The organism is Vibrio sp. 2CM40D, assembly GCF_023161825.1.
Classification (GTDB): domain Bacteria; phylum Pseudomonadota; class Gammaproteobacteria; order Enterobacterales; family Vibrionaceae; genus Vibrio; species Vibrio alginolyticus.
In genome coordinates, this window is record NZ_JALNTL010000002.1 from 669,572 (window position 1) to 713,540 (window position 43,969).

At 46.8% G+C, this 43,969-nt stretch carries 48 protein-coding genes and 1 riboswitch (1 of these 49 only partly in view); of the genes, 20 read left to right on the plus strand and 28 right to left on the minus strand.

What is annotated here, in order from left to right:
* Positions 1 to 17 carry the 5' end (the start) of an S-(hydroxymethyl)glutathione dehydrogenase/class III alcohol dehydrogenase gene (locus MTF70_RS06340; RefSeq protein ID WP_017633834.1) on the minus strand. It extends 1,132 nt beyond the left edge of the window, so only the first 17 of its 1,149 coding nucleotides appear in the window; the start codon lies at positions 15 to 17; its stop codon lies beyond the left edge, outside the window.
* Between the two features lie 293 nt (positions 18 to 310).
* Here MTF70_RS06340 and MTF70_RS06345 point away from each other — a divergent pair, with 293 nt between their 5' ends.
* On the plus strand, positions 311 to 1,117 hold the full coding sequence (locus MTF70_RS06345; RefSeq protein ID WP_017633835.1) for an arylamine N-acetyltransferase: 807 nt from the start codon (positions 311 to 313) through the stop codon (positions 1,115 to 1,117).
* An 80-nt stretch (positions 1,118 to 1,197) separates the two neighbouring features.
* Entirely contained in the window at positions 1,198 to 2,070 is an 873-nt protein-coding gene (locus tag MTF70_RS06350) for a LysR family transcriptional regulator (RefSeq protein WP_017633836.1), read from the plus strand.
* 99 nt (positions 2,071 to 2,169) lie between these two features.
* On the opposite strand, the gene MTF70_RS06355 is transcribed toward MTF70_RS06350, so the two are convergent.
* A complete protein-coding gene (locus MTF70_RS06355) occupies positions 2,170 to 2,943 on the minus strand; it encodes a siderophore-interacting protein (RefSeq protein ID WP_025768753.1) in 774 nt (257 codons plus the stop codon).
* Between the two features lie 179 nt (positions 2,944 to 3,122).
* Complete coding sequence (locus MTF70_RS06360) at positions 3,123 to 3,707, minus strand: LysE family translocator (protein ID WP_005482872.1); 585 nt, start codon at positions 3,705 to 3,707, stop codon at positions 3,123 to 3,125.
* 114 nt (positions 3,708 to 3,821) lie between these two features.
* Here MTF70_RS06360 and MTF70_RS06365 point away from each other — a divergent pair, with 114 nt between their 5' ends.
* A complete protein-coding gene (locus tag MTF70_RS06365; RefSeq protein ID WP_005482841.1) occupies positions 3,822 to 4,262 on the plus strand; it encodes an Lrp/AsnC family transcriptional regulator in 441 nt (146 codons plus the stop codon).
* A 214-nt stretch (positions 4,263 to 4,476) separates the two neighbouring features.
* On the plus strand, positions 4,477 to 5,655 hold the full coding sequence (locus MTF70_RS06370; protein ID WP_017633838.1) for a lytic polysaccharide monooxygenase: 1,179 nt from the start codon (positions 4,477 to 4,479) through the stop codon (positions 5,653 to 5,655).
* Positions 5,656 to 5,770: 115 nt separating this feature from the next.
* Here the strand turns inward: MTF70_RS06370 and MTF70_RS06375 are convergent, their stop codons facing one another.
* Genes MTF70_RS06375 through MTF70_RS06385 form a run of 3 tightly spaced genes read right to left on the minus strand, consistent with a single transcriptional unit; the run spans position 5,771 to position 7,401 of the window.
* Positions 5,771 to 6,391 carry an HAD-IB family hydrolase gene (locus tag MTF70_RS06375; protein WP_205461205.1) on the minus strand — a complete coding sequence of 207 codons (621 nt, stop codon included), beginning with the start codon at positions 6,389 to 6,391 and terminating at the stop codon, positions 5,771 to 5,773.
* A 38-nt stretch (positions 6,392 to 6,429) separates the two neighbouring features.
* Positions 6,430 to 6,741: a cupin domain-containing protein gene (locus MTF70_RS06380; protein ID WP_005383281.1), complete on the minus strand. Its 312-nt coding sequence runs from the start codon at positions 6,739 to 6,741 to the stop codon at positions 6,430 to 6,432.
* A 9-nt stretch (positions 6,742 to 6,750) separates the two neighbouring features.
* Positions 6,751 to 7,401: a Qnr family pentapeptide repeat protein gene (locus MTF70_RS06385; protein WP_005374358.1), complete on the minus strand. Its 651-nt coding sequence runs from the start codon at positions 7,399 to 7,401 to the stop codon at positions 6,751 to 6,753.
* Between the two features lie 495 nt (positions 7,402 to 7,896).
* On the opposite strand from MTF70_RS06385, the gene ompW reads away from it, so the two are divergent.
* From ompW to MTF70_RS06400, 3 genes are all read left to right on the plus strand, one after another.
* Positions 7,897 to 8,538 (plus strand): outer membrane protein OmpW, encoded by a 642-nt coding sequence (ompW, locus tag MTF70_RS06390; RefSeq protein WP_017634373.1) that lies wholly within the window; start codon positions 7,897 to 7,899, stop codon positions 8,536 to 8,538.
* A 214-nt stretch (positions 8,539 to 8,752) separates the two neighbouring features.
* The gene (locus MTF70_RS06395) at positions 8,753 to 9,778 is read left to right on the plus strand and encodes an HlyD family secretion protein (protein WP_053308045.1); all 1,026 of its coding nucleotides are present in this window, start codon (positions 8,753 to 8,755) and stop codon (positions 9,776 to 9,778) included.
* On the plus strand, positions 9,775 to 11,265 hold the full coding sequence (locus MTF70_RS06400) for an MDR family MFS transporter (protein WP_205461204.1): 1,491 nt from the start codon (positions 9,775 to 9,777) through the stop codon (positions 11,263 to 11,265). Before MTF70_RS06395 ends, MTF70_RS06400 begins: the two co-directional genes overlap by 4 nt.
* Positions 11,266 to 11,361: 96 nt before the next feature.
* Here the strand turns inward: MTF70_RS06400 and MTF70_RS06405 are convergent, their stop codons facing one another.
* Positions 11,362 to 11,607: a Rho-binding antiterminator gene (locus tag MTF70_RS06405; RefSeq protein ID WP_005374351.1), complete on the minus strand. Its 246-nt coding sequence runs from the start codon at positions 11,605 to 11,607 to the stop codon at positions 11,362 to 11,364.
* A gap of 181 nt (positions 11,608 to 11,788) precedes the next feature.
* On the opposite strand from MTF70_RS06405, the gene MTF70_RS06410 reads away from it, so the two are divergent.
* On the plus strand, positions 11,789 to 12,925 hold the full coding sequence (locus MTF70_RS06410; protein WP_205461203.1) for an MBL fold metallo-hydrolase: 1,137 nt from the start codon (positions 11,789 to 11,791) through the stop codon (positions 12,923 to 12,925).
* A 76-nt stretch (positions 12,926 to 13,001) separates the two neighbouring features.
* On the opposite strand, the gene MTF70_RS06415 is transcribed toward MTF70_RS06410, so the two are convergent.
* From MTF70_RS06415 to MTF70_RS06435, 5 genes are all read right to left on the minus strand, one after another.
* Positions 13,002 to 13,427 carry a VOC family protein gene (locus MTF70_RS06415; RefSeq protein WP_017634369.1) on the minus strand — a complete coding sequence of 142 codons (426 nt, stop codon included), beginning with the start codon at positions 13,425 to 13,427 and terminating at the stop codon, positions 13,002 to 13,004.
* A gap of 174 nt (positions 13,428 to 13,601) precedes the next feature.
* Positions 13,602 to 14,087, minus strand: coding sequence for a VOC family protein (locus MTF70_RS06420; protein ID WP_005374344.1), 486 nt, complete (start codon positions 14,085 to 14,087; stop codon positions 13,602 to 13,604).
* A 139-nt stretch (positions 14,088 to 14,226) separates the two neighbouring features.
* Positions 14,227 to 14,556 carry a DUF4144 domain-containing protein gene (locus tag MTF70_RS06425; protein ID WP_017634368.1) on the minus strand — a complete coding sequence of 110 codons (330 nt, stop codon included), beginning with the start codon at positions 14,554 to 14,556 and terminating at the stop codon, positions 14,227 to 14,229.
* Between the two features lie 24 nt (positions 14,557 to 14,580).
* A complete protein-coding gene (locus MTF70_RS06430; protein ID WP_017821016.1) occupies positions 14,581 to 15,117 on the minus strand; it encodes a DUF924 family protein in 537 nt (178 codons plus the stop codon).
* 69 nt (positions 15,118 to 15,186) lie between these two features.
* The gene (locus MTF70_RS06435; RefSeq protein ID WP_205461202.1) at positions 15,187 to 17,034 is read right to left on the minus strand and encodes a M3 family metallopeptidase; all 1,848 of its coding nucleotides are present in this window, start codon (positions 17,032 to 17,034) and stop codon (positions 15,187 to 15,189) included.
* Between the two features lie 261 nt (positions 17,035 to 17,295).
* Here MTF70_RS06435 and MTF70_RS06440 point away from each other — a divergent pair, with 261 nt between their 5' ends.
* Positions 17,296 to 17,658 carry a hypothetical protein gene (locus MTF70_RS06440; protein ID WP_205461201.1) on the plus strand — a complete coding sequence of 121 codons (363 nt, stop codon included), beginning with the start codon at positions 17,296 to 17,298 and terminating at the stop codon, positions 17,656 to 17,658.
* A gap of 70 nt (positions 17,659 to 17,728) precedes the next feature.
* Here MTF70_RS06440 and MTF70_RS06445 read toward each other — a convergent pair whose 3' ends face one another.
* A complete protein-coding gene (locus MTF70_RS06445; RefSeq protein ID WP_005374332.1) occupies positions 17,729 to 17,902 on the minus strand; it encodes a hypothetical protein in 174 nt (57 codons plus the stop codon).
* Positions 17,903 to 18,136: 234 nt separating this feature from the next.
* Here MTF70_RS06445 and MTF70_RS06450 point away from each other — a divergent pair, with 234 nt between their 5' ends.
* The 3 genes from MTF70_RS06450 to MTF70_RS06460 all read left to right on the plus strand — a co-directional run bounded on the left by MTF70_RS06450 (position 18,137) and on the right by MTF70_RS06460 (position 21,943).
* Positions 18,137 to 19,279, plus strand: a complete 1,143-nt coding sequence (locus tag MTF70_RS06450) for a sugar diacid recognition domain-containing protein (protein ID WP_005374330.1) — start codon at positions 18,137 to 18,139, stop codon at positions 19,277 to 19,279.
* A gap of 158 nt (positions 19,280 to 19,437) precedes the next feature.
* Positions 19,438 to 20,790 (plus strand): GntP family permease, encoded by a 1,353-nt coding sequence (locus tag MTF70_RS06455; RefSeq protein ID WP_021452774.1) that lies wholly within the window; start codon positions 19,438 to 19,440, stop codon positions 20,788 to 20,790.
* Positions 20,791 to 20,806: 16 nt separating this feature from the next.
* A complete protein-coding gene (locus MTF70_RS06460) occupies positions 20,807 to 21,943 on the plus strand; it encodes a glycerate kinase (RefSeq protein ID WP_017634361.1) in 1,137 nt (378 codons plus the stop codon).
* A gap of 95 nt (positions 21,944 to 22,038) precedes the next feature.
* Here the strand turns inward: MTF70_RS06460 and MTF70_RS06465 are convergent, their stop codons facing one another.
* Positions 22,039 to 23,475: a PLP-dependent aminotransferase family protein gene (locus MTF70_RS06465; protein WP_193843881.1), complete on the minus strand. Its 1,437-nt coding sequence runs from the start codon at positions 23,473 to 23,475 to the stop codon at positions 22,039 to 22,041.
* A 92-nt stretch (positions 23,476 to 23,567) separates the two neighbouring features.
* Here MTF70_RS06465 and MTF70_RS06470 point away from each other — a divergent pair, with 92 nt between their 5' ends.
* The 3 genes from MTF70_RS06470 to MTF70_RS06480 all read left to right on the plus strand — a co-directional run bounded on the left by MTF70_RS06470 (position 23,568) and on the right by MTF70_RS06480 (position 25,565).
* Positions 23,568 to 24,467, plus strand: coding sequence for a DMT family transporter (locus MTF70_RS06470; protein WP_054865878.1), 900 nt, complete (start codon positions 23,568 to 23,570; stop codon positions 24,465 to 24,467).
* Between the two features lie 66 nt (positions 24,468 to 24,533).
* On the plus strand, positions 24,534 to 24,821 hold the full coding sequence (locus MTF70_RS06475; protein ID WP_005374318.1) for a hypothetical protein: 288 nt from the start codon (positions 24,534 to 24,536) through the stop codon (positions 24,819 to 24,821).
* Between the two features lie 153 nt (positions 24,822 to 24,974).
* A complete protein-coding gene (locus MTF70_RS06480; protein ID WP_262591170.1) occupies positions 24,975 to 25,565 on the plus strand; it encodes a prepilin-type N-terminal cleavage/methylation domain-containing protein in 591 nt (196 codons plus the stop codon).
* Between the two features lie 37 nt (positions 25,566 to 25,602).
* On the opposite strand, the gene MTF70_RS06485 is transcribed toward MTF70_RS06480, so the two are convergent.
* The 5 genes from MTF70_RS06485 to MTF70_RS06505 form a co-directional block, all read right to left on the minus strand.
* Complete coding sequence (locus MTF70_RS06485; protein WP_025768768.1) at positions 25,603 to 26,130, minus strand: GNAT family N-acetyltransferase; 528 nt, start codon at positions 26,128 to 26,130, stop codon at positions 25,603 to 25,605.
* 33 nt (positions 26,131 to 26,163) lie between these two features.
* Complete coding sequence (locus MTF70_RS06490) at positions 26,164 to 26,631, minus strand: HAD family hydrolase (RefSeq protein WP_005374312.1); 468 nt, start codon at positions 26,629 to 26,631, stop codon at positions 26,164 to 26,166.
* Between the two features lie 118 nt (positions 26,632 to 26,749).
* Positions 26,750 to 27,220, minus strand: coding sequence for a GNAT family N-acetyltransferase (locus MTF70_RS06495; protein WP_025768770.1), 471 nt, complete (start codon positions 27,218 to 27,220; stop codon positions 26,750 to 26,752).
* 1 nt (position 27,221) lies between these two features.
* Positions 27,222 to 27,953, minus strand: a complete 732-nt coding sequence (locus MTF70_RS06500; RefSeq protein WP_104976337.1) for a glucose 1-dehydrogenase — start codon at positions 27,951 to 27,953, stop codon at positions 27,222 to 27,224.
* A gap of 9 nt (positions 27,954 to 27,962) precedes the next feature.
* Entirely contained in the window at positions 27,963 to 28,478 is a 516-nt protein-coding gene (locus MTF70_RS06505; protein WP_005374306.1) for a GNAT family N-acetyltransferase, read from the minus strand.
* A gap of 270 nt (positions 28,479 to 28,748) precedes the next feature.
* On the opposite strand from MTF70_RS06505, the gene MTF70_RS06510 reads away from it, so the two are divergent.
* Positions 28,749 to 29,843 (plus strand): NapC/NirT family cytochrome c, encoded by a 1,095-nt coding sequence (locus MTF70_RS06510; protein ID WP_205461198.1) that lies wholly within the window; start codon positions 28,749 to 28,751, stop codon positions 29,841 to 29,843.
* Positions 29,844 to 29,865: 22 nt separating this feature from the next.
* Entirely contained in the window at positions 29,866 to 32,313 is a 2,448-nt protein-coding gene (locus MTF70_RS06515; protein ID WP_205461197.1) for a trimethylamine-N-oxide reductase 2, read from the plus strand.
* A 69-nt stretch (positions 32,314 to 32,382) separates the two neighbouring features.
* On the opposite strand, the gene MTF70_RS06520 is transcribed toward MTF70_RS06515, so the two are convergent.
* From MTF70_RS06520 to thiD, 8 genes are all read right to left on the minus strand, one after another.
* Positions 32,383 to 33,108 (minus strand): phosphatase PAP2 family protein, encoded by a 726-nt coding sequence (locus tag MTF70_RS06520; RefSeq protein WP_025768774.1) that lies wholly within the window; start codon positions 33,106 to 33,108, stop codon positions 32,383 to 32,385.
* 210 nt (positions 33,109 to 33,318) lie between these two features.
* Positions 33,319 to 33,933 (minus strand): thiamine phosphate synthase, encoded by a 615-nt coding sequence (thiE, locus tag MTF70_RS06525; RefSeq protein WP_025768775.1) that lies wholly within the window; start codon positions 33,931 to 33,933, stop codon positions 33,319 to 33,321.
* A 64-nt stretch (positions 33,934 to 33,997) separates the two neighbouring features.
* Complete coding sequence (thiM, locus tag MTF70_RS06530) at positions 33,998 to 34,789, minus strand: hydroxyethylthiazole kinase (RefSeq protein WP_025768776.1); 792 nt, start codon at positions 34,787 to 34,789, stop codon at positions 33,998 to 34,000.
* 12 nt (positions 34,790 to 34,801) lie between these two features.
* Positions 34,802 to 35,470, minus strand: a complete 669-nt coding sequence (tenA, locus tag MTF70_RS06535) for a thiaminase II (RefSeq protein ID WP_025768777.1) — start codon at positions 35,468 to 35,470, stop codon at positions 34,802 to 34,804.
* Positions 35,471 to 35,524: 54 nt separating this feature from the next.
* Positions 35,525 to 36,475: an ABC transporter substrate-binding protein gene (locus tag MTF70_RS06540; protein WP_025768778.1), complete on the minus strand. Its 951-nt coding sequence runs from the start codon at positions 36,473 to 36,475 to the stop codon at positions 35,525 to 35,527.
* A gap of 47 nt (positions 36,476 to 36,522) precedes the next feature.
* Positions 36,523 to 37,323, minus strand: a complete 801-nt coding sequence (locus MTF70_RS06545; protein ID WP_009706843.1) for an ABC transporter permease — start codon at positions 37,321 to 37,323, stop codon at positions 36,523 to 36,525.
* On the minus strand, positions 37,316 to 38,071 hold the full coding sequence (locus MTF70_RS06550) for an ABC transporter ATP-binding protein (RefSeq protein ID WP_033907185.1): 756 nt from the start codon (positions 38,069 to 38,071) through the stop codon (positions 37,316 to 37,318). Before MTF70_RS06550 ends, MTF70_RS06545 begins: the two co-directional genes overlap by 8 nt.
* Positions 38,061 to 38,918 carry a bifunctional hydroxymethylpyrimidine kinase/phosphomethylpyrimidine kinase gene (gene thiD, locus MTF70_RS06555; RefSeq protein ID WP_005383329.1) on the minus strand — a complete coding sequence of 286 codons (858 nt, stop codon included), beginning with the start codon at positions 38,916 to 38,918 and terminating at the stop codon, positions 38,061 to 38,063. The genes MTF70_RS06550 and thiD overlap by 11 nt, the downstream gene beginning before the upstream one ends.
* Before the next feature lie 97 nt (positions 38,919 to 39,015).
* Positions 39,016 to 39,123, minus strand: a riboswitch (TPP riboswitch).
* Between the two features lie 311 nt (positions 39,124 to 39,434).
* Here thiD and MTF70_RS06560 point away from each other — a divergent pair.
* Both MTF70_RS06560 and MTF70_RS06565 read left to right on the plus strand, forming a co-directional pair.
* A complete protein-coding gene (locus tag MTF70_RS06560) occupies positions 39,435 to 40,820 on the plus strand; it encodes a TldD/PmbA family protein (protein ID WP_205461194.1) in 1,386 nt (461 codons plus the stop codon).
* Complete coding sequence (locus tag MTF70_RS06565; protein WP_025768781.1) at positions 40,820 to 42,163, plus strand: TldD/PmbA family protein; 1,344 nt, start codon at positions 40,820 to 40,822, stop codon at positions 42,161 to 42,163. Before MTF70_RS06560 ends, MTF70_RS06565 begins: the two co-directional genes overlap by 1 nt.
* Positions 42,164 to 42,240: 77 nt before the next feature.
* Here the strand turns inward: MTF70_RS06565 and trmY are convergent, their stop codons facing one another.
* Positions 42,241 to 42,840, minus strand: a complete 600-nt coding sequence (gene trmY / locus MTF70_RS06570; protein ID WP_017634347.1) for a tRNA (pseudouridine(54)-N(1))-methyltransferase TrmY — start codon at positions 42,838 to 42,840, stop codon at positions 42,241 to 42,243.
* 160 nt (positions 42,841 to 43,000) lie between these two features.
* Here trmY and MTF70_RS06575 point away from each other — a divergent pair, with 160 nt between their 5' ends.
* On the plus strand, positions 43,001 to 43,525 hold the full coding sequence (locus tag MTF70_RS06575) for a DUF3087 domain-containing protein (RefSeq protein ID WP_025768782.1): 525 nt from the start codon (positions 43,001 to 43,003) through the stop codon (positions 43,523 to 43,525).
* Positions 43,526 to 43,969 lie beyond the last annotated feature (444 nt).

The window sequence follows — 43,969 nt, forward strand, 5'->3', positions numbered from 1 at the left end:
TTGATTTCAAGCGACATTGGATGTTTCCTTTATATTTTCAGTATATGGAGTGACGTAATAAGCGTAGTTAAGGTTTGCTTACCGCGCTTCGTCGTTTTGTTGGTGCTCATTTTAGGTGTTTCAGTAAAAATGATAATCCGTCCATTTTGAAAATGATTTTTACATATGCGTAATAATGATAAGGTGAGCGTGTAAAAAGAGTGCGATGCCTCCTTAAAGCGGAAGGGAAATGGAAAAGGTGATTGACCTGAAGTTAGATAGAGGGACTAAAGTAGAAAACTGTCAAACCATCAGCTAAGTAAGAGTGATTATGAATAAGACGGATCTGAGTGCCTATTTAACCAAGCTAGGCTTGCCTAGTGAATTGCCCGCCGATTTGGAGTCATTGCACAGAATTCACGTGGCGCAGCATCGTTGCCTGCCGTTTGAGAATTTTGACATCGCATTGCAGCGAGGCGTCTCTGTTGAGATTGAAGATATTATTCAAAAAACCGTGTACCACTCTCGCGGTGGTTACTGCTTTGAATTAAATGGTTTAATGCTTGATGTGCTCAACACTCTTGGGTTTGAAGCGCGAAGTTTGCTAGGGCGTGTACATGTGTCTGGTACACCAACAGGTCGTAGTCATCAAATCACGTTAGTGACGTTAGAGGAACAAACATGGATTGTCGATGTGGGTTTTGGCTCCAATACCCCTCGAGCGCCATTGCCATTTATCCTTGACCAAGTGATTCAGACGGATTTACAAACCTTCCGTTTTGTCAAAGATGCTCAGTTTGGTTATTTCCTCCAAGTGCTTTCAACCGATGGAACGGACACGTGGAACAATCTATACAGCTTTGACCTAGAGTTTGTGTTTGCTGGTGACATTGCATGTAGCAACTTCTTTACCTCGACTTCGCCTAATTCACGTTTTACTAGCGCAAGAGTCGCTGCTAGAGCGACAGAAAGTGGGTTGGTGACGCTGCTTAACTACACACTCAGATGCACCAATCATGAAGAGCTAACAGAAATAGAGCTAGAGCCAGGTCAAACCTACCTGGATGCGTTGAAAGAATATTTTGGCATTGAGCTTGATGCGCAATACGACGATCTTCGTCCGTTACCTGACGCGTAAAGTTTTCCAGTTTTCAAAGCGTAGCGCGACGAGAACAATGTAATCACTATTTGTCTAGAAGAGGTCGACAGGAATACAGCATGGCGAATTGGGAAGGAGTCAGCGAGTTTGTTGCCGTAGCGGAAACTAACAGCTTTACAGCTGCCGCGGCTAAACTGAAAACGTCAGTGGCACAAATCAGTCGCCGCGTATCGGCACTTGAAGAGCGTCTTGCGGTTAAGTTACTGCATCGCACGACGCGAAAAGTTTCTCTGTCTGAAGCTGGACAGCTTTATTATCAGCAGTGCAAACACTTGGTCGAAGGGCTAGAACTAGCTGAGCTTGCTGTAACGCAAATGCAAACCGAACCGCGAGGTTTGCTGCGTGTGACAGCGCCTGTGACCTATGGGGAAATGAACCTCGCACCGCTCTTGCATCAGTTTTTGGAGAAGTACCCGCGTGTGGATCTCGATTTAGTTCTGACCAATCAAAAACTGGATTTGATAGAGCAAGGGGTAGACGTGGCGATTCGTCTTGGCCGCCTGCAAGATTCCAGCATGATCGCAAAGCGTCTTTCGTCGCGTCAAAATTACGTGTGTGCTAGCCCTATGTATTTGGAGCGATTTGGCGAGCCTCACACATTATCCGAACTGGCTCGACATCAGTGCCTAGTTGGTTCGGTCGATTATTGGCATTTTAAGGAAAATAAACGCGATAAGTCTTTGCGCGTATCGGGGAGAATTAAATGCAATAGTGGTTTTGCGCTAATGGGCGCCGCCAAACGTGGTTTGGGTTTAGTGCAGTTGCCGGACTATTACGTTCAAGAAGCTCTAGATAACGGTGAGCTAGTCGAGGTACTGACCGATTACCGAGACGACCGTGAAGGCATTTGGGCACTGTATCCACAAAGCCGAAATTTATCGCCCAAAGTGAGGTTGTTGATCGACTTTTTAGCGCAGGAACTAGCGGATTAGAGTTTTCATGAACTTTAATACAACTGAAGTTGCTAAAACACCCGGTGATGCCGGGCGTTTTTATTAGGATGAGAGCTGGAATCGAAAAGACATGAATCACTATTGGTTGGATTCCGCGTCTTCACGTTTAATCACTTTGTGCCCATCTTCAGACACGCCTTGCTTCCAATAGCTGCTGATGTAGATATTCTCGCGATCGACTTCTTTTTCGTTGCGGAAATATTGGCGCAGCGCACGCATTGAATCGAACTCACACGCACACCATACCGAAGCGTTACCATCTAACCACTCGAGTTCGCGAACGCTATCAGCCAAGGTTTGCTGTTCGGTTAGCCAAATCAACTCCATACCGGCTGGCGTGTTTAGGGGTTGAATGTCGGCTGGAGACATCACGCTGATCACAGCGTAGCCTTTGGCCTCTTCTGGCAGCGTACGAATTTTCGCAGAAAGTGCTGGAAGTGCTGTCATATCGGCAGCCATGAAGAACCAATCCGCCTCAGTATTTAAGTTGGAGATGCTACCTGGCCCAACAATGCTGATCGTGTCGCCTTTTTGCGCGGCCATTGCCCAACGCGCTGCAAATCCGCATTGCAGATTTTGCGTTACGTGTCGGACGAAATCCACTTCGATTGAACTGGTTTCTGGATGAAAGCGTCGAATAGTGTAGGTGCGCATGATTGGTCGGTCGTCTTCTGACAGGATGCTCAGATCCGCGCCGCCCATATCGTTAAACAGTAATTTGATGTAACTGCCTTCGCAGTCACGAGGAAAGTGGCTCAGCGCCTCACCTTGCAAGGTAATGCGCTGCATGTTTGGAGTGATGGTTTCTGTGTCTGTGACAACAAGCGTTTTAGGTTGAGGCTTCTTTTTCATTGTTACTTTACTCGATAATTATTCTCTTTCTCATTTAAAGATTATCAAGTTCCCTAACAAGAGGGTAGCGTCTTTAAACAAATTTACACTGTGAATTAACGCCAAAGCCTCAAGAAAAATATTACCTCTATCCTTTCTCTAACCACGTAAAGTGAGTCGTTTTTTAACCATAAATGGACTTATATCATTGGAATCGTAGACAAAAGCAACAGCGCAGCCATACTGTAGTTGAACCCCTTAACGCGTTTATCGGTGGTCAACCAACGCTGCAATTGCATACCTGCCGCCGTCCAAAATGTCACCGATGGCAAGTTAGCTAAACAGAAGATACCGGCAATAAAAGTCAGTTCGAGCCAAGAACCGCCACTGGTGTATACCGTAATGGCCGTCAACGCCATCGACCAACCTTTTGGGTTCACCCATTGGAATGCAACAGCCCCTAAAAAAGACATCGGGCGAAAATCGTGTTTTGCTTCTGTTTTGTCGCTGGTGGCGATTTTGTACGTCAAGTACAGCAAATAACTCAAGCTCAATACTTTTAAAATCGAGTGGGTTAGCGGGTAGGCATGGAACAGGCTCATCAAGCCAATACCCACCAAAATTAGCATGGCACCAAAGCCGAAGGTAATGCCCAACATGTGTGGGATAGTGCGTTTAAAGCCGACATTTGCCCCTGAGGTCATCAACATAATGTTATTGGGACCCGGCGTAAAAGTGGAGACAAAAGCGAACAACGCCAAAGCGCCCAGTTGATGATATTCCATAGATTGTTCCTTGAATCAGTTCTCGATAAGTTGAGAACAACTATAAGTAGAACTGAGGTCAATATTGTGCTTTTATTTGATGATTAGAAACTAAATAAGCAATGAAACATCATCATGGATAGATTTGACGAAAGAATATTGCAAGTGCTCAAACGAGACGGAAGAATCTCCAATGTGGAGCTGTCGGAACGCGTTGGTTTATCTCCGTCTGCAACCTTACGCCGAGTGCAAGATTTAGAGCGTAAAGGCGTTATCAAAGGCTACCGAGCAGTACTGGATAATCAGCAACTTGGCGTGGGTTTTGTTGCTTATGTGTCGATTGGTTTGGCCTCGCACTCTAAGCAGGCGCAGTTGGGTTTCGAAGAGCATGTGCGTTTTGTAAACGAGGTGGTGGAATGTCACAACATCACTGGCGCGAACGAATATTTGCTGCGTGTGGAAACGCAAGATCTCGCCGCTTATAAAGCGTTTCACGCTGATGTGTTGGGTGAGTGCGAACACGTCAAGTCGATCACAACCATGGTGGTGATGGACACACCAAAAGACGAGCGCTAGCCAAACGAGAGTGACAGTTTTTGTGGCACACGAATTTGAAGTGACTCGAAAGAGTCAGTCGAGTATGAGAATGGTTCACAACAAATGCTGGAAAGCAGATGGCACTCTTACAATTTCCATATTTATTCTCACCTTCTAAATAATCCCATCCTGCTAGTTTTGCTTAAACCGCTTGTGTTTCAGAGCGGCGAGTCAGCAAAATTAAGGATGAACGATGAAATCACATGTAACACTTCCTCTTTTGAGCTTAAGCGCTGTTGCCGCATTGAGCTCATTTAACGTCAACGCCCACGGCTGGGTAGAATTTCCAAGTGCGCGTCAAAATACGTGTTATTTAGACGGTGGCTTTTGGACCAACGAGATCCCTAACCAAGCGTGTAAAGCGGCTTTTGATGAATCTGGCGCGTATCCGTTTGTGCAGCGTAGCGAAATTGCAGCAAACGTACCAAATTACCGAGATATGGAGCATGTGAAAGCCGTGGTTCGCGACGGTGAGCTATGTTCTGCTGGCGATACAGCTAAGAAAGGCTTGAACATTCCTTCTCCAAACTGGCAGCGCACCAATGTTACGCCAGATGCAAATAACCAGATTGAATTGGTGTTTTACGGCAAAGCGCCGCACAACCCATCGTACTGGGAATTCTATCTCACCAAGCCAACTTATGATGATTCAAAACCTCTTACTTGGAGTGATTTAGAGCTGATCGACACCGCAGGTGATGTGTATGTTGATGCGGAAAAACGCTACCGTATTCAGGTGACTTTCCCTGCTGATCGTTCGGGCGATGCGGTACTTTACACTCGTTGGCAGCGTATTGATGTCGCTGGGGAAGGTTTCTACAACTGTAGTGACATTACGTTAAACGGAACAGGCACGACGCCACCGACTGACCCTGTTGATCCAACCGAACCGGGCAATAATCTGACATCTCTAGGCTACTTTGTTCAGCAAGGTTTCGGACCAGTAGAAGCGGGTGACACCATCCGTTTCCGTACGTTTAATGCGACAGGCAATGAAATTGTCGATATTTCACTACCAATCAGTGCGAACAATACGGCGACTTGGGCGGCAGAAATAGCAGATCAATTTAACGCGCAGCAAACGGGCGATTGGTATGTGGGCATTTGGCATCAAGAGATGAGCCACTACATGTTCGATAGTAACAACGTGAATGCGAACCAAGTATTAGCGCCAAGTGCAGACTTCAGTTATGCGTTGTCACTGATCAAAGCGGATGTAACGCCACCAGTTGAACCAACCAACTTGTGGGACAAGACGGCCGTATACAACCAAGGTGATGTGGTGACGCACAACGGCAAAGAATGGACTGCCCAGTGGTGGACGTCTGGTGAGGAACCAGGCACAACAGGCCAATGGGGTGTATGGCGTTAAGCCATTTATTCGGGCCCTGAACAATAAAACCCTTCTCATGTGAGAAGGGTTTGTTTTTTAGCCTAAAACGACCACTTTGGTCGAGTGGTTGTCTTGAAAATCAGAGCACATATCGTTATTCGCTTGCTCTCCACTCGCTCCAGTTGAGCATCGCGTAGTCTGCCAGTTTGAGCATCGGAATGTCTTCGTGTGTATCACCGTAGGCATAAACAGACGCAAATTCGCCGAGCGAAAACGTGGCCCTAACGCGCGAGACTTTTCTTTCTAAACTGCAATCACCTTGTTGGTAAAAGCCACTCAGTTTTGGCTGTTCTGAGATCAGTTCACTGCACAACAAGTGGTAACCGTTCGCTTCACACCAAGGCTTGAGATACGCATTGAGTGATGCCGACACCACCACAATGGTATCGCCTCTGTGTTGATGCCACGCCAACCTTTCCATCGCTTCTGGCCGTAAGTACAGCGGGATCACTTCATGGGCAAACTGAGTGCCAATCGCTTCAATTTTCTGCGTTTCTTTCCCTGAAAATGCAATAAAACTGCTGAGAGGACGCATAACACGAGCGGGTAACACTCCGAGTTTGTACAGCGCATAAAATGGCATGATAGCGACCTTTCCTACTCGTTTGCGCAGGCCATAAGCAGAATAGTGGAGGAAAAGGCTAAACATATCCTCTCGGGTGATGGTGCCATCAAAATCAAACAGTGCCAGTGACGGCTTAGTAGTATCGAGCAAATTCAGCGCCTATTTTTTGGTTTAAGATGGTTTTGTGTTTATTGATAAAACACCGCCAACCAGATGGTTTCTTGCGTTGGGTCAGTCCAGCTCACTTTGTGTTTGGTATGAGCTGGAATCGTAACGTGATCGCCTGCCTCAAGTCGTTGCACGACACCTGATTCAAAAGTCAGCTCTCCTGCTCCTTTAAGAACCAAGACCCATTCATGTTCTTCTTGATCGTACCAGCCACTTTCGGGCGAGGTTTGCCCCGTTGAGACAATGCGTTCTATACGCAGGTTTTTGTGGGTCAGCAGGTCTTCGAACACTTCCTCGTCGAGGTTATTCGGTAAGTCTTTAAACAGGTTCATGGCCTTTCCTTAGAGAATGATCAGTCCAAAAGGTGCAAGCAATTGCTCTTGTTGCCAATCACAAATTTTAACACCAAACAGAGAAACGCGGCGAACATCCAGCCCGTCTAGTTCGACATGAGTCAGATCACACTGCTCAACGTTAAAGGTTCCCCATTGTTCTGGCGAGAATTCGCAGCGAGATAAATCCGAGCCTTTGAGAGTTGCCCCTGCGAGGTTCGCACCGTTCCAACGGTTTTCAAAGAGGTCACATTTTTCTAGTAACACTCGCTCGAAGTTACAGTAGGTGAGGTTGCAGCCAGTAATAAAAGCAGAACAGAAAAACATGGTGTTACTGACGCGATTAGCAAAGTTCGCACCTTGGAAGTTTGCCCCTTTGAGATCGCACTTACGTAGCTCCAAGCCCATACAATTTGCGCCGTTAAACAGGCTCATCGCCAACATGCAGTTCGTAAAGCTAGCGTCTTTTAAGTTCGCGAAGCGAAAACTACACCCTTCTAGCGCTTTGGATTCGATAAAGCGACAGTCGATGAACTTAGCATCGCGCAGATCGGCATGGTCGAAACAGCACATATAAAAGTGGCAGTTTTTAAAGGTAGCATTCTGAAAATCGTGATGAGAAAAGTTTTCTCGTTCAAAAATGAGATCGGTTTTTAACATGTCTTCTCCTTAGCTGCGAGCAGACTAGCACTCCAAGTGACTGATTTTCCATAAAAATAACTTCTTGTATTTCAGTGCTTTACAAACCCCTCAAATCGCGATTTTAAGGGGGCAAACGAGCGTTTTAAGTGGGTTGTTTTTTGAAAATAGAAGACGTAGAGGACGAAAAAAGTTTTTGCTGGCTACGAGCCTTAACGAGAGGATTCGCATTTATGGGTATGCATGGCAACTCACACGCACAGTTTGCATTACAGAATTGTATCCTATTTGCATAATTTGTTGATCAATATGGCGTTTCTCCATACAAAAAACCTATATTTTTCACAAATTGATTTCCATCAAAATAGTAGGGTTTCTATGTGCTAGATTGCGCACAGCTCAAAAAGATATAGATACCCGTGTGCTTCAAGGCGCTGAGTTTACTTGAAATCTCAGATCAGTTAGTAGGCACCCCTTTGGGTACGACATAACGAAGCCCTACGAAAGGAAATAAAAATGAAAAAAACAATCTGCAGTCTAGCAGTGGTTGCTGCACTCGTGTCACCAAGTGTTTTCGCTCATAAACAAGGTGACTTCGTTCTTCGTGTTGGTGCGGCGTCTGTCGTTCCAAATGACAGCAGTGATAAGATTCTTGGTTCTCAAGAAGAGTTAGAAGTTGACTCAAATACGCAGCTTGGTTTGACGTTTGGCTACATGTTCACAGACAACATCAGTTTAGAGCTTCTAGCAGCAACACCATTCAGCCACGACATTTCGACAGATTTGGTTGGTAGTGATATCGCGAAAACCAAACATTTACCACCAACGCTAATGGTGCAGTACTATTTTGGCGAGTCTCAAAGTAAGTTCCGTCCATACGTTGGTGCAGGTCTGAACTACACCATATTCTTTGATGAAGATTTCAATAGTACGGGTAAAGGCGCTGACCTGTCAGATTTGAAATTAGATGATTCATTCGGTCTAGCAGCGAATATTGGTGTGGACTACATGATCAACGATCAATGGTTCCTCAACGCCGCTGCGTGGTACGCAAACATTGAGACAGAAGCAACTTATAAAGCAGGTGGAGTGAAGCAAAAAACCGACGTCAAAATTAACCCTTGGGTATTTATGATCAGCGGCGGTTACAAGTTCTAAGAAAAACCAGTAGTTACACGCACATTACTATTATTGGCATGACTTTGGGGGCGGTTACGGGGACTGCCCCTCTTTTTTATCCTCGTTTTGATTGCACATCATTTACTCCACTTAGCAACATGCAAAATTGGATCTTTACCTTGCAGATCATTTTATTGTCGGAAGATCGAAAAGTCCTACACTGATCACATAATTGAACAAGTGGACAATATAAATGAGCGACGACATCGCAAAGCATTCTTCCTCCAGATCGAAGCTGGTAAAAACTCTTTTCTTTACTCTCTGTGTTATCGCATTTGGTGCGATGTATTGGTCTTGGCAGTATTCAGACAGTCACCCAAGCACGGAAGATGCCTACGTTAGGGCAAAAATTCTGTCGGTAGCGCCTCAGGTAAAAGGCCAAGTGGTTTCTGTGGATGTTAAAGATTTCCAATCCGTTAACAAAGGTGACCTACTGCTGAAGATAGATTCACGCCCATATTTGTTGGCAGTGAAGCAAGCAAAAGCGGCATACCAATTGGCGGTCCAGCAACATGACGTTGCCGATAAGCACGTAACTGAAGCCGTTGCGGGCTTAGATGCGGCGCGCTCTAACCTGACAGAAGCGCAAGTGGAGTACAAACGTACGGATTCCTTGGTGAAACGCAAACTGGCGTCGGACCAAGATTTAGATACGGCAAAAAACAAACTAGCCAATGCCCAAGCGAGCCTGGAGCAAGCGCGCGCGACGGTAGAAAAAGCCATTGCGAACCGTGGTGAAGAAGGCGCAGAGGCTGCGGTTGTTCAACAAGCGGCAGCACAGTTAGCGCAAGCAGAGCTGAACTTGAGCTACACCGACATTACGTCACCAGTGGATGGCATTGCCGGTGAGATCAATACGCACGTAGGCTCGGTTGTTAGCGTGGGTCAAACGCTGTTCCCTGTGATTTTAAAAGACAGCTATTGGGTACGCGCGAACTTTAAAGAAACCGATCTTACTCACATCAAACCTGGTATGCATGCGGATGTGGTGATTGATATGTACCCAGACGTGGTGTGGAAAGCAACGGTAGAGCAGCTGTCGCCTGCGAGTGGTACATCGTTCTCCTTGATGCCACCAGAAAACGCAACGGGTAACTGGGTTAAAATCAAACAGCGTTTCCCTGTACGTTTGGCATTAGAAGTACCGGCCGATGCGCCGCAACTTCGCGTGGGTGCGAGCTCAGAAGTCACCATTGATTTGCAAAGTAGCGTGCAATGAGCCATCAAATTACGGCAGACAAGCGGGGGATTGCCACCGTCGCCGTGATGCTTTCTGCCATCATGGTGTTAATCGATATGACCGTTGCGAACGTGTCGCTATCGCACATGATGGGCGCTTTGGGCGCAACGGCAGACCAAATTACGTGGGTGCTGACGGGTTACAGCATGGCGGAAGCGATCTTCATTCCGATGACCAGTTTCTGGGTGTCGCGCTTTGGTGAACGCAAAGTCATGCTGGTTGCCGTGGTCGGTTTTGTGATTGCCAGTGCGCTTTGTGGGCAAGCACAGTCTCTTGAAGAGATGGTGCTATTTCGCATTATCCAAGGCGCTTTCGGCGCGTCGGTGATTCCATTGGCGCAGTCGACGTTAGTGCAGATTTATCCGTATGAGCAAAAAGTCAAAGCGATGGCGATTTTCTCCATCGGCATTTTGCTTGGTCCTATTTTGGGCCCAGTTGTGGGTGGTGTGATCACCGACAACATTAACTGGCGCTGGATTTTTTACATCAACTTGCCATTCGGTTTGATCTGTACCTCTTTGATTTATCGCTATATCCATATCGACAACAAATCCAAACCTAACTTTGACTGGTGGATCATCGGTTACATGGCGTTAGGTGTGGGCGCGTTGCAGTTTGTGTTGGATAAAGGGAATGAAGACGACTGGCTCGACTCACGTATGATTCAGACGGCGATATTGCTCGCAGTCATGGGATTGGTGATGTGGATATATCGCAGTTGGAAAACCAAAAGTCCAATAGCGCCATTGTGGCTACTGAAAGACCGAAACCTTATGGTCTCGTCATTGATGATTGCCGTGGTGTCGATGGCGATGTTTGGTCTGACGACTCAACAACCAATGCTGTTGGAAAGCTTGCTGGATTATCCGGTCTCAACCACTGGTTTATTAATGGCACCGCGTGGGTTGGCGTCAGCGGCGATGTTGATTTTGGTGATTAAGCTCAATCCGCAATTCGATCCCAGAATCAAAATAGTCTTTGGCTTGAGCTGCATCGGGATTGGTAGCTATTTGATGACGCAGTACTCACTGCAGATCGATACATTTTGGATTGTGATGCCGAGTATGATTCAGGGGATGGGGCTTGGTTTAACTTTCTCGACGCTATCCACCTTGGCGTATTTAACGATTCCGAAAGAGCAATCTGTTGCGGCGGCGAGTATTTACAATCTGTTCCGTACCATTGGTAGTTCGTTTGGTATCTCTATCGCAACCACGTTCCAATATCGTGATAGTCAGCAGCAATGGCATGCGCTGGGAGAGGGTATTAATCCTTATAATCCTAACTTGCATGACTGGGCGGCCAATCAGGGGCTTTCTATTACCGACCCGGTTGCGTTAGACCAATACCAACAGATGTTGCAGCAGCAATCGCAAATGGTCGCGTTTGTGCACACCTTCCAGCTTGTGGGAGTGATGTTCGTGATCATGATGCCGATGCTGGTTTTCATTCGGTCGCGTGAATAACATGAAGTTCCGGTGAATAGTGTAAGAGAACGCCTCTCAAGTTGTGTCAGCTTGAGAGGCGTTTTTTATTGGACAGTGCCAGTGAAAGAAGGACGTTTACTCAAATGTCACTTCGTCAAAATGCGGATTGGTTTTGAGCGCGCGCATTGCGACTAATTGTTCAGTCGGGAAGGCGGTGTGCTCACCATCCATATCTAAAAACAAGCACTCTTGTCGCTGCATGTCGTAGCCTGTGTCGAACGCGTTGCCCTGATGAGTTTCACCATTTTTTAGTGTGATCTCGATAGGGAGCTTAAACATACAGGCGATTTCAATAAAATCGTATTGGCTGCAAGTCACCATAGCTTTCTCCTTTCAAACCGACGCAGTATTCAGAAGGTTTGAGAACCGCTTCCTTAATATAGAAAACGTTTGATTGAAACTGAATCTTCATCTTACACCTCATTTTGGTCACGAAATAGACATACACGCACGTTTTAATAAACCTACTGTTGAGCGTTCGCAAGCGAGACAAAACTACGATATGTCTGAGACGATACTTAAGCGCACATACCTAACGAGTGAACAAAAGACACAAAAGCCAAGTTCACTGATTCCGCCTCAAACCTACCATGCGCAGTTGGCGCACCGTGTTCACCACTCGCCTCAATTTGAAAACGGCCGCGTTAAAAACGAGATGCCAAATGTCCCTAGTCCGCAATCATTCTGGCAGGTGTGTTGGAGTTATTTTGGTGGTAGAACGCCGTTGAGTCCTAACGAACATCTGCCACATTCCCCAATTCAACCTACGCAGTTTGCACAGCAAAGTGAATCGATGCGCGTTACTTGGCTGGGCCATTCCACCATGCTGGTGGAGGTCGATGGCATTCGAATTCTGACTGATCCGGTATTTGATTACGCTTCTCCGTTCGTCGCAAAAGCGTGGTTTGAACGCAATATTCCCAATACTTACGCCAGAGATTGTTTGCCGATTCCTGAAATTATCGTGATTTCGCACGATCATTACGACCATTTAGAAGCATCGACCATACGTTTCTACGCCGATAAACCCGTGACGTTTTATGTGCCCTTAGGGGTTGGCAAGCATCTGATAAAGTGGGGCGTTTGCGCAGACAACATCGTGGAATTCGATTGGTGGGATAGCGTGCACTATGCCGGAATTGAACTGATTTGTACGCCTGCTAACCATAATTCGGGTCGTACTTATTTCGATAAAAACGCGACCCTGTGGGCTTCTTGGGTCATCAAAGGCAAAGAAGAGACGCTCTATTTTAGTGGCGATTCAGCTTACGATTCGCATTTTTCCGAGATCGCACTGCGATGTGGACCAATCGACATTGCCTGTTTGGAAGTGGCTGCCGATGTGAAAGGCCAAGGTTATCCGGTCGAAAACTGGGGACACATGCAGGCTCACCATACCGTGCAAGCGTTTCACGATTTAAATGCGAAAAAACTGTTGCCCGTACATTGGGCTACATACGAGCTATTTACTCACCGTTGGGACGAACCGATTTTAGATTTGCTTGCCCATTGTCAAAAAGAACATATAACGCTGCTGACGCCAATGCCGGGGGAGAGTTTTTACGTTCATCAAGAACATATAAATAAACAGTGGTGGCGAGAAAAAGAAATAGGTGAGCCAGCTAGAATTTTGACTTAATAATATGTTCTTACTTCAATAATTATTTGAGAAGTTAACCTTGTTATTTTAAAAATATAACAAGGTTTTTACTCGCTTACTCATCAATCACTTGAGGTTTTAACTCGACGACATTTCCTTCCGGATCATGTATATAGAGTGATCTACCGAACCCTTGTGCGCCATACCGCTTCGCAAACTCTTCGGTTTCAATGCCGCGCGCACGCAGATATTCCAGTAATTCATCCTCGGAAAAAGGCGCCAATTGCAGGCAAAAATGGTCAATATTACGACCATTTTGAACTGGTGGCTTACCGCCGAGTTGGCCCAATTCGCTGTCTACCGTCACTACATCAATCAATGCGTTACCTGCCCTAAGTTGAGTTAAACCAAGTTCCGTTACTTCGCGTTCGACAGGGCAGCCCAAAATGTCTCGATAGAAATGCAACATAGCATCGAGGTTACAGGTCCTTAATACAACATGATCAAGCGCTTTGATGGCGATTGGATTTTTGGTGGGCATGCTTCACTCCTTTTTGCATTGTGTTGAGGTAAGTATAAAGTGACCTTAAAAGTGGTGAGAGAAATGATCAAATTCAAGATGTTTTTTTGCTAGAGCGAGTGCAGAAACACTGCAACTCAAAGCAAACAAAAAAGGCTAGCGTATTGCTAGCCTTTTGGAATATGGATGGGGCTATTACTCGTAATCAGAAGCGTAAGTTTCTTCATAAGTGTGTGAGTAAAGCTCGAATAGGTTGCCGAATGGGTCTTCTAGGTAAACCATTTTCGCAGGCTTATTATCGTCTTCTGGGTGGTAACGCATGATGTCCATGCGAACTTTGCCACCTAGTGCTTCGGTGCGTTTGATAGCACCTTCAAAATCGTCTGTCTGCAAACAGAAATGGAAGATACCGATGCGAGAAAAATCCACTTCATGGCGCTCTTGACGTTCTTTCATTTCGAATAACTCAAGGCCGATGCCATCACTTGTCACAAGGTGCGCAATGTTGAAGCCTTTAAAGCCTTCCCCAAAGACCGCAATACACATTCTGCCAATTGCCGTTTCGCGTTCTTCAATCACTTTCGTGTTGCCCATAACGACTTTTAGACCTAGCGCTTGCGTGTAAAACTCAACCGCTTTGTCCATATCTCCGACCATAATACCGACATGATTCATTTTCATTTGTTTACTCCCAACATGTGTGTTTGAACGTTGTCTTGTTTCGATGTGGGAGAGTATATGGCGTGATGTTGATTACATGAAATTATCATAAATTATAAAAATGATAATTTTATTTAATGCTGTACATGTTGGGATTGAGTTAGTGAGCTAAGGCCTCAACAGCTTGCCTCACCGAGGTGAAATGAATCTTGATAATGCACCGTTGCGCGAGGCTGAATTCATGCGATTGGATTAATGACGTAACCTCTTCTACGGACAGCGTTCGTTCTTTTAGATGTAAAAGAGTGGTGTTCGAACCATTGTTTTTCAATTCAAACGTGTTGCCATTTGAGTCGATAACGTAATCATCTTGCCCAAAAATGAGGGCTTCGCATTCAGAGTCTAAGTCGGACTGGGAATGCGTATAGATCAGCTCATCGTCGCCGTCTAGTTTTAGCAAGCATGGCCAGCATACTGCGTGGTCTCTCATGGTTAACTCATTATTCATTGTTATTTAGAAACTTGACCCAGGTTGTTGCAAAAACGCTAACTCTTCGGGAGTGCTCTTTCTTCCCAGTATCGCATTGCGATGAGGATAGCGCCCAAACTGGTCGATGATGGCTTTGTGTTTTAGCTCAAAATCGTAGTTATTTTCAAGCCCTGATGCGCGAAACAATTTTTCAGCTTGGACATGAATGAGGCGAGATTCGCTGTGCATAAACGGCATGTACAAAAAGCTTAGCTGCTCAGGCGCTAATTCTTTGTCGTAACCTAACCGAATTGCCTCTTGAGCCAATGCTAATGCGAGTGGGTCTTGTGCAAACGCTTTTGGGGTGTTGCGATACACATTACGTGAAAACTGGTCGAGGACGATGATTTCGGCCAATCGTCCTTGTGCGCTGTTACGCCAATTAAACAGTTCACAACGAGCGGCTTGTTCTAATACCGAGGCAAATCGCGATGCAATACACTTGTCCAGTTCTGGGTTGTTTTCAAACCAATTTTGGGGCGATAGCTCCTCGAACCAAAATTTGATGACTTCTTGGTACATGGATCTTCCTTCTTATTACATTAGTTAAAGAATAAAAAGCCAGAAGGCGAGCTCCTGGCTTTCTGCGTGTTATCGACCGTAAGTCTCTACGATGTAACGTTCAAAATCGTCACACATTTGTTCGTCAGAGATGGCGTTGCTTGCCAGCTCTTTACTGCCGTCGACGACTTTAATCGCGGCGTTCAGTGAAGCGACTGGTACTCGCTCTCGCGTCGCAAGTGAGTCGATTTTCTTCTGCTGCACTTCCCATGCCTGTTCTGGCGACAGGTTACACACGTCTGCAAGGTATTTGGCATTGAAGCCTTCGCCAGTCAGGCTGACAATGGTTTCGTTGTGCGACAAGTGATTGCCTGCGTGCCAGTAGTGTTTTGCCAGCAGTGGGCCAATTTCTGGGTTATCCGTCAGGTAACCAAACTTCTCAAGGAAGTATGCACGGGTCTGGTACACCGCCATGTGCGCGAGTAGGTAACCTTGATACGCGCAAGCCGCTTCGTCGGATAGCAAATGTGGAATCGCCATCAGTGGGCGAGGGCTGCATTCCAAACCAAGGATCTGTTTTTCACAATCGCGAGCCAGCTTAGTGATGCGCTCTGGCGTTAACTCGTCATCGCTCAGTTGATACAACGCGCGCTCAAAATATGGCACAACCAAGATGCTACGTTCTTCATAAGCTTTGAATGGCTGACGGCTGTTGATCATCGCTTGAATGATCTCATCAGGAACCGAATTCCCTTCATCATCCAGTGCGTATTGTTTTAGCCAATCGGCATCGGTTAACAGGCTATCACAGAACATCGACTGAGTTTCTGCATAAGCCATTGACGTTGGCGCAAACTCCTGCGAGAAACAAGGCGCGTTCATTTTTACGTTCGCAAAGTGTGCTGCGTGGCCGCCTTCGTGGAACAGCGTGTTAATGCCATCGTAGCCGCTGCCCACTTGGTCTGGTTTGGCATTACTGGTGAAGTTCACCTGCGCTGCGACCCATTCGCCTTGATTATAGAAAGAAGGGATAGGGCCGTGGCAGAACCCATTCGGGTACTTACCTTTGCGATCTAGTAAATCCAGCGTTAGCGTCGCGCCAGAGTAATCAATATTTAGGCGACCAAATGATTCTACCCAGCGTCTCAGAGATTTTGAGAACGGCACGTATGGGTCAAGGTCACGCATAACGTTACCCGCGAATGAGTAAACAAAGTTGTAGCCTGCTAGTGCGCTTGCGCCTTTCTCTTTCGCCAAGTTTTCTAAGCTGTTTAGATGCGCATCTCGCGTGCGTTGTTCGAAATCTTCCAAAATTTCGAATAGCTGATCAGAGCTCATCTTTTCCGTTTTTTGCACGGAGTAATCAAAGAAAGTCGCATAACCCAGTGAGCGAGCGAACTGGTTGCGCAGTTTGATCAGTTCTATAAAGCCGTTTTGCAGTAGCCATTGTTCAAGGTTCAGCAACGCTTGGTGAGCCGATTGGCGAACTTCTTCATGATTGCTGGTGCGAATGGTTGAGCTTAATACGGGCAGTGAACCTTCTACTTGCTCGCCGTTCTCATCGGTAAATGTTTGTACGTGGTTCTGTTTTTTCTCGAAGAGCTCAGCTTCAAAGGCAATGAGCTGATTTTTCAACGCTTGTGCTTTTTCGCCCTCGATAGCGTGAGATTCAAACATCGCCAGCCAACCAGATAGACCCGTAATGGTTTGTTGTTTCTCTTGTGGGTCGGTAATTGAGTCCGCGGCTTCAAGCTGTTGTTTGATGGCAGTAATTTGCTCGGCGTTGCTTAAAAAGCTTGTCCATGCCGTTTGTGCTTGCGTCGAGCCATCATGGTCATCGCTGATCCCCATGTAAGTTTCCCAAAAGAAATCTTCTTTGGTGCGGTGAATCGCAAGGTAACGTTGATTGAGGTCGTTGAGGTAATCCGTTGCGGTCATTTTGATCCTTCAAATGGTTTCGTTATGTAGACAGTTGATTATTGCACGCTTGGTCGCGAGAAAGGAACGCTAATCTCATTTGTCGATTTTGCATCGCGTAAAGGTGATTTTACTATTTGTTTACCTTTGGGTGAGTTAATAGGAGTTCTGAACTGGTATGGAGTTTACAGTTTATTAAGTAATTAATCCGCGATGCGCTATCGATGATCCTTATCAGGTGTAATAAGATTTCCATATCGTGGCGATACAGTTGGAAACGATATGATAAATAAAACAAAAGTTACGTTATTGGCGGTAGGTACGATTTTAGTTGGATGTTCTACAGTCGCGCCACCAAGAAATGATGCGGTTGAAAGCATTCAACAAAAGTGTTCTGTGATTTTAAGCAATGATGTTGCTGGCGACCAGCGCTGGCAGACGTACAACGGCTTGCTTGTAGAATATGCCGTGTATGGCGTTAAGAGTCAGACACAACTGGAACGTTTTGAAGCGTTTGTGCAGAGAGTGCAAGATGATGAGTCTGGACAGTTAGTTACTGAGTTGATTGAGGTCACCGACTGGGGATGCTCAAACAGCAATTATCTTGAAGAGATGAGCTTGTTTATTCAAGAAGTTCAAAAGTAAAAAACCGAGCGTTAAGTCGCTCGGTTTTTCTGTTTGTGGAACGCTTTTGTGCGCTGGCTCGTCAGGACGTTTACTCCTCTGGATACTCGCCCATACCTTGCGTTTTACCTTCCGCTTTCCAATGCTCTCCAGGAGCAAATGCTTCATCGCATAAATCTACGGTGTAGCCCATTTCTGTGATTTCCTTCAAAGTGAGGTTATCAGCAATATTTGCAACTTCCCCCGATTTATTCCGTAACTCCATGTTGATCTCTCCTCTGTAGGTAGACGAGTGGCATCAATGCACAGTGAAGAATGCATTGGTAACCTTTGTTCTAAGTATATAACCCTCTGCTAAAAATGAAGGTTTAATCCGCTTTTTAAGGATGGTTAATTGGATAATGCTTTGAGCTGCTTCCGTTATTTAGAACCGCAGCATCGCGATAGTTTGCCATTTGTGATTTATTGAGTGATTAAACGGTCAATTTGGAAACTCGAAATGGTGATTCTCGACCACGCTTTAGCACAACAAATTGTTGATCGAACCATGTCCATCATTGGTCACAATGTGAATGTGATGAACTCGGCAGGCATCATCATTGGCAGTGGCGACCCTAAACGTGTTGGGCAAGTGCATGATGGCGCGGTACTGGCGCTGAATCATGGCGATTCGCTAGAGCTTAATGAGCAGCAATGTTTGACGTTGCAGGGTGTCAAACCCGGTATCAATATGTTGTTGAAATTACATGGCGACGTGGTCGGTATTGTTGGCGTCACAGGCGAGCCGGAGAAAATCCGAGATTTTGCAAAACTGGTTAAAATGACCGCTGAACTGACAATCGAGCAAGCCGCGCTGGTGGAAAAATTTCAGTGGGACAGACGTCATCGCGAAGAGTTTATTCTGGCTTGGATCAATGGCAAATTGACCGATGAAGAGCTGAAAGATTGGGCGATGCGTCTTTCTATCGATGTTACTCAACCACGGGTGGCAACGGTGATTGAAGTCTCGACGCCGTCGGCCTCGAAAAGCATGAAGAGTGTGCGCAATATTGTTGAGCTGCTTGAATACCCAGAGCGTAACAACCTAGTTGCGATTGTCTCAGTGAATGAAATTGTGGTGTTGAAACCGTGTCATTCCGCCAAGCAGTGGGATAGCCAAGTTGAAAGTGAGCGCATTGATAAGTTGATGTCGCGTTTAAGCGATCACGATTCGCATACGTTTCACATTGCGCTAGGGCAGCTGTTTAATGAGCCTAAAGATGTCGCGTTGTCATACCAAAGCGCGAAGCAGGTATTAGCCATTGGCAAGCAGTTCTACCCAGAGAAACGTAAGTACCTGTTCGATGAACTTCGTTTGCCTGTTTTGTTAGCGCCGTTGGCGGATATTTGGCAAGGTGAACAAATTATTGATGGTGTGAAACGGTTGAAAGAGAAAGACAAATCTGGGCAATTATTGAAAACCCTAGATGCACTGTTTGAATGCAATGGCAATGTAACAGAATGCTCTAAAATGCTGTTTATTCACCGGAACACTCTGCGCTATCGGTTAGAGAAAATCACCGAGATAACAGGGCTACCAACTACCAATTTTGTGGGGTTAGCGGAGCTTTATATTGCGACTCGGCTCTCAAAAATGTCGTGATATTGTGCATCTGCACAATACGCGTCATTTTTTGACCACATCATTTGTCACTCCGCCTAAAGGAATTCTAAAGCAAACGATTAATAATTCATGCGTCCCTACATGTTGAGTGAGCCAACACGGGCTCGCTCAGCAAAATAAGAATAAATGGAGTTATCATGAACCTTATATTAATCCTGCTCGGGGTGATCGCATTTATTGTGCTCACGACCACCAAATTCAAATTACATCCCTTTTTAGCGCTGATCATCGCGGCGTTCCTTGCGGCATTTGCTTACGGCTTACCGGCAGATAGCATTGCCAAAACCATTGCTTCTGGCTTTGGCGGCATCCTTGGTTACATTGGTTTGGTTATCGTTTTAGGTACTATCATTGGTGTTATTTTGGAAAAAAGTGGTGCGGCGATCACCATGGCCGATACGGTCATCAAAGTGTTGGGTGAGCGTTTCCCAACATTGACCATGAGTATCATAGGTTACATCGTTTCTGTTCCGGTATTTTGTGATTCAGGCTTTGTCATTCTGAACTCGCTCAAAGAATCACTCGCGAAGCGTTTAAAAACCTCAAGCGTTGCGATGAGTGTGGCGTTGGCAACTGGCCTATACGCAACGCACACGTTTGTGCCGCCAACTCCTGGCCCGATTGCCGCTGCGGGTAACTTAGGCCTGGAATCTAACCTTGGTTTAGTGATTGGTGTGGGTGTGTTTGTTGCAGCGGTTGCGGCGTTAGCGGGGATGTTGTGGGCGAACCGATTCCAACATGTTGAACCAGATGGCATTGAAGCCGCAGAGGAAATTCAGCATGATTGGCAAGCACTCAAAGCGTCTTACGGCAAATTGCCAACGGCGAGCCAAGCATTCGCTCCTATTTTTGTTCCAATCTTATTGATCTGTTTTGGCTCTATCGCGAAATTCCCAAGCCTACCGCTGGGCGAAGGTTTTGTGTTTGATGTTCTGACTTTCTTAGGACAGCCACTAACGGCATTGGTGATTGGCCTGTTCCTTTCTGTTCGCCTACTCAAGTCAGACAACAAGATTGAAGAATTTGGCGAGCGAATCAGCCAAGGTATTACGGCTGCTGCGCCTATTCTTTTGATTACCGGTGCTGGTGGCGCATTTGGCGCGGTATTAAAAGCCACGCCGCTAGGTGAATACTTAGGTACGACGCTATCGGCGCTGGGCGTGGGTATTTTCATGCCATTTATCGTTGCGGCTGCGCTAAAGTCGGCGCAAGGTTCATCAACGGTTGCATTGGTGACCACATCGGCTTTGGTTGCGCCTATGCTTACGCAATTGGGGCTCGATTCAGAAATGGGCCGCGTATTAACGGTGATGGCGATCGGTGCTGGTGCGATGACGGTTTCTCATGCAAACGACAGTTTCTTCTGGGTAGTTTCGCAGTTTAGCCGCATGTCGGTGGGCTTAGCGTACCGCGCGCAAACCATGGCTACGCTCGTTCAAGGTGTCACGGCAATGGCATTGGTGTACATTTTGAGCCTCGTTCTCTTATAAGTCTCTGGAAATACGTATGAAAGTGGTAATTGCACCTGATTCATTTAAAGAAAGCTTAACCGCCAAACAAGTGAGCGAGGCGATCAAAACGGGTCTTGCTCGCGTATGGCATGATGCTGAGTTTGTTACGGTTCCGGTCGCAGACGGTGGCGAAGGCACGGTTCAATCTTTGATAGATGCAACTCAAGGCGAACAAGTCTTCACAACAGTGACTGCGCCATTAGGGAATGATGTTGAAGCGTTTTATGGCATCCTCGGCGACGGCGAAACTGCGGTTATTGAAATGGCGGAGGCCAGTGGGCTACACCTTGTGCCGAGTGACGCTCGCGACCCAAAACTGACCAGTAGCATTGGTACCGGACAGCTGATCAAACACGCGCTAGACAGAGGCATTCAACGTTTAATCATTGGTTTGGGCGGCAGCGCTACCAATGATGGTGGCGTGGGCATGTTGACCGCGTTGGGGGTGGCGTTTCTTGATGACTCTGGTCATGCAATTACCCCAAATGGAGGCGGGTTAGCGGCGCTTGCGTCCATCGATATTTCTGGTCTTGACCCTCGTTTAGCAACTTGCGAAGTGTTGGTAGCGTGCGATGTTGATAACCCACTCTGTGGTGACAAAGGCGCGTCGGCTATCTTTGGCCCTCAAAAGGGAGCGACCGTATCAGACGTCACTCAGCTCGATAACGCATTGCGCAAGTTTGGCGAGTTGACGGAACAAGCGACGGGTAAGCATGTACTGACTCGTGAAGGGGCGGGTGCTGCTGGTGGTATGGGCGCGGCCTTGCTCGGGTACACGCCTGCACGTTTGCAACCAGGAATTGAGATTGTGCTTGAAACGGTCAAACTTGCTCAGCATGTTGAGGATGCGGATATCGTATTTACAGGCGAGGGTCGAATCGATCATCAAACCGCACATGGCAAAACGCCGATGGGCGTTGCTCAGGTGGCCAAGCAGTGTAATTTACCAGTCATTGCATTAGCAGGCTGTGTGGGCGACAACTATCAGGCGGTTTATGAGTGCGGTATTGATGCGGTGTTTGCTTGTGTACCAAGGGCGATGAGCTTACCTGAGGCCATGAAAGAGGCCGACGTCAACGTTGCTAATTTAGCCGAAAACGTCGCGAGAATGTGGCAAATTAAGTCGCACTGAAAGCGATGACGATATGAAAAACTCCACCTTTGAGTGGAGTTTTTTGTTGTTACCTGTTTGCGTGTGTCGGCATAAGTTCATTTAGTAAGAGCGAGTTAACAGGCATGCTTTGCTATCAATTTTGCCAGTGTTTGCATCGCGTGACTCCAATCGGTTTCATGACCAAAGTTTGCCACGCTGAGGCGTACGCAATGCCGATATTGCCCTTGAGTGCCAAATACGGTGCCGGGAAGTAGGCTGATTCTGTGCTTATTGCATGCTTGATACAACGCATAGCTGTCCGTGTCTTCGGGCAGTCGCAACCAAAGCAAGAACGAACCTTGCACGGCGTTGATCTGGTATCGATTTTTTAGAGGTTCGTATTCATCCAAGTATTGATGAAGCATCTGGATAAATCGGCGCATGTTGTTTTGATAAACCCGACCCATTCGCGCAGTATGCGTTCGATACTTGCCTGACGTTAGAAACGTTGCCACGGCGGATTGCATCAGGTTCAAACTGCCCATGTTCTCACACAGTAGATATTGCTCAATCTGATCTCGATATCGCCCCGCCAACATCCAACCAATTCTCAAACGCGAATCGAGCGTTTTGGATAACGAATTCACGTAAATTACGCGTTGCTTGTCATCGAGCAATCTCAAGCTTGGTAACGGCTTGTCATAGCTTAACCCGCCAAACACATCGTCTTCGATAATAGGAATATTGCCAGATGCCAAGAGCAATCGCTGGCGCTTTTCTAGCGGCATCATGGCACCAGTTGGATTGGTGAAGTTTGGCGTTACGATGATCGCTTTTATGTCCCATGTCGCCATTGCTTTTGCTAAGGCTTCGGGGCACATACCGTCGCGTGGGCAACTCGGAATTTCCACCACTTTGAGGCCGAGTGATTCTAGCATCAATAAGTTGCCAAAATAGCAAGGGGACTCCACCGCGACGATATCGCCTTTTTGTGTCGTTGCGCGCAGCGCTAGGCTAATGGCTTGTTGCGCGCCGTGCGTCACCATGATCTCATCCAACTTGGCTGGCGTGCCCAAATCTTGTGTGATTTTCGCCAGTTGTTTGATTAAGAGGTGATCACCGGGTGGTAATTGGTAATGGCTCGGTACATGCGTTTGCTGGCGGCTGTGGCGGCCGATCTCGGCGTACAAGCTTTTGATCGCGGGGGAGTCAATGTTTGGGTGGGCAGAACCGGTAGGCAAACGCTCTTGGTATTCAGGATAAGTAAGGATTTCTTTGCAGATCGAGAGCAAATCCACGCGAGTCGGATCCGGAATTGAGCGAGAGGTCGGCAAAGCGACTTTAACTCGATAACCCGATTTGGGAACCGAGTACACCAAGTTTTGTGCTTCCAGCTCTTGATACGCACGAATCACGGTATTTTTACTGACGTTTAATTCTTGGCTCAACGAGCGAATGGAGGGCAGTCGATCATCCGCCTGATAAACGCCACCATTGATGGCTTGTTTGAGGTGTTTTTCCACCACGAGGTACTTATTCCCTTCACCGCTTCCCAATAAATCTGTACCCATAAAAACACTTCCATCTGTCACTTTTTGAAAACACTGTACCTAATTACATTAGCAGTATCTCAAAACATAAAACAAGCGTGAGTGAGGCGATCATGTTAATCCGAGCCATCCCTTTTGTATTTGTCATCCTTTGGGCTTCTGGATTCGTTGGTGCGCGTTTTGGTTTGCAATATGCCGAGCCAGCGACACTACTTTCTATCCGTATGGCATTCAATGTCTTACTGTTTTTGGTTCTTGTGGCGGTATTGCGTAGAAGGTTGCCGACAGGAAAAGATTTTTGGCACAGCTGTGTAGTTGGTGCGTTGATCCACGGTTTCTATCTGGGCGGTACTTATCTCGCTATCGCCTTGGGTATGCCTGCTGGGTTGAGTTCGTTGCTGGTGGGTATTCAACCGATTTTAACCGCGGCTTTGCTGGTGGCGTTTGTTCGTGAGGAATTTAAACCCTCGCAATGGTTGGGTTTGGCTCTTGGTTTTGTCGGTATCGCTATGGTGTTGATGGGCAAAATGGAGTGGCAATCCGAGCAGCATAAAGTGTTGGCCATTGGTTTGTGTTTGTTGGCTTTGGTTGGTATCACGCTAGGGACGCTTTATCAGAAAAAGCATTGCCAACAAGTGGATATGGTGGGTGGTGCGACGGTGCAATATTTGGCCGCGCTCGTCATGTTTCTGCCCGTTGCGATGCAGTTTGAAACCATGCAAGTGCAGTGGGAACTGGAGTTTATTTTGACTGTGTTGTGGTTGGTCGTCGTGCTCTCTTGTGTAGCTATTCTACTGCTGCTGTACATGGTTAAGAACGGTGCTGCATCGAGCGTAGCTTCTGTATTCTACCTGGTGCCGCCAACGACGGCGATTCAGGCTTGGCTCGCGTTTGGAGAGTCATTTGATTGGATGGGGATTTCTGGTTTCGTACTGGCAGCTACGGCGGTGTATTTGGTGGTTAAAAAGCCGGATCTGACGATAAAGAAATCGATTCAAACAGAATATACCTAAATTGGGTAGGGACATTTGCGTATCAGTGGGTACAATCTGCTTCATCTTAATCCGTGGAGCAGAATGATGAAGGTAAAGCCAGATCGAATGACCGCCATGCGTAGCATCATCGAGCAAGTAAAAGCGGAACTACCAATTTATGAACCAGAAACGTTTGTATGTGGACCAGAAGGGCAGTGCATTGGCTGTCCGAAGAAATTGTTGGAAATGGTCGATTCAGAAGTCACTTATTGGGAGTCAGCCATGGAGCGCGGCATTGTTCCGCAGTTCGATGAGATTCGTCGTTTTGGCAAAATGTGCACGAATGTTCGTCGTGGTCTGGTGCGAAATAATGTGCCTTTACTCAGTAACTAGAGAGTAAAAATCGTCTAATATCTGACACATAGCGTCGTTTTGTTACACTGCTCTTTGGGTGCTGTTCTCAAGTTTGCGTGGTGTTTGTCTCTTCTTACCCTTTGGGCCTTTAATCGTAAAAAATTGGCGATATATTGGCTCGGTCTCACATGGATGTGGGGCTATTGTCTTGGGCTAGTTGAGATAAGAAACGTGAAATCAAAGGGATTTACGCTGATGGAAATCACCATAGTGCTTACCACTTTGGCTTTCATCGCATTAGCTGCTTTACCAGTACTACTCGATATTCATCGCCAAGCATACGCTGCGATGCTGCACAGTTCTCAGTCTTCTTTGGGTACGGCTCTCAAGTTCTTCCATGCTCAATCAGTGATTGATAACGCTTACGGCCAAGAGCACGTTCACTACATTGACCAACAAGTCAAAACACGCAAAGGCATGCCAGAAGCGAGTGCCGATAGTATTCGAGCTTTGTTAGAAATCGATCTACCAGCCAGAGGTTACTCGAAAATTGACGTGCCGTGCAAAGGCAGTGATTTTTGTATCATCGGTCAGCAGCACCCGAACAGCGCTCATTTTGTCGCGATTCCTGATTATCAGTTCTTAGATAAATCGGGCGTTGATCGCGTGGTGTACATTTGGCCGCAGGGTTACACATTGGCAGAAGAAGCGTGCTATTTCTACTACGTGAATCAAGCCTCTAACGATTCAATTGTTCGAGGGCATGTGACGCAAGGGTGTTAACCCCGAATAAGTGTTGCGAACAACGGTTATCGTGACTCTACAAATCGGGGTTTTTCGAACGGCTTTGCGCTTTATACAATACCATTTTTTGACTCATCAAGACTTTACCATTTGGCAAGGTCACTTCCCCAAGTTCCCCCTGATGTTCAAATCCAAACCGTTCATACAAAGCAATCGCTGGTGTGTTGGTTGTGTATACGTAGAGTGCGATTTGGTCGTAACCAAATTCCCAACCACGTGCGATCGCGACTGCCAACAGTTTCCGCCCCAATCCTTTGCCTCGGTAGTTTTTGTCGATGTGAATACCAAGAATACCGACGCGAAGGCGTTGCCCTCTTTCGTAACCGCACATCTCAGCTGGGTAGATTTCAACACTACCGATAAGTTTTTGGCGGTCAAACGCGACAAACTGAGGGATGGACTCGTTTTCCACACGTTGCAGGATTCTGCGAAGCGTTGCGTTATCGGGTGCAGGAGAAATCAAAAATTCCCCTTCGGAGTACACTCGATTCCACAGCGCGGTGAAGCGCGCGATATCGCTCACCTTGATGGATCTGATTTGCATTCATCTTCCTTGATTAGTGCAGGTTAGTAACGGTTAGGGGATAAGCTCAGATAAACAACGAATTTGGTTAGGAATGGCTTCGGCTGGTGCATCAGCGCCCGTTGGGTTAAACCAAATTGTGTTTACGCCCGCTTTCATCGCAGGGTAAATATCTTTGTGAGGTAAATCGCCAACCATGGTTATTCCACTCACGTTAACCCCTAACTGTTTTGCGATGGCGAGATAAAACTCAGGTTGGTTTTTAGCGATGCCGAGGTTGGCAAAACAAAAATAGCCATTTAAGTATTGGTCTAAGTCGACGCGAACAAATGCACGCTGAACCTCTTCCATGTTGGAATCAGATGCACTGGTCGCAATGTAGATGGGATGATTTTGGGAAAGTATTGCCAGTGTTTCTCTGGCTTGAGGAACTGCTTCTACGTGTTCCCAATCGCACATTTTTCCTTGTGCGTGAGGGAAATCTACCATCAAGGTGTTCCCCCAATCGAAAAGATAAATCATGTTCGAATCTCCTTATCCGCACATCATATCGTCTTTTTCTAAAATTAGGGGGTAAATTGCATCGATAAATACGATTTAGGTGGGTTTAGTCGTGAAAAGCGCTTAATTGTCGTTATCGTTACAAATGTTTCAGCATAATGCGTGAGTTAGTTTTAAAACCTTGATTATCGTAAAAGCGCTGTGCTGGCTGATTGAATTCCATCACTTCCAATCGAATTTGTGTGGCATTGGCGTCGCGCGCCCATTGCTCACAGGCTAGGAGCAGTTGGCGGCCGATTCCTTGCTGCTTTTGCGCTTCATCGACAACAATTGTTCCCACGCGACAAATTGGGTCTTTGATCAGAAAACTGACGGTGTCGTTTTGGGTGATCATCGCGGTTAAGAAGCCGAGAATTTGCTGTTCGCGTTCGGCAATCAAAAAGAGTCGCTCTTTGTTCTCTAGTGCTTGTGCAAGAAATTCGCGGTCAGCTTCTGAAGGCGCAACAAAGGCTTCTGGCGCATTCGCAAAATGCAGTGAATTAATTTGAAAATTAAGCTGAAAAATTTCGTCTAAATCATCGGGAATCGCTTGTCGAATATGGACTTGCATTCTATCTGCCCCCTGCAATATCGATAAATGATCCCGTGACATAAGAGGCTTCGTCACTTAATAGCCAAGCGATCGCATTTGCTACTTCTTCTACCGTGCCACCGCGTTTAAGAGGAATTTGAGGGCTGAGTCTATCTACTCGGTTTGGTTCTCCGCCGTCGGCATGCATATCAGTGTAAATGAAACCAGGTCGAACGCCATTGACGCGAATATTGCGCTCTGCCAACTCTAGCGAGAGCCCTTTAGTTAAGGTATCCATCGCGCCTTTTGATGTGGCGTAATCGACATACTCAAATGGCGCTCCTGAGCGCGACGCTCCAGAGGAGACATTCACAATTGCACCGCCTGCACTGAATCGCCTCGCCGCTTCTCGACAGCAGAGAAAACAGCTATTCACATTGGTGTTCATTACTTTCTGAAAGCGTTCCAAGCTAATTTCTGACAAAGGCGATTGAGTAAATAGGATGCCAACGTTGTTGACCAAGTGCGTCACTGCACCAAATTCACGTTCTGTTTCATCAAACAAGGAGAGCACTTGCTTCTCATCGGCTACGTTTGCGGCTATGGCAATCGCTTTGCCACCGTTTGCTTGTATTTCTGCCACAACTTGGTCGGCGGCCTCTTGCTGAGTGCGGTAATTAACGCAAACGCGATAGCCTTGCTCGGCCAGCTTTTTCGCCGCTGCGGCTCCAATACCTCGGCTTGCGCCGGTAATGATGACTACTTTATTCAAAATACGTCCTTATTTATGTAGTGAGTAGATTTTATCGGCGTAGGGTTTGCCACCAATTTGGTATGCGTCTGGAATGACCTCAATGAGTTCGAAACCACATTTTATCAGGACACGCTCTGACGCAATATTGCCTTCAGTGACCGTCGCGGAAAAGTGGTTGATGTTATGTGTCGAGGTTGCCCAGTATAGAAGCGCTTGAAGAGTTTCTGTTCCAAACTGTTGGCCATGAAATTCCGGCAAAAGTAAGTAACCTACCTCTGCCTTACCGTTTTCAATAGCAAAGCCAGTGATGCCGATGGGTTGTTCAGATTGCTTATCGAGTATTACAAGGCAAAGCCAATGCTGGCAATTTGGGGTCCATGGTAATAATCGCGAAGCAAATTTTTCTCTTATTTCTGTTTCGCTGGGACGATCGAAACAGAGCGCAATAACCTCTTGTTCGGAGAGTAATCGTTGAAAGAGTTCCCAGTCACTGGCTTTGATGGGTCTTAATTGGCTTCTGTGCGTCTCGATGTAAACTGACATGCGTGTCCTTACTGCATCAATGTGGAGATTCAGTCTCTCATCCTCTTATCTGTTTAATCAAATAGTTGCATTCATAAAAGTGATTTATGTGGTGAATAGTTGGCTGGGTAATGGATTATTGCCATATATTCATCTTTGAGATGCAAATAACAAAATTTCATACTTGAGGCATACAGAGCAACACGGAAATGATGTGGATCAAGAGAGGACTACCCATAAAGTAGTAATTTGCGACCTATAATTACATTTTATTTGGAAGTGTTGCTAATTATGTCAATAAAAAAACGATATGTTGCACTGCTGGTTGCTGCCGGCATTGGTGTGGGCTGGTTAACTTTGGGGGGGAGTGCGGCAGTAATGCATTACACCTCAGATACTGAATTTTGTCTCTCGTGCCACTCTATGGAAACCCCTTACAAAGAGTACCAAGGCTCAGTGCACTTCAGTAATGCGAAAGGCATTCGCGCGGAATGTTCTGACTGTCATATTCCTCAAGAACCAATGGATTACCTGATCACCAAAATTCGCGCGTCGAAAGACATCTACCATGAATTTGTGACAGGTAAGATCGACACGCCAGAGAAATATGAAGCACATCGTAAAGATATGGCTGAAACGGTATGGGCTCAGTTCCGTGAAAATGATTCAGCGACGTGTCGTTCGTGTCATGATTTCGATGCAATGGAAGAGTTTGAGCAATCACGTGATGCGGCGAAGATGCACGCTTACGCGAAAGCAAACGATCAAACGTGTATCGATTGTCATAAAGGTGTGGCGCACTTTGCACCAGAAGCAGAGCTAGACAGCAAGGCATTTGAAACGTTGATGAGCTTCACCACAAAAACATCACCTGGTGCCAAAGTCGTTTACCCTGTGACTGAAATCGCAATGGGTGAGATGGGTAAAATTAACCCAACGACGAAGTTGGAAGTAATCAGCTCTGAAGGCGACAACCGCACTGTTAAGTTGAACGCATTCCAAATGAAAGGCGCAGAGCAAGTGCTTTACATGGGAGAAGGTCAACGTGCCATCGTTGCAACGCTAACAGAGCAAGGCCAACAAGCGCTTGAAACTGGTGAATTTGAGGCAGATGTTTACGGCAACGAATGGCGCGCGGTTTCTCTAACTGGCGCTATTGATTCTCCAGTTGTTGACACGCTTGAACCCGTATGGTCATACGCAGAAGAGTTGGACAACGTTTACTGTGCAACTTGTCACGCGAAAATTCCTTCAAATCACTTCACAGTGAATGCATGGGGACCGGTAGCGAAAAGTATGGGTGATCGAACTGATATTTCAGCCGAGAACCTAGAAATTCTAACCAAGTTCTTCCAGTACCACGCGAAAGATGTGGTTGGTCACTAACGATAAATAGAAGGATAAGATTATGACTAATATGACCCGTCGCGGATTTCTAAAAGGCACTGGTATGGCGGCTGGTGCAATGGCATTCACTTCATTTGCACCTATGTCTGTTGCGTCTTCTAATGCTCGCGGCAAAGGCATTCTAACGGCGGGCCGCATGGGCCCAATGTTATGTGAAGTGAAAGATGGTAAGTTGGTTTCGACTACTAATGCTCTTCCACAAACTGTACCAAATAGTCTACAAACTACTGGGCCTGACCAAGTGCATACCAAGGCGCGTGTGAAGTACCCAATGGTACGTAAAGGCTACTTGGCAAACCCATCGTCGCCAGAAGGTGTGCGCGGTAGTGATGAGTTTGTGCGTGTGTCTTGGGATGAGGCTTACAAGCTGATCCACGAGCAGCACATGCGAATTCGCAAAGAATATGGCCCGGCTTCTGTGTTTGCAGGCTCTTACGGCTGGCGTTCAAGTGGCGTGCTGCACAAAGCACAAACCTTGCTGCAACGTTACATGAGCATGGCGGGTGGCTATTCAGGCCACTTGGGTGACTACTCAACGGGTGCTGCGCAGGTCATCATGCCGCACGTTGTGGGCTCTATCGAAGTGTACGAGCAGCAAACCACGTACCCAGTGGTACTAGAGCACAGCGATGTGGTTGTGCTTTGGGGCTTAAACCCGATCAACACTCTAAAAATCGCGTGGAGCTCAACAGACTGTGCTGGTCTTGAGTTCTTCCATCAGTTGAAAAAATCAGGCAAGACGGTTATCGCTATTGACCCTATTCGTTCTGAAACCATCGAGTTCTTTGGTGAGAATGCGGAGTGGATTGCTCCTCACCCAATGACCGACGTGGCAATGATGATGGGTATCGCACACACCTTAGTGAAACAAGGTAAGCACGATAAAGCCTTCCTCGATAAATACACCGCAGGTTACGACAAGTTTGAAGCGTACCTGATGGGCGAAGAAGACGGCGTAGAAAAATCAGCAGAATGGGCATCACAAATCTGTGGCGTACCTGCAAAGCAACTTGAGCTACTGGCTGACATCTTCAGTAAAAACCGCACCATGCTGATGGCGGGTTGGGGCATGCAGCGCCAACAATACGGTGAGCAGCGTCACTGGATGCTGGTTACACTGGCAACGATGTTGGGCCAGATCGGTTTACCGGGCGGTGGTTTTGGTTTCTCTTACCACTACTCAAACGGTGGTAACCCTGCTCGTGATGCTGGCGTACTTCCTGCGATTTCGGCATCGCTGGGTGGCGGCTCTTCTGCGGGGAACGACTGGGCGGTGTCTGGCGCGGTGCAAAGCTTCCCTGTGGCGCGTATTGTCGAGGCGTTGGAAAACCCAGGTCAATCCTACCATCATAACGGTCATGAACTGACGTTCCCGGACATCAAGATGATTTGGTGGGCAGGTGGTGCGAACTTTACTCACCACCAAGACACCAACCGTCTGATCAAAGCGTGGCAAAAGCCTGAGCTGATCGTGATTTCAGAGCCTTACTGGACGGCGGCTGCGAAGCACGCGGACATTGTTCTGCCAATCACCACATCGTTCGAGCGTAACGACTTAACGATGACGGGTGACTACAGTAACCAACACTTGGTGCCAATGAAGCAAGTGGTTGAGCCGCAAGGTGAAGCGCGTAATGACTTCGATGTATTCGCGGACATGGCAGAGATGCTAGCTCCGGGTGGCCGTGACGTATACACCGAAGGCAAAACCGAAATGGAATGGCTGTACGGCTTCTACAAGGCGGCGCAACAAGGTGGCCGTGGCTCTCGCGTAGCAATGCCGAACTTCAGCAAGTTCTGGGAAGATAACCAACTGATCGAGATGAAGTGGAACGAGAAGAACGCACAGTTTGTTCGTTACGCAGATTTCCGTGAAGACCCGATCATGAACCCGCTAGGTACGCCAAGTGGTAAGATTGAAATCTTCTCGAAAACCATTGAAGGTTACCAGTTGGAAGACTGTCCTCCACACCCTACGTGGATGGCACCAACCGAGTACACCGGCAATGCAAAAGATGGCGAGTTGCAGTTAATGACCGCGCACGCAGCGCATCGTCTACACAGTCAGTTTAACTACGCGAAGATTCGCGAAGAGTACGCAATTGCAAACCGTGAACCTATTTGGATCCACCCTGAAGATGCGAAAGCGCGTGGTATTAAAACGGGCGATCTAGTTCGTGCGTTTAACAACCGTGGCCAAGTATTGGTTGGTGCAGAAGTGACTGACCGAATCAAGCAAGGTTCAGTGTGTATTCATGAAGGCGGCTGGCCGGATCTGGATCCGAAAACCGGCATTTGTAAGAACGGCGGTTGTAACGTGTTAACGTTGGATATTCCGACCTCTCGACTTGCAAACGGCTGTGCGGCGAACTCGGCACTGGTTCGTATTGAAAAATACACTGGCCCAGAATTAGAACTAACAGCGTTTGAACCACCAAGAAATGGTTAGAAAAAAGTAGCGTTTTAAAGCAAGAAGCCAGCGAATCGCTGGCTTCTTTTTATCTAGTCATCGTTCACATTAGCGCGAAGCGAGAGAAACAAACGGCATCTGTTTCTTAATCTGAAATGTCGGGAGTAAAGTAAATACAATCGCGACAAACAAGACCGAGCCTATTAAATCTTCAGGGCGATGCATGCCCAGCCATAAGCGGCTATATGCGACGCTCATTCCCCACATCCACAATGACAGTGCAGAGATATAGCACTTGTTCTGTAAGAACAAACCACCAAAGAAAGCCAAACAAATCGAAACGAAAATCGTATGGCCGGATGGGAAAGAATAGTCTTTCTCGCCTTGCCAATGGCGCGTTCGCCAATCACTGACGTGTTCAGAAATCTGGTTAATTACGTTGGCTTGCTGCTTTGTATCCAACTGATAAAACGCTTCTGGGTGCTCAATCAATTGCTCTGCAGCAAGCAGTTCGGCGTAGGGACGCGGGCTTTCTGTCATCAGTTTTAGCCCCGTTTTGCTGGCAAAGCCAATCACCAGTAACAACCCTAACATTGAGAGTTTTTGTATCCACTCAATGCGACTTGGTTTAAAGCGAAATAAAGAAAGCAGTAGCAGTGTTAACGTAATTAAAAAACCTTTGCTACCAGCAGAATCTGTGAGCAAAGTAAAAGTAATACCCAGACTTTCAGGCACCTGTGAAGTGAGATTGTGATAAGAGCCAAACAGCGACATTGGGATGATGCCAAGAACAAACAAGGCGAGCATCATCAATCCATATTTTTTGGTTTTCATTGAGAGCGTTTTGTTTTTATTGAGGGTTATTCAACCACGTTAAAATAAGGGGCTTATCTTACGTTATCTGGCGTGAAAAACTTATCAACGCTCTGTCAATTCGAGCGTGAAAGTGATATTGCAGCTCTTCGTTGTGAAAGGAGAGGTTGTTGAAAGTACTGAAAGGCAAACGCGCTCATCCATAAGCGCTTTGTTCAGGCGTGAGCAAGGTTAGCTCACCAACCCTAATAAATATTCCGATGCGGCTTTTGGATCTTCTGCGTGGCAAATCGCTGAAACCAAAGCTAAGCCGTGAACACCAGTGGCGCTAAGCTGTGGAATGTTACTTTCGTTAATGCCGCCAATGGCAACAATCGGCAGTGAAGTCGTCTCTAACGCCATTTTCAAACCATCAATACCCCAATGTTTTTTTGTGTTGGTTTTGGTCGGCGTCGCGAAGATAGCGCTCAAACCGATGTAATCAATCGGCAGAGAGTTTACTTCTGCCAGCTGCTCTTCAGTCTCAATCGATAAGCCGAGAATCTTGTTTGGGCCAATCAATTGACGAGCGATCTCTGCTGGCATGTCTGACTGCCCGAGGTGAACACCATCGGCATCGACGGCAAGGGCAACATCAACACGATCATTGATGACTAACGGGACGCCAGTGCCTTCAAGAATCGTCTTGACGGCTTGAGCACGTTCGATAAACGCACGCACATCACCGTGTTTTTCGCGGACTTGTACCATAGTCACGCCACCTTCCACGGCTTTTCTCACAACACGCTTTAGTGTGGCTAAATCTTGTTGGTCATCGGTGACCAAATATAAACGATAGGCGTTCATTGGGTTTCCTTTAAGCCTCTCATTGAAAGAGGATTGAGAGGCTAGTGTTAAAAGAGAGAAAAGCTTAGCTCACTTGCAGTTTTAGGCGCTTTGCCAGTGTCTCTTCATCTAGCTGGTAAAGCTCATCCAACAGGTTCATTTGCAGGCTACCTGGGCCGCGAGCTTGTTCCGCTGCAATCTCGCCAACAACGCCTAGTACCGCCGCTGCAGCAAGTCCGGTGTTATCACCAACAGCAGCAAAAGCACCCGTCAGTGCCGTTAGCGTACAACCCATTCCGGTTACGTATGGCATCATCTCGTGACCATTGTTCAGTTGCACGGTTTGTTCCTTCGTGACGATGTAATCAGTCTCGCCAGAAATTACCACGCTCGCACCATACTCTGAGACTAAGAAGTTGGCTGCGCCAAGTGCTGCGTCGCTGCTGTCTAACGCATCGACGCCTTTGCTTTGTGCTTGCTCGCCAGCGAGTGCAATGATTTCTGAAGCGTTACCTCGGATGATGAGTTTGTCTGCAAGGCGTGCGATTTCACGTGATGTCTCGGTACGTAGTGAGCTTGCTCCGCAACCGACAGGATCGAGCACAACGATTTTACCATTGGCATTGGCTTGCTCTACGGCATAGCTCATACGCGGTGTCCAAATGCTGTCTAGGGTACCGATGTTGATAACCAATGCGCCAGCGAACGACATCATCTCTGCCATTTCCTGCTTGGAGTGCGCCATGATTGGAGAAGCACCAATAGCCAATAGGGCGTTTGCCGTGTTGTTCATCACCACGTAGTTAGTGATGTTGACGACTAATGGCTTTTGTTGGCGTACTGCGGTTAATGCTTGGGTGATTTGTTCAATTAACATGAGACTCTCCGATTAACCTTGCTGAGCGTTCAGACCTTGTTGCCAGAATGCCACTTCCATACGCGTTGCGGTTTTGAATACCTGAATCAGGTTTTGACCACGCTGGCTATTGATATCGATTTCCGCCAATAACTGGTTAAAGTGTTCTGCACCTTTTGCGACACCAGATTGGAATTCCTCACCACCGTAGAGGTTGATCCAACTTGCGTATGGATTGCCTTCGATTACCGTGTTCTCACTTTCAATCAGCATCTTACCGATTACGGCATAACCGATAGAACATGGTGCCAGTGCCGCGTATAGATCAACAAGATCGCCCGTCATTCCTGCATCCAACACGTAGCGGGTGTAAGCCACAGTGCCGAAATCTTCTGGCTCGTTTTCTAGGTCGGATTCCGTCAGTCCCCATTGCTCACAGTAAGTCACGTGATGGGCAATTTCAGAATCGAGCAATGCATGTACGCTTGGTAGGGCGCGGCGCATGTCATCCAAAGTACGCGCTTTGTAGATCGCTAATGCGTAAGCTCGCGCGTACTGTTTTAGGAAAAGAAAATCCTGCTTTAGGTAATGCAGAAAACAAGGCTGAGCCAGAGTGCCTTGCGCTAATTGCTGCACGAAAGCATGCTCAGTGTATTCTTGCCAATCTTGGCGGCAAGCGTCGATCAAATCTTGGTATTTCATTATGGGTATCTCGTTATCAAAAGACCCTAGGCTTAGATCCTAAGGTCAGTAGAATTAGTCAAAGTTCGGTACGTAATCTTTCGCTTTTGGCAGTGTTTCGATGATTTTTTGTGAATACATGAACTGCGCGTAATCATCGTAGCGCTTCAGATCTACAGCAGATGGACGAAGAGCGAAACGAGTTAGCGTGTCGTTCCAAGCGCGTTGGTTAAGCTCGTTGTTGAGGGTGTCTGGTGAATAAGCCACGAACTCTTTCCACGACTCTTTTGGATGGTTAACGATGTAAGTGGTTGCTTGCTCTAGTGCTTTGTTGAATGCTTTGATGGCTTCTTTGTTGTAGGTTTTCGCATTAGCTACGAAAACTAACTCATCATACGCTGGCACGCCGTGTTCTTCAGGGAAGAAGGCTTTAGCTTTATAACCTTCTAATGCCAGTTGGTTGGTTTCGAAGTTACGTAGACCGCCCCAAATCGCATCCACCTTGCCAGACGCAAGAGACGAAGACAGCGCCCAACCTACGTTGATGATTTGTACGTCAGAAAACTTCACGTTCTCTTGCGCAAGCATAGTGCCGATTGTCGCTTCTTCGTTGCCTGCGATCGCAATACCGATCTTCTTGCCTTTCAAGTCGCCAAGCTTTTCATTCTTACCGTTATCTAGCACCATCAGCGTGTTGAGTGGCGTAGCAATCAACGTCGCAGAGCGGATTAGTGGTAAACCAGCCGCGACATCGATAGTTAGGCTTGGTTGGTAAGAAATCGCCATGTCGACTTTACCCGCAGCGACCAACTTAGGTGGTGTGCTTGGATCTGCAGGCTCTTGAATATTGACCTTCAAACCTTGCTCTTTGAAGTAACCACGCTCTTTGGCAATCACGATAGGACCATGATTTGGATTGACGAACCAATCCAACATCAGTGTCATCTCTTTTTCTGCTGCAAGCACATTGGTTGATACCACTGAAGCGAGTAGAGCAGCAGCGCTCATAAGTTTGTTTTTATTCACGGGGTTCTTCCTTTTCTTTCCCAATTTTCTTTGGTTATTTTCTGTAATTACTTGCTTTCCCAAGGGATGGCTTTTTTCAATAATTTATCGGTGATGAAGTAGAGTGAGATAGACAGCACGGCGAGGATAAACAGCGCCGCAAACATCTCGTCAATGATCATGCGAGCGTTAGCTTGGAGCATCAGATAACCCAAGCCTTCACTTGAACCTACCCACTCACCGACCACTGCTCCAATTGGCGCAATAACGACGGCAACACGAATACCTGAAGCTAACGTTGGTAGCGCGGCTGGCAATTGAATATGACGAAGTAGCTGCCATTTAGACGCGCCCATGGTCTTGGCAAGATCGAGGTAACCTGTTGGTGTATTGCGTAAGCCGTCGTAGCAACATGTCGTGACGGGGAAAAAGATGATGATTGCCGCCATAACAACTTTTGAAGCAATGCCGTAACCCAACCAAAGCATGAGCACTGGCGCGATGGCGAACACAGGGATCGCTTGGCTAGCAATCAGAATGGGCAGTAACCAACGCTTCAGCGGTTCGAACATCAGCATTTGCAATGCGAACAGCAAACCCATTGATAATCCAAGCGCCAAACCAAGTAAAATCTCTTGCGCGGTAACCCAAGTATGTTTGAGCAAGACATCGTAACGAGTGACCAATCTATCCAGCACTTCAATTGGTGAAGGTAAGATGAAGCTTGGCATGTCGAATACCACAACAACCAACTGCCACAATCCCAAGATCACCGCTGTGCTAATGACCAAGCGCAGAGCCGGATGGGTCACGCGTTCTTTTTTACTAATGCGTGCCGAAACGGAGTTGTACTGAGTCATATCACTCATAGTCTTTCTCCAGTTGATCCAAAATCGCTTGTTGTAACGCCGCGCACTCTCCATCGAGAACTCGGGGCGGCTTGGAGTCTGGAACGACCAAGTGCTGAGCTTGCGCAGGTGTGCCTTGCAACACATAGAGTTGGTGAGCTAATCGCACCGCTTCTTGTGGGTCGTGGGTAATCAGAACAACCGTCTTATCTTTCAGCAATTCGGCAGACAAGGTTTGCAACTTATGACGAGTAACCGCGTCCAGTGCAGAGAAAGGCTCATCCATCAGAACTAGAGGCTTGTCTTGCATCAGAGTGCGAGCAAGGGCAACACGTTGTCTCATGCCGCCAGAGAGCTGAGCTGGCTTAGCATCCGCGTAATCGGCGAGTCCCACTTGGCTTAGTAAAGTCAGTGCACGTTGTCTATTTTGCTCTGGTGCTTGCACTTGAGAAAATCGAGAACTGAGGCAGACGTTGTCTAACACATTCAACCACGGTAGCAATAAATCCTGCTGAGCCATGTAAGCGATACGGTCATGCAGTGCAGCGCCATCCGTTGTGATGAGTTCGCCATGCCAGTCAACTTGGTCATCCAGTAGGCCAGCTAAGTAACGCAATATTGTGGTTTTCCCGCAGCCACTGCGACCAAGTAACACTGTCCATTGATTAGCAGGAATAGTCATACTCAACCCTGCTAGCGTTGGTGTTTGGCTGTCTTTGTATCGCAGACTAGCATCGGAAAGCTGAATGCCAATCGCGTTAGCGAACATAAGTATGACCCGCAAAAAAGTGGTTCACAGGGCCATGGCCTTTACCTACATCCAATTCATCAGCGTGTGCGATAGCTTGGCTGATGTACTGCTTACCCAGGTGCACCGCTTTGTGTAGGTTGTTGCCTTGGCCAAGATAAGACGCAATGGCGGAAGAAAGTGTACAGCCTGTGCCATGAGTGTTTTTGGTTGGAAATCGCTTGGCGCTAATTAACTCGGCACTGTCTTGCATGATAAGCAGATCGTTGCTGTTTTCATTTTCTTCAAGGTGACCGCCTTTGAGCAGAATAGCTTTGGCGCCAAGCGCACGAAGGTCGGTAATCATATCGTTCATTTCAGATTCTGATTGAGGCATTGGCTTACCCGTCAATGCTGCGCCTTCGGGTAGGTTAGGGGTAATGATGTCTGCGAGCGGAATCAATTCTTCTTTTAAAGTGCTGATTGCCGACTGTTCCAGTAATAGATCGCCGCTGGTGGCCACCATCACAGGGTCAATCACGAGGTGTTTTGGCTGGTATTGTTTAATTTTGTCTGCAACGACTTTGATGATGTTGGAATCTGCCAGCATGCCCACTTTGACTGCAACGATGTTGAGGTCGGTAAATACTGCATCAAGTTGGCTCTCTACATGGTCGAGAGGAATGGGGAAAATCGCAGAAACGCCTTGGGTATTTTGCGAAGTAATCGCCGTGATTACCGAGCAAGCAAAACTGCCGGTTGCGGACATCGCTTTGATGTCGGCTTGAATACCTGCACCGCCACCACTGTCTGAGCCCGCGATGGTCAATACGATAGGGGTAGGCAAGGCTGGCGTGTGATGTGAATGAGGTTGTGATTGCTGCGTCATGGTCGCTCCTACTACAAGACGTATAGGAACTGACTTTGACCGTTGCAGATAGATCGATTTTTCGATCGCTATCGCTTACCTAAGAGGGGCGACGAAAGGCAAAGTGTGCATAGTTCCCTACGTCAGTGCTAACTGAATCAGGTTCAACGGGTCTCGAATTTCGATCTCAGCCAACACTTGTCGTGTGGCCCCCCGACTATTTCGTTCGGATGATAGCAGGACCATTGCGGAAGGGATACGTTTTTTGAGCGTAATTATAATGAGTATTCAATTATGCGAGGTGAGTGATAAAGTAAGCACCTAAATGGTTTGCTGGGTGGAATTTACTAGTGCAACGCTCTGGTGAATGAGCAGAACCTGGAATATTTAATAAATAATCGTGGTCTCGTTAAGCAAGGATTAGCACAAAACAAGGTTAAAAAACTGTTAAAATTTAACGTGTTGCCAATTTAACTTTGTTGAACTTTTTCACAGTTAATTAGGATGGCTAAGACGATCATCGAGCAAGGAGACTTCATGCTTAATTCTGTAACAGCGAAGTCAGTGATCGATCATGCGCTCTTTTTGGGGGCTGATTTCGCTGAACTATTCGTTGAACATCACCAAACCAACACTGTCCAGATCGCATCTGGTGAAGTGGATAAGGTTAACTCGGGTATCGATTTTGGTATCGGTATTCGTCTTTTTTTCGGTCATAAGGTGCTTTACGGTTACACCAACAGCACAGATGAAGCCGAACTAAAGCGCGTAACCTCGCTGCTTGCTGCAAAAGACAAGCGTGAGCAAATCGCGTCAGCGGGTTCTTTGAATTTGAACCGCTACCCAATCCAACATGGTTGCCGCATGCCACTAAGTAAGGATGCTAACCTAGATTCAAAAATCGCGTTTCTATTGAAAGTTGACCAAGCCGCACGTGCTGAGAGTGAGCATATCAGCCAGTTTATTGGCAGCGTGCTTCAGCGTGAACAACAAGTGTCTATCTTCAACTCAGAAGGTCTACACGTTGACGATACTCGTCATTACATCCGAGTTGCTGGTAATACCGTCGCTCAAAAAGGTAATGAGCAGTCTTCTGGTATGGAAGGTCCTGGCGCTCTTGCTGGTTGGGAATTCAGTGAACAGCTTGATGCCAAAGAGCTAGGTCAAACTATCGCGCAACAAGCGTTGGTAAAACTTGGCGCGGATGCTTGTCCATCGGGTGAAATGCCAGTGGTAATTGGTAACGGCTTTGGCGGCGTAATCTTCCACGAAGCGTGTGGTCACTTGCTAGAAACCACTTCAGTTGCGAAGAAAGCTTCAGTATTCCACGACAAGATGGGCGAAATGGTTGCTCACACCGCGGTGAACGCAGTCGATGATGGCACCATGACCAACGAATGGGGCTCGATTCACGTTGATGATGAAGGTATGAAGACTCAGCGCACTCAGTTGATCAAAGACGGTAAGCTAACCAGCTTTATGGTCGATAAAATGGGTGGCATGAAGACAGGTTACGAACCTACGGGGTCTGGTCGTCGTCAAAACTACAAGTTTGCACCAACCTCGCGTATGCGTAACACCTTTATCGAAGAAGGCGAGCATTCACTTGATGACATGCTGGCAGGCATCGAGCGTGGTATCTATGCGAAGAAGATGGGTGGTGGTTCGGTTCAACCGGGTACGGGTGAGTTTAACTTTGCTGTTCGTGAAGCTTACCTCATTGAAAGTGGCAAAATCACCAAACCTCTGAAAACAGCAACGCTGATCAGCACGGGTCCAAAAGTGTTGAAAGAAATCAGCATGGTCGGCAGAGACATGGCGCTTGCGCCGGGCATGTGTGGTTCAGTAAGTGGTTCAGTACCAACAACAGTCGGTCAGCCAACGCTGAAAGTCGATAACATTCTGGTAGGAGGCGGTAACTAATGAGCCAAGAACAACAACTTCTCAATGCGGTTGATTACGTCCTATCAGAAGCAAAACGCCAAGGTGCAGAAGCGGACGTCATTGTAAACCGCAACAGTAGCTTTTCTTTGAAAGCGTACCAAGGAAAGCTGGATGAGTACAAAGTAAGCTCAAGCCAAGTTCTGGGTGTTCGTGTTGTGAAAGATGCGCGCGTTGCGACAAGCTACTCTGAGTCGTTAGAACAACCAAGCTTAGATTTGATGCTGACTAATGCACTGCAAAGCGCTCGTTTTTCCAAGCAAGATGAACATCAGACCATTAGTTGTGTGAACAGCCAAATCACGACTGACGTGGCTGAGATTGCTCAAGAAGACACAACTTCGGTTGATGAAAAAATTGAACTGTCTCTCGCACTTGAGCAAGGCGTAGTGGCTCTGCCTCACGCTTCTAGCGCACCTTACAATGGTTATAGCGATGGCGAAACACAACTGATCATTGCCAATACTCAAGGCACATTGTGTCAACACTTCGAGCGCTCGTTCACTTGTTACGCGTATACCTTGTTTGAAAAAGACGGCAAACAGTCAATGGCGGGTAGAATGTCACTTGGTCGCCGTTTTGATGAGTTGAATCCAGCTTACTGTATAGAAGGTGGCTACAACCTTGCTCGTGATCTTCTGGAAGGCGCTCCGGTTGCGACAGGTAACTACCCTGCTATTTTCCACATCAATGCGCTAGCAAGTTTATTCGGTGCTTTCGGCAGTGCTTTCTCTGGCGTAAGCGCGATGAAAGGCATTACGCCACTGGGTGACAAGCTTGGTCAACGTGTTGCGAGTGATTTAATTACCTTTACTGATACGGCTTACATGCCAAATGGTATGGCAATCGCGAGTTTTGATAGTGAAGGCTTCGCTACTCAAGATAATGTCATGATTGCTAATGGTGAGTTGAAAACCTTGCTACACAACAGCCAGACCGCAAGTTACTTGGGCGCAGTCTCGACAGCAAGTGCCGCTCGCGGTGCAAAATCGAGCCTAGACGTATCAGCGAATCACAAAGTTATTGCGACGGGTAACAGCAGTGCGTCAGAAGTAAAAGCGGGTGAGTACCTAGAGTTAGTCGAACTTCAAGGTGTCCATTCTGGTGCGGATGCAGTGAGTGGTGATTTCTCATTTGGCGCGAGTGGTTTCTTGTGCCGTGATGGTAAGCGCATTCAACCAGTTCGTGGGATCACGGTAGCGGGTAACTTCTACAATATGCTGCAAGAAGTTGAGGCAGTAGGTGATACTCAGCTAATTAACGATAGCCGAACTTTCTTCTCGCCAGACGTTCGTTTTGCTCGTTTGAGCATTGGTGGTAAGTAAACTTAGCATTACTATAGAAACAAAAAGAGGACTCAATAGAGTCCTCTTTCATTATCTAGCAACGTGTGCGCGAATAACTAGAATTCGCGTATGTCCAACTCATTGTGGATCAATACTACACACTGAGAAGCGAAAAGCATCTTAGGACCTAAGCTGATCTTCTCTGTGCCAAGGCGCTTTAAGCTGTTAAAAGACTTTTTCGGCATCGGTATATGGTCAGTTAGCAAGAAACATGGATTTTCACCAATTTCTGCATCACGAACAAATTCGCCTTTCTTATCCAGCATATATAGTTGGTGATCTTCTGCCAGTTCTTGTACTAGGCGTTCAAAGCTCACTGTACGAACGGTAATACCAGGTTCGACTTCACGAAGTTGCTCTTTACCCATACCAACCGAAGCATCCAAAGCGCGAGCCACTGCTGCAATCAAGGTTGACTCATGGAAGCCGCCAATGTTGGTGATGTCGTTGGAGCGAATAGTAATGGTGCGTGAGAAATCTTTTGTGCTTTCTAAAACCAAGTGAACAACCACATCTTCACGGTGTGATTGAGCAACGAACATCGTGTTCATCATGGTATGAGCAAGAATCTCTGTATGCGCTTCATTACCAACACCTTCTAACAGTGCTTTGCTGGTGGTTGGCGCCGCGCGAGCTCGTAAAACAAAAGAGCGCATGAATTTAGCCTCTATATAGGAAGAGTGAATGCGCGGAAGTATATACCCAAGCAGGGAAGGGATGCGAGTTTAATAGCAAATGTGAACTTACTTACAAAGCTTCGATTGTGGAGCTGGGTGTGCTGGCTAGAATAGGAGGCAACCCTGTTAGGAGTGGTATATGGAAATCAAACAGATAAATAAAGACATTTATAAAAAGAAAGTAAACCTTGTGATTGGCGGTTTTGTTGCGTTGCTCGCCATCTCCTCTCTTGCCTTTAGTACCTTGTTGATTGTTTTGTTTGGCAACACTGAAGTCGTACCAGAACAATCAACGGGCAATTTCCATTGGAATTTGATTGGTGTCGTTCTCGCAGTTGCAACTTCCCTCTCTTTATTGAATCAAATTAAAACTCGACCATACATGGAAGAAGTGCTGTACGTTTGGAAACTCAAGCAGCTGCACAACAAGATCTTTCGTAAACTAAAAAGCATTAAAGTAGCCGCGAACAATGGCGATGTAAAAGCGCTGACGATCCTTAAGTTCTACTATACGACTCAAAGTCAGGTGTTTGAGCTAGACAACAACACACTGACGATGAGCAGTGTAAATAAAGAATTGGAGGCTATCGAGCAAATCGAAGCGGCGCAATCAATGAGTCTCGATATCACAGGCTTTGAAGAGTCTTGGCTAGACACATATTGATTGCCTATTTGCTACTTGAAGTTAACAACTGAGTGCTAAAAATAAGCGTTTGAGTGAGATTTAATCATTCGACGCTTTTTTTTGATTTTTTTTCTGAAAAGGGGTTGCCAAGAAAAATCATCTCCCTATAATGCGCCTCCGTTGTCAGGGCAAAGCGGAAACGCAAAAGCGGTTGGCAAGAAGGCGAAAGAAAACTTCTAAAAATTAATTTAAAAAAGTGTTTGACACTGAAAATTAATTCCTTAGAATACGCCTCCGCTTCGATAGCAAAGCTTACGAAGCAAGCTCTTTAACAATATAGACCTATCAATCTGTGTGGGCACTCGTTGATGATAATCCAATTAGATATTTCTTTCTTAACGGAAAGCGGTATCAAATTAGGTTTCAATGAAACGAAGTGACCATTGAATCGAAAGATTCAGCACAGTCAATTCAAACATTACT

Coding starts and splice junctions, on each gene's coding strand:
- MTF70_RS06385 (WP_005374358.1), bottom strand. CDS start 7,401: ATGTTAAAAACCGATCTCATTTTTGAACGAGAAAACTTTTCTCATCAC.
- tenA (WP_025768777.1), bottom strand. CDS start 35,470: ATGAAATACCAAGATTTGATCGACGCTTGCCGCCAAGATTGGCAAGAA.
- MTF70_RS06425 (WP_017634368.1), bottom strand. CDS start 14,556: ATGAGAGACCACGCAGTATGCTGGCCATGCTTGCTAAAACTAGACGGC.
- MTF70_RS06415 (WP_017634369.1), bottom strand. CDS start 13,427: ATGCCCACCAAAAATCCAATCGCCATCAAAGCGCTTGATCATGTTGTA.
- MTF70_RS06460 (WP_017634361.1), top strand. CDS start 20,807: ATGAAAGTGGTAATTGCACCTGATTCATTTAAAGAAAGCTTAACCGCC.
- MTF70_RS06515 (WP_205461197.1), top strand. CDS start 29,866: ATGACTAATATGACCCGTCGCGGATTTCTAAAAGGCACTGGTATGGCG.
- MTF70_RS06465 (WP_193843881.1), bottom strand. CDS start 23,475: ATGGGTACAGATTTATTGGGAAGCGGTGAAGGGAATAAGTACCTCGTG.
- MTF70_RS06365 (WP_005482841.1), top strand. CDS start 3,822: ATGGATAGATTTGACGAAAGAATATTGCAAGTGCTCAAACGAGACGGA.
- MTF70_RS06450 (WP_005374330.1), top strand. CDS start 18,137: ATGGTGATTCTCGACCACGCTTTAGCACAACAAATTGTTGATCGAACC.
- MTF70_RS06355 (WP_025768753.1), bottom strand. CDS start 2,943: ATGAAAAAGAAGCCTCAACCTAAAACGCTTGTTGTCACAGACACAGAA.
- MTF70_RS06395 (WP_053308045.1), top strand. CDS start 8,753: ATGAGCGACGACATCGCAAAGCATTCTTCCTCCAGATCGAAGCTGGTA.
- MTF70_RS06435 (WP_205461202.1), bottom strand. CDS start 17,034: ATGACCGCAACGGATTACCTCAACGACCTCAATCAACGTTACCTTGCG.
- MTF70_RS06345 (WP_017633835.1), top strand. CDS start 311: ATGAATAAGACGGATCTGAGTGCCTATTTAACCAAGCTAGGCTTGCCT.
- MTF70_RS06475 (WP_005374318.1), top strand. CDS start 24,534: ATGAAGGTAAAGCCAGATCGAATGACCGCCATGCGTAGCATCATCGAG.
- thiD (WP_005383329.1), bottom strand. CDS start 38,918: ATGACGCAGCAATCACAACCTCATTCACATCACACGCCAGCCTTGCCT.
- MTF70_RS06360 (WP_005482872.1), bottom strand. CDS start 3,707: ATGGAATATCATCAACTGGGCGCTTTGGCGTTGTTCGCTTTTGTCTCC.
- MTF70_RS06550 (WP_033907185.1), bottom strand. CDS start 38,071: ATGTTCGCTAACGCGATTGGCATTCAGCTTTCCGATGCTAGTCTGCGA.
- thiM (WP_025768776.1), bottom strand. CDS start 34,789: ATGTTAATTGAACAAATCACCCAAGCATTAACCGCAGTACGCCAACAA.
- MTF70_RS06490 (WP_005374312.1), bottom strand. CDS start 26,631: ATGATTTATCTTTTCGATTGGGGGAACACCTTGATGGTAGATTTCCCT.
- MTF70_RS06440 (WP_205461201.1), top strand. CDS start 17,296: ATGATAAATAAAACAAAAGTTACGTTATTGGCGGTAGGTACGATTTTA.
- MTF70_RS06350 (WP_017633836.1), top strand. CDS start 1,198: ATGGCGAATTGGGAAGGAGTCAGCGAGTTTGTTGCCGTAGCGGAAACT.
- MTF70_RS06380 (WP_005383281.1), bottom strand. CDS start 6,741: ATGAACCTGTTTAAAGACTTACCGAATAACCTCGACGAGGAAGTGTTC.
- MTF70_RS06480 (WP_262591170.1), top strand. CDS start 24,975: ATGTGGGGCTATTGTCTTGGGCTAGTTGAGATAAGAAACGTGAAATCA.
- thiE (WP_025768775.1), bottom strand. CDS start 33,933: ATGAACGCCTATCGTTTATATTTGGTCACCGATGACCAACAAGATTTA.
- MTF70_RS06445 (WP_005374332.1), bottom strand. CDS start 17,902: ATGGAGTTACGGAATAAATCGGGGGAAGTTGCAAATATTGCTGATAAC.
- MTF70_RS06455 (WP_021452774.1), top strand. CDS start 19,438: ATGAACCTTATATTAATCCTGCTCGGGGTGATCGCATTTATTGTGCTC.
- MTF70_RS06370 (WP_017633838.1), top strand. CDS start 4,477: ATGAAATCACATGTAACACTTCCTCTTTTGAGCTTAAGCGCTGTTGCC.
- MTF70_RS06575 (WP_025768782.1), top strand. CDS start 43,001: ATGGAAATCAAACAGATAAATAAAGACATTTATAAAAAGAAAGTAAAC.
- MTF70_RS06510 (WP_205461198.1), top strand. CDS start 28,749: ATGTCAATAAAAAAACGATATGTTGCACTGCTGGTTGCTGCCGGCATT.
- MTF70_RS06505 (WP_005374306.1), bottom strand. CDS start 28,478: ATGTCAGTTTACATCGAGACGCACAGAAGCCAATTAAGACCCATCAAA.
- MTF70_RS06520 (WP_025768774.1), bottom strand. CDS start 33,108: ATGAAAACCAAAAAATATGGATTGATGATGCTCGCCTTGTTTGTTCTT.
- MTF70_RS06400 (WP_205461204.1), top strand. CDS start 9,775: ATGAGCCATCAAATTACGGCAGACAAGCGGGGGATTGCCACCGTCGCC.
- MTF70_RS06495 (WP_025768770.1), bottom strand. CDS start 27,220: ATGCAAGTCCATATTCGACAAGCGATTCCCGATGATTTAGACGAAATT.
- ompW (WP_017634373.1), top strand. CDS start 7,897: ATGAAAAAAACAATCTGCAGTCTAGCAGTGGTTGCTGCACTCGTGTCA.
- MTF70_RS06560 (WP_205461194.1), top strand. CDS start 39,435: ATGCTTAATTCTGTAACAGCGAAGTCAGTGATCGATCATGCGCTCTTT.
- MTF70_RS06420 (WP_005374344.1), bottom strand. CDS start 14,087: ATGAAAATGAATCATGTCGGTATTATGGTCGGAGATATGGACAAAGCG.
- MTF70_RS06545 (WP_009706843.1), bottom strand. CDS start 37,323: ATGAGTGATATGACTCAGTACAACTCCGTTTCGGCACGCATTAGTAAA.
- trmY (WP_017634347.1), bottom strand. CDS start 42,840: ATGCGCTCTTTTGTTTTACGAGCTCGCGCGGCGCCAACCACCAGCAAA.
- MTF70_RS06565 (WP_025768781.1), top strand. CDS start 40,820: ATGAGCCAAGAACAACAACTTCTCAATGCGGTTGATTACGTCCTATCA.
- MTF70_RS06485 (WP_025768768.1), bottom strand. CDS start 26,130: ATGCAAATCAGATCCATCAAGGTGAGCGATATCGCGCGCTTCACCGCG.
- MTF70_RS06470 (WP_054865878.1), top strand. CDS start 23,568: ATGTTAATCCGAGCCATCCCTTTTGTATTTGTCATCCTTTGGGCTTCT.
- MTF70_RS06430 (WP_017821016.1), bottom strand. CDS start 15,117: ATGTACCAAGAAGTCATCAAATTTTGGTTCGAGGAGCTATCGCCCCAA.
- MTF70_RS06410 (WP_205461203.1), top strand. CDS start 11,789: ATGTCTGAGACGATACTTAAGCGCACATACCTAACGAGTGAACAAAAG.
- MTF70_RS06405 (WP_005374351.1), bottom strand. CDS start 11,607: ATGGTGACTTGCAGCCAATACGATTTTATTGAAATCGCCTGTATGTTT.